This is a genomic window from Caballeronia sp. EK, assembly GCF_014384845.1.
Lineage (GTDB): Bacteria > Pseudomonadota > Gammaproteobacteria > Burkholderiales > Burkholderiaceae > Caballeronia > Caballeronia jiangsuensis.
This window is the reverse complement of sequence record NZ_JACSUE010000026.1, coordinates 1-55,900: the sequence shown is the minus strand read 5'-3', so window position 1 is coordinate 55,900 and position 55,900 is coordinate 1. Positions and strand designations below refer to the sequence as shown.

General features: G+C 64.1%; 55 protein-coding genes (1 of these 55 cut by a window edge). 25 read left to right on the top strand and 30 right to left on the bottom strand.

The window, feature by feature from the left end; translation table 11 throughout:
* From IAG25_RS38245 to IAG25_RS38230, 4 genes are all read left to right on the top strand, one after another.
* Nucleotides 1-797, top strand: partial view of a spermidine synthase gene (locus tag IAG25_RS38245; protein ID WP_187609479.1) — the 3' portion only. 106 nt of this gene lie to the left of the window's left edge; only the last 797 of its 903 coding nucleotides appear in the window; its start codon lies off the left edge, out of view; it ends in the stop codon at nt 795-797.
* Between the two features lie 225 nt (nt 798-1,022).
* Nucleotides 1,023-1,271 carry a DUF3311 domain-containing protein gene (locus IAG25_RS38240; protein WP_008350708.1) on the top strand — a complete coding sequence of 83 codons (249 nt, stop codon included), beginning with the start codon at nt 1,023-1,025 and terminating at the stop codon, nt 1,269-1,271.
* Nucleotides 1,271-2,821, top strand: coding sequence for a monocarboxylate uptake permease MctP (gene mctP / locus IAG25_RS38235; RefSeq protein ID WP_187609487.1), 1,551 nt, complete (start codon nt 1,271-1,273; stop codon nt 2,819-2,821). Before IAG25_RS38240 ends, mctP begins: the two co-directional genes overlap by 1 nt.
* A 142-nt stretch (nt 2,822-2,963) precedes the next feature.
* Complete coding sequence (locus IAG25_RS38230) at nt 2,964-4,067, top strand: FUSC family protein (protein WP_187609478.1); 1,104 nt, start codon at nt 2,964-2,966, stop codon at nt 4,065-4,067.
* Between the two features lie 27 nt (nt 4,068-4,094).
* Here IAG25_RS38230 and IAG25_RS38225 read toward each other — a convergent pair whose 3' ends face one another.
* The 7 genes from IAG25_RS38225 to IAG25_RS38195 form a co-directional block, all read right to left on the bottom strand.
* Nucleotides 4,095-4,523, bottom strand: coding sequence for a VOC family protein (locus IAG25_RS38225; RefSeq protein ID WP_187609477.1), 429 nt, complete (start codon nt 4,521-4,523; stop codon nt 4,095-4,097).
* 176 nt (nt 4,524-4,699) lie between these two features.
* Nucleotides 4,700-5,653, bottom strand: coding sequence for a transaldolase (gene tal / locus IAG25_RS38220; RefSeq protein WP_187609476.1), 954 nt, complete (start codon nt 5,651-5,653; stop codon nt 4,700-4,702).
* Nucleotides 5,654-5,858: 205 nt separating this feature from the next.
* Nucleotides 5,859-6,107 carry an energy transducer TonB gene (locus IAG25_RS38215; RefSeq protein WP_187609475.1) on the bottom strand — a complete coding sequence of 83 codons (249 nt, stop codon included), beginning with the start codon at nt 6,105-6,107 and terminating at the stop codon, nt 5,859-5,861.
* Nucleotides 6,108-6,179: 72 nt separating this feature from the next.
* Entirely contained in the window at nt 6,180-7,376 is a 1,197-nt protein-coding gene (locus IAG25_RS38210; RefSeq protein WP_187609474.1) for a benzoate/H(+) symporter BenE family transporter, read from the bottom strand.
* Nucleotides 7,377-7,391: 15 nt separating this feature from the next.
* Complete coding sequence (locus tag IAG25_RS38205) at nt 7,392-8,567, bottom strand: vWA domain-containing protein (RefSeq protein ID WP_187609473.1); 1,176 nt, start codon at nt 8,565-8,567, stop codon at nt 7,392-7,394.
* Between the two features lie 25 nt (nt 8,568-8,592).
* Nucleotides 8,593-9,183 (bottom strand): GNAT family N-acetyltransferase, encoded by a 591-nt coding sequence (locus IAG25_RS38200; protein WP_187609472.1) that lies wholly within the window; start codon nt 9,181-9,183, stop codon nt 8,593-8,595.
* 6 nt (nt 9,184-9,189) lie between these two features.
* Nucleotides 9,190-10,032, bottom strand: a complete 843-nt coding sequence (locus tag IAG25_RS38195; protein WP_187609471.1) for an AAA family ATPase — start codon at nt 10,030-10,032, stop codon at nt 9,190-9,192.
* A 397-nt stretch (nt 10,033-10,429) separates the two neighbouring features.
* On the opposite strand from IAG25_RS38195, the gene IAG25_RS38190 reads away from it, so the two are divergent.
* Both IAG25_RS38190 and IAG25_RS38185 read left to right on the top strand, forming a co-directional pair.
* Nucleotides 10,430-10,795 (top strand): c-type cytochrome, encoded by a 366-nt coding sequence (locus tag IAG25_RS38190; protein ID WP_014190874.1) that lies wholly within the window; start codon nt 10,430-10,432, stop codon nt 10,793-10,795.
* Nucleotides 10,796-10,838: 43 nt separating this feature from the next.
* A complete protein-coding gene (locus IAG25_RS38185; protein ID WP_187609470.1) occupies nt 10,839-11,216 on the top strand; it encodes a c-type cytochrome in 378 nt (125 codons plus the stop codon).
* Between the two features lie 87 nt (nt 11,217-11,303).
* Here IAG25_RS38185 and IAG25_RS38180 read toward each other — a convergent pair whose 3' ends face one another.
* The 3 genes from IAG25_RS38180 to rsxB all read right to left on the bottom strand — a co-directional run bounded on the left by IAG25_RS38180 (nt 11,304) and on the right by rsxB (nt 13,327).
* A complete protein-coding gene (locus IAG25_RS38180) occupies nt 11,304-11,735 on the bottom strand; it encodes a DUF1841 family protein (protein ID WP_187609469.1) in 432 nt (143 codons plus the stop codon).
* A 73-nt stretch (nt 11,736-11,808) separates the two neighbouring features.
* Nucleotides 11,809-12,453 carry an endonuclease III gene (gene nth, locus IAG25_RS38175; protein WP_187609468.1) on the bottom strand — a complete coding sequence of 215 codons (645 nt, stop codon included), beginning with the start codon at nt 12,451-12,453 and terminating at the stop codon, nt 11,809-11,811.
* 16 nt (nt 12,454-12,469) lie between these two features.
* Complete coding sequence (gene rsxB, locus IAG25_RS38170) at nt 12,470-13,327, bottom strand: electron transport complex subunit RsxB (RefSeq protein WP_187609467.1); 858 nt, start codon at nt 13,325-13,327, stop codon at nt 12,470-12,472.
* Nucleotides 13,328-13,688: 361 nt separating this feature from the next.
* On the opposite strand from rsxB, the gene IAG25_RS38165 reads away from it, so the two are divergent.
* The gene (locus tag IAG25_RS38165) at nt 13,689-14,321 is read left to right on the top strand and encodes a TetR/AcrR family transcriptional regulator (RefSeq protein WP_035506335.1); all 633 of its coding nucleotides are present in this window, start codon (nt 13,689-13,691) and stop codon (nt 14,319-14,321) included.
* A 105-nt stretch (nt 14,322-14,426) separates the two neighbouring features.
* Here IAG25_RS38165 and IAG25_RS38160 read toward each other — a convergent pair whose 3' ends face one another.
* Together IAG25_RS38160 and IAG25_RS38155 are read right to left on the bottom strand one after the other, a co-directional pair.
* Nucleotides 14,427-15,698 carry a polyhydroxyalkanoate depolymerase gene (locus IAG25_RS38160; RefSeq protein WP_187609466.1) on the bottom strand — a complete coding sequence of 424 codons (1,272 nt, stop codon included), beginning with the start codon at nt 15,696-15,698 and terminating at the stop codon, nt 14,427-14,429.
* Between the two features lie 356 nt (nt 15,699-16,054).
* Entirely contained in the window at nt 16,055-17,929 is a 1,875-nt protein-coding gene (locus IAG25_RS38155) for a glycoside hydrolase family 15 protein (RefSeq protein ID WP_187609465.1), read from the bottom strand.
* A 474-nt stretch (nt 17,930-18,403) separates the two neighbouring features.
* Between IAG25_RS38155 and IAG25_RS38150 the strand changes: the two genes are divergently transcribed.
* Nucleotides 18,404-18,652 carry a hypothetical protein gene (locus IAG25_RS38150; RefSeq protein WP_035506343.1) on the top strand — a complete coding sequence of 83 codons (249 nt, stop codon included), beginning with the start codon at nt 18,404-18,406 and terminating at the stop codon, nt 18,650-18,652.
* A gap of 157 nt (nt 18,653-18,809) precedes the next feature.
* Here IAG25_RS38150 and IAG25_RS38145 read toward each other — a convergent pair whose 3' ends face one another.
* Nucleotides 18,810-18,962, bottom strand: a complete 153-nt coding sequence (locus IAG25_RS38145) for a DUF3096 domain-containing protein (protein WP_074168899.1) — start codon at nt 18,960-18,962, stop codon at nt 18,810-18,812.
* Nucleotides 18,963-19,166: 204 nt separating this feature from the next.
* Between IAG25_RS38145 and IAG25_RS38140 the strand changes: the two genes are divergently transcribed.
* The 3 genes from IAG25_RS38140 (at nt 19,167) to IAG25_RS38130 (ending at nt 22,258) form a co-directional block, all read left to right on the top strand.
* Nucleotides 19,167-20,483: a lactonase family protein gene (locus tag IAG25_RS38140; protein WP_187609464.1), complete on the top strand. Its 1,317-nt coding sequence runs from the start codon at nt 19,167-19,169 to the stop codon at nt 20,481-20,483.
* 69 nt (nt 20,484-20,552) lie between these two features.
* Nucleotides 20,553-21,119, top strand: a complete 567-nt coding sequence (locus IAG25_RS38135) for an antimicrobial peptide resistance and lipid A acylation PagP (RefSeq protein ID WP_187609463.1) — start codon at nt 20,553-20,555, stop codon at nt 21,117-21,119.
* Nucleotides 21,120-21,205: 86 nt separating this feature from the next.
* Complete coding sequence (locus tag IAG25_RS38130) at nt 21,206-22,258, top strand: transporter (RefSeq protein ID WP_187609462.1); 1,053 nt, start codon at nt 21,206-21,208, stop codon at nt 22,256-22,258.
* A gap of 3 nt (nt 22,259-22,261) precedes the next feature.
* Here IAG25_RS38130 and IAG25_RS42555 read toward each other — a convergent pair whose 3' ends face one another.
* Both IAG25_RS42555 and IAG25_RS38120 read right to left on the bottom strand, forming a co-directional pair.
* Entirely contained in the window at nt 22,262-25,771 is a 3,510-nt protein-coding gene (locus IAG25_RS42555) for a DNA translocase FtsK (RefSeq protein WP_187609461.1), read from the bottom strand.
* Nucleotides 25,772-25,941: 170 nt separating this feature from the next.
* The gene (locus IAG25_RS38120) at nt 25,942-26,532 is read right to left on the bottom strand and encodes an META domain-containing protein (protein WP_187609460.1); all 591 of its coding nucleotides are present in this window, start codon (nt 26,530-26,532) and stop codon (nt 25,942-25,944) included.
* A 274-nt stretch (nt 26,533-26,806) separates the two neighbouring features.
* On the opposite strand from IAG25_RS38120, the gene purT reads away from it, so the two are divergent.
* From purT to IAG25_RS38105, 3 genes are read left to right on the top strand one after another with little or no spacing between them, the layout of a single operon-like run.
* Nucleotides 26,807-28,039, top strand: coding sequence for a formate-dependent phosphoribosylglycinamide formyltransferase (purT, locus tag IAG25_RS38115; protein WP_187609459.1), 1,233 nt, complete (start codon nt 26,807-26,809; stop codon nt 28,037-28,039).
* 25 nt (nt 28,040-28,064) lie between these two features.
* Entirely contained in the window at nt 28,065-28,241 is a 177-nt protein-coding gene (locus IAG25_RS38110) for a DUF6726 family protein (RefSeq protein ID WP_187609458.1), read from the top strand.
* 44 nt (nt 28,242-28,285) lie between these two features.
* Nucleotides 28,286-28,642 (top strand): MliC family protein, encoded by a 357-nt coding sequence (locus IAG25_RS38105; RefSeq protein WP_187609486.1) that lies wholly within the window; start codon nt 28,286-28,288, stop codon nt 28,640-28,642.
* A 67-nt stretch (nt 28,643-28,709) separates the two neighbouring features.
* Here IAG25_RS38105 and IAG25_RS38100 read toward each other — a convergent pair whose 3' ends face one another.
* Nucleotides 28,710-29,063 (bottom strand): hypothetical protein, encoded by a 354-nt coding sequence (locus IAG25_RS38100; protein ID WP_187609457.1) that lies wholly within the window; start codon nt 29,061-29,063, stop codon nt 28,710-28,712.
* On the opposite strand from IAG25_RS38100, the gene IAG25_RS38095 reads away from it, so the two are divergent.
* Nucleotides 29,062-30,546 (top strand): DEAD/DEAH box helicase, encoded by a 1,485-nt coding sequence (locus tag IAG25_RS38095; RefSeq protein ID WP_187609456.1) that lies wholly within the window; start codon nt 29,062-29,064, stop codon nt 30,544-30,546. The genes IAG25_RS38100 and IAG25_RS38095 overlap by 2 nt on opposite strands.
* A 65-nt stretch (nt 30,547-30,611) precedes the next feature.
* Here IAG25_RS38095 and gluQRS read toward each other — a convergent pair whose 3' ends face one another.
* Nucleotides 30,612-31,481: a tRNA glutamyl-Q(34) synthetase GluQRS gene (gene gluQRS, locus IAG25_RS38090; RefSeq protein ID WP_187609455.1), complete on the bottom strand. Its 870-nt coding sequence runs from the start codon at nt 31,479-31,481 to the stop codon at nt 30,612-30,614.
* Between the two features lie 7 nt (nt 31,482-31,488).
* Nucleotides 31,489-32,352: a sulfurtransferase gene (locus IAG25_RS38085; RefSeq protein WP_187609454.1), complete on the bottom strand. Its 864-nt coding sequence runs from the start codon at nt 32,350-32,352 to the stop codon at nt 31,489-31,491.
* 210 nt (nt 32,353-32,562) lie between these two features.
* Between IAG25_RS38085 and dnaE the strand changes: the two genes are divergently transcribed.
* Nucleotides 32,563-36,096: a DNA polymerase III subunit alpha gene (gene dnaE, locus IAG25_RS38080; protein ID WP_187609485.1), complete on the top strand. Its 3,534-nt coding sequence runs from the start codon at nt 32,563-32,565 to the stop codon at nt 36,094-36,096.
* Nucleotides 36,097-36,113: 17 nt separating this feature from the next.
* On the opposite strand, the gene IAG25_RS38075 is transcribed toward dnaE, so the two are convergent.
* A complete protein-coding gene (locus IAG25_RS38075) occupies nt 36,114-36,875 on the bottom strand; it encodes a glycosyltransferase family 2 protein (protein WP_187609453.1) in 762 nt (253 codons plus the stop codon).
* 265 nt (nt 36,876-37,140) lie between these two features.
* On the opposite strand from IAG25_RS38075, the gene waaC reads away from it, so the two are divergent.
* The 5 genes from waaC to IAG25_RS38050 all read left to right on the top strand — a co-directional run bounded on the left by waaC (nt 37,141) and on the right by IAG25_RS38050 (nt 43,606).
* Nucleotides 37,141-38,109 (top strand): lipopolysaccharide heptosyltransferase I, encoded by a 969-nt coding sequence (gene waaC, locus IAG25_RS38070; protein WP_187609452.1) that lies wholly within the window; start codon nt 37,141-37,143, stop codon nt 38,107-38,109.
* Complete coding sequence (locus tag IAG25_RS38065) at nt 38,106-39,248, top strand: glycosyltransferase family 4 protein (protein ID WP_187609451.1); 1,143 nt, start codon at nt 38,106-38,108, stop codon at nt 39,246-39,248. Before waaC ends, IAG25_RS38065 begins: the two co-directional genes overlap by 4 nt.
* A gap of 149 nt (nt 39,249-39,397) precedes the next feature.
* A complete protein-coding gene (locus IAG25_RS38060) occupies nt 39,398-40,708 on the top strand; it encodes an O-antigen ligase family protein (RefSeq protein ID WP_187609450.1) in 1,311 nt (436 codons plus the stop codon).
* A 93-nt stretch (nt 40,709-40,801) separates the two neighbouring features.
* The gene (gene msbA / locus IAG25_RS38055; RefSeq protein ID WP_187609449.1) at nt 40,802-42,586 is read left to right on the top strand and encodes a lipid A export permease/ATP-binding protein MsbA; all 1,785 of its coding nucleotides are present in this window, start codon (nt 40,802-40,804) and stop codon (nt 42,584-42,586) included.
* Nucleotides 42,587-43,204: 618 nt separating this feature from the next.
* Complete coding sequence (locus tag IAG25_RS38050; RefSeq protein ID WP_255504283.1) at nt 43,205-43,606, top strand: hypothetical protein; 402 nt, start codon at nt 43,205-43,207, stop codon at nt 43,604-43,606.
* Nucleotides 43,607-43,635: 29 nt separating this feature from the next.
* On the opposite strand, the gene rng is transcribed toward IAG25_RS38050, so the two are convergent.
* The 9 genes from rng to upp form a co-directional block, all read right to left on the bottom strand.
* On the bottom strand, nt 43,636-45,105 hold the full coding sequence (gene rng, locus IAG25_RS38045; protein ID WP_187609448.1) for a ribonuclease G: 1,470 nt from the start codon (nt 45,103-45,105) through the stop codon (nt 43,636-43,638).
* Between the two features lie 7 nt (nt 45,106-45,112).
* Nucleotides 45,113-45,727 (bottom strand): Maf family protein, encoded by a 615-nt coding sequence (locus tag IAG25_RS38040; protein ID WP_187609447.1) that lies wholly within the window; start codon nt 45,725-45,727, stop codon nt 45,113-45,115.
* Between the two features lie 55 nt (nt 45,728-45,782).
* Nucleotides 45,783-46,253 (bottom strand): 23S rRNA (pseudouridine(1915)-N(3))-methyltransferase RlmH, encoded by a 471-nt coding sequence (gene rlmH / locus IAG25_RS38035; RefSeq protein WP_035510408.1) that lies wholly within the window; start codon nt 46,251-46,253, stop codon nt 45,783-45,785.
* 14 nt (nt 46,254-46,267) lie between these two features.
* Nucleotides 46,268-46,720, bottom strand: a complete 453-nt coding sequence (gene rsfS, locus IAG25_RS38030; RefSeq protein ID WP_187609446.1) for a ribosome silencing factor — start codon at nt 46,718-46,720, stop codon at nt 46,268-46,270.
* Nucleotides 46,721-46,722: 2 nt separating this feature from the next.
* Nucleotides 46,723-47,433: a nicotinate-nucleotide adenylyltransferase gene (locus IAG25_RS38025; protein ID WP_187609445.1), complete on the bottom strand. Its 711-nt coding sequence runs from the start codon at nt 47,431-47,433 to the stop codon at nt 46,723-46,725.
* Nucleotides 47,424-48,383 (bottom strand): oxygen-dependent coproporphyrinogen oxidase, encoded by a 960-nt coding sequence (gene hemF / locus IAG25_RS38020; RefSeq protein WP_187609444.1) that lies wholly within the window; start codon nt 48,381-48,383, stop codon nt 47,424-47,426. The genes IAG25_RS38025 and hemF overlap by 10 nt, the downstream gene beginning before the upstream one ends.
* Nucleotides 48,384-48,521: 138 nt before the next feature.
* Entirely contained in the window at nt 48,522-49,823 is a 1,302-nt protein-coding gene (purD, locus tag IAG25_RS38015) for a phosphoribosylamine--glycine ligase (protein WP_187609443.1), read from the bottom strand.
* 257 nt (nt 49,824-50,080) lie between these two features.
* Nucleotides 50,081-50,809 carry a YebC/PmpR family DNA-binding transcriptional regulator gene (locus tag IAG25_RS38010; RefSeq protein WP_187609442.1) on the bottom strand — a complete coding sequence of 243 codons (729 nt, stop codon included), beginning with the start codon at nt 50,807-50,809 and terminating at the stop codon, nt 50,081-50,083.
* A 341-nt stretch (nt 50,810-51,150) separates the two neighbouring features.
* Nucleotides 51,151-51,804, bottom strand: a complete 654-nt coding sequence (upp, locus tag IAG25_RS38005; RefSeq protein WP_035510419.1) for a uracil phosphoribosyltransferase — start codon at nt 51,802-51,804, stop codon at nt 51,151-51,153.
* A 241-nt stretch (nt 51,805-52,045) separates the two neighbouring features.
* On the opposite strand from upp, the gene IAG25_RS38000 reads away from it, so the two are divergent.
* From IAG25_RS38000 to kdpE, 4 genes are read left to right on the top strand one after another with little or no spacing between them, the layout of a single operon-like run.
* Nucleotides 52,046-52,825: an SDR family oxidoreductase gene (locus tag IAG25_RS38000; protein ID WP_187609441.1), complete on the top strand. Its 780-nt coding sequence runs from the start codon at nt 52,046-52,048 to the stop codon at nt 52,823-52,825.
* A 15-nt stretch (nt 52,826-52,840) separates the two neighbouring features.
* Nucleotides 52,841-53,227 (top strand): methylglyoxal synthase, encoded by a 387-nt coding sequence (locus IAG25_RS37995; RefSeq protein ID WP_035510424.1) that lies wholly within the window; start codon nt 52,841-52,843, stop codon nt 53,225-53,227.
* 24 nt (nt 53,228-53,251) lie between these two features.
* Nucleotides 53,252-54,226 (top strand): quinone oxidoreductase family protein, encoded by a 975-nt coding sequence (locus IAG25_RS37990; RefSeq protein ID WP_187609440.1) that lies wholly within the window; start codon nt 53,252-53,254, stop codon nt 54,224-54,226.
* Between the two features lie 48 nt (nt 54,227-54,274).
* Nucleotides 54,275-54,973, top strand: a complete 699-nt coding sequence (gene kdpE / locus IAG25_RS37985; RefSeq protein ID WP_035510430.1) for a two-component system response regulator KdpE — start codon at nt 54,275-54,277, stop codon at nt 54,971-54,973.
* Here the strand turns inward: kdpE and IAG25_RS37980 are convergent.
* Nucleotides 54,949-55,641, bottom strand: coding sequence for an SDR family oxidoreductase (locus IAG25_RS37980; protein ID WP_187609439.1), 693 nt, complete (start codon nt 55,639-55,641; stop codon nt 54,949-54,951). The two genes, kdpE and IAG25_RS37980, sit on opposite strands and share 25 nt — an antisense overlap.
* Nucleotides 55,642-55,674: 33 nt before the next feature.
* A partial coding sequence (locus IAG25_RS41265) for a hypothetical protein (protein ID WP_222946839.1) occupies nt 55,675-55,900 on the bottom strand: 226 nt, incomplete at its 5' end.

The window sequence follows — 55,900 nt, the reverse complement described above, 5'->3', positions numbered from 1 at the left end:
TCGCGAACGCGCCGCGCATCGACGCGCCTCGCAAGCCGCGCTTCGCGCCCGTGACGTTCTCGGAAGAGGGCGGCGTGCGCTATCTGCACTTCGGCACCGAATGGGTGCAAGGCGCGATGCGTCTGAAGAAGCCCGATCACATCGAGCTCGAATACGCGCAGCAGATGATGGCGTGGCTGCTTTTCGTCGAAACGCCGGAACGCATCGTGCAGCTCGGCCTCGGCGCCGCCGCGCTCACGAAGTTCTGCTATCGCTTTCTGAAGCACGCGAAAGTGGAAGCCGTCGAACTGAATCCGGCGGTCGTGATCGCCGCGCGCGCGATGTTCGAACTGCCCTACGACGATGCGCGCCTCACCGTCACCGAACGCGACGCGTGGGAGTTCGTCAACGATCGCGCGAATCACGGCACGATCGGCGCGTTGCAGATCGATCTCTACGACGCCACCGCGCGCGGCCCCGTGCTCGACAGCGTCTCGTTCTATCGCGCGTGCCGTGCCTGCCTCACGCCGCAGGCGGGCGTCGTCACGATCAACCTGTTCGGCGATCATCCGAGCTTCGTGCGCAACATGCGTCATCTGAACGAAGCGTTCGATCATCGCGTGATCGCGCTGCCCGAAGTGCACGACGGCAATCGCGTCGCGATCGCGTTCGCCGGTCCCGCACTCGACGTTTCGTTCGACGCGCTCGATACGCGCGCGAAGCTCATCGAAGCGCAACTCGGCTTGCCCGCGCGCAAGTGGGTGAAGGGTCTCGCTGCGAGCGCGGGCGTGGCGGCGAGCGGCGCGTTCTCGATCTGATTGACCCGGCGCAAGAAGCCCTGGCCAGAACGAGGGTTTTGGCCTATTTACAAGATGCTTTCAAATCAGCGGAATAGTCGGGATTCCCCCTGCTTGACCGTGTTTTAAGGGTCCATATACTCCCTCTGTTATTTCGGGGTGCTTTCAGCGGCATGTCTACCCGACGACCGGCATCCCGCCGGGCTCGCAATAACGACGCGAATCAAAACAAAGAGGAGACCGTTCATGGCTCACGAAGCTACGACCGGCACCGGACAACCGCGCAACAAGCATTGGCTATGGCTTCTGATCCTTCCGTGGATCGGTGTGGTATGGGTGCCGTTTTACAACAAGATCGAGCCCGTTCTGTGGGGCTTTCCGTACTTCTACTGGTATCAGCTCCTGTGGGTGCTGATCAGCGCGGTCATCACCGCCGTCGTCTATAAGAAGACGAAGGCGCTGCCCTCGGGACGAAAGAACGGAGGTGCGCGATGATGAATGCCACCGCAACTTTCGTCTTCGTTCTCTTCTTCGTCGGCGTCACGATTCTCGGCTTCATCGCCGCGCACTGGCGCAAGGGCGATCTCGCCCAGCTCGACGAATGGGGTCTCGGCGGACGCCGCTTCGGCACCATCGTCACGTGGTTCCTGCTCGGCGGCGATCTCTACACCGCCTATACGTTCGTCGCGGTGCCGGCGCTCGTGTTCGGCGCGGGCGCGACGGGCTTCTTCGCGCTGCCGTACACCATCCTCATCTATCCGTTCGCGTTCGTCGTGTTTCCGAAGCTCTGGAGCATCGCGAAGCGTCATGGCTACGTGACCGCCGCCGACTTCGTGCACGCGCGCTACAACAGCCGCATGCTCGCGCTCGCGGTCGCGGTGACGGGCATTGTCGCGACGATGCCGTACATCGCGCTGCAGCTCGTCGGCATCGAAGTGGTGATCGGCGCGCTCGGATTCTCGACGCAAGGCTTCGTCGGCGATCTGCCGCTCATCATCGCGTTCGCGATTCTCGCCGCGTACACGTACACGTCGGGCCTGCGCGCCCCCGCGATGATCGCCGTGGTGAAGGACGTGCTGATCTACATCACCATCATCGCCGCGATGATCGTGATTCCGGCGCAGCTCGGCGGCTTCGGCCATATCTTCAGCGTCGTGCCGCCCGAGAAGCTGCTCCTGAAAGCGCCTGATGCCGCGAGCCTGAACGGCTACAGCGCGTACGCGACGCTAGCGGTCGGCTCTGCGCTCGCGCTCTTCCTGTACCCGCACTCGGTAACGGCGATTCTTTCGTCGAACTCCGGCAACACGATCCGCCGCAATATGGCGCTCCTGCCGGCGTATTCGCTCGTGCTCGGCCTGCTCGCGCTGCTCGGCTACATGGCGCTGGCATCGGGCGTGAAGGACATGCCGGAATTCGCGTCGTACTTCAAGGCCTACGGTGCGAACTTCGCGGTGCCGGCACTGTTCCTGCACTACTTCCCGTCGTGGTTCGTGGGCGTGGCGTTCGCGGCGATCGGCATCGGCGCGCTGGTTCCGGCGGCGATCATGTCGATCGCGGCGGCGAATCTCTACACGCGCAACGTGCATCGCGAGTTCGTCAATACGTCGATGACGCCGGAGCAGGAAACCAACGTCGCTAAGCTGGTGTCGCTGATCGTGAAGGTCGGCGCGGTGGTCTTCATCCTCGCGCTGCCGCTCACCTACGCCATCCAGTTGCAACTGCTCGGCGGCATCTGGATCATCCAGACGCTGCCCGCGCTCGTGCTCGGCCTCTATACGCGCGTGCTCGATCATCGCGGCCTGCTGCTCGGCTGGGCGGTGGGCATCGGCGTGGGCACGTGGATGGCCGTGTCGCTGCAACTGAAGGGCTCGATCTATCCGCTACATATTTTCGGCTACGTCGTGCCGGGCTACGCGGCGGTGTGGGCGCTGATCGCGAACCTGATCGTCTCGATCGTCGTGAGCCTGCTCGTGCGCGTGCTGGGCCTCAAGCGCTCGGATGACCGCACGCGTCCGGAAGACTATCTGGATATCGTGGAAGGCTGATTCCGGCCGGTCGCGCACGCGTGCGGCGCGGCGCGCGAAAAGCTGGTAAAACGCCCGTAACAGCCATCTGGCCGTTACGGGCGTTTCGTTTTCCGGCTGCCTTGATTTGACGGGCGTGCGTGTTCATCGACTTGAGCGAACCATGCTTTCTCCGACATCGACGTCACACAGGCGCAGCCGTCTCGCGCGCTTCTTCCATTCGATCGCGTCGCCGTACTTCCGCTACCGGCACGCGAACGTGATCCACGCGGTGCGCGTCGGGATCGCGATGGCGGTGTCGATCGCGGTCACGACGGGCATCGACATGCCGCACGGCGTGTGGGCGTCGGTATCGGTGCTGGTGGTGATCGGCGGATTGCAGCATTACGGCAACATCCGCAAGAAGGCCGGCGAACGCGCGATCGGCACGATGCTCGGCGCGTTCTTCGGGCTCACGCTCATCCTCGCGCAGATGCTCACCGGCTCCGTGATGGTGTTCTTCGTGCTGATGTGCGTGATCGCGGGCGGCTGCGCCTACTATGCGATCGGCAAGGCCGGCTATGTCGCGCTGCTCACGGCGATCACCATGGTCATCGTCTCGGGCCACGGCGATCTGCCGCTGTCCACCGGCTTATGGCGCACGGCCAATGTGATGATCGGCGTCGTGATCGCGCTGGCGCTCTCGTTCGTGTTGCCGCAATACGCGACGTATTCCTGGCGCTATCGGCTCGCGGACAATCTGCGCGAGTGCGCGAAGCTGTACGGCGCCTTGCTCGACGGCACGCCGCTTCACGCGGAGGACACCGCGCGGCGCTTCTATGCGATGAGCCAGCGGCTCGTGCAGTCGCGCGGGCTGATGGAATCGGTCTCGAAGGAAACCGATGTGCCGATGGCGCGGCTCGAAGAGATCCAGCGGCTGCACCGCTCGATTCTCGCTGCGCTGGAAATGCTGGTGATGTCGATGCCGGAAGTCGCGAGCGCGACGCCCAGCCGTTTCGCGATCGCGTGTTCGCCGGGCGAGTATGCGGTGCGCCAGCAGCTTCTGCAGATGGCGCGCGCGTTGCGCTTCGGGCGCGTGGGCTTGCTGTACCGCGTGGTGGACGCGCCGACTGTGCCGCCATGCGCCGACGACGATGCGAACATGTCGACGCAGGGCATGCACTGGCTCGCGATGCGTTTCGTGGAGCAGGTGGATCGGCTGCGGTTGCGTCTGTCGGAAATCGAGCGGCAGTGGAATATCGAAGGCGCGCGGCCGCTCAATCCCTGATGTGACGAAGCGATAAAGCGATGAAACTCAGGCCGGCTGCGCTTCGCCTTCGTGCACCACATTGATGAGCCAGGGCACGCCGAAACGATCCGTCAGCATGCCGAAGCCTTGCGTCCAGAACGTGGATTGCCACGGCGTCAGGACGTTGCCGCCTTCGGCGAGCATCTTGAAGATGCGCTCGCCGGATTGCGCGTCGCTCGCGGCGATCGACAGCGTGAAGCCCGAGTATTCCTTGCGTGGCTGATCGTAGCGGCCGTCCGAGACCATGATCGCGTTCTGCCCGACAAAAAACACCGCGTGCATGACCTTGTCCTGCCAGTCGGGCGGTGCGTTGCCGCCGTCCGGCACGTCGCGAAAGCGGACCAGTGTGGCGATCTGCGCGCCGAATGCCGCCTGATAGAGTTCGAGTGCCGCCGCGCAATCGCCGTTATAAAAAAGATACGTGTCCAGTTGCATGACCGGTGACTCCGTGCATATGAAGCGGACATGCCGCCAAAGCCAACAAGTCTATTGCAACGAAGTCCCACGCTGACTCGGAAAGAGTCAAATTACGTTGTGAAGCGGCGAAATGAAAAAAACCGCGGATCGCGCCAATATTTCGGCGCGATCCGCGGTTTCGTTTCAGGTACGCGTTACTGAAGCGCGGTGATCAGCTTCTCCAGCTTGATCGCATCGGCGGCAAACGCGCGGATGCCTTCCGCGAGCTTTTCGGTCGCCATCGCGTCGTCGTTGACGAGGAAGCGGAAGGTCGGCTCATCGACGGCGATCTTCTCCACGTTCTCGTTCTTCACCGCTTCCGGCGAGAGCTTGCGTTCGACCGTATCGTTGCTGTCGGCGAGTTTCTTCAGGAGATCGGGGCTGATCGTCAGCAGGTCGCAGCCGGCGAGCTCTGTGATCTGGCTCACCGTGCGGAAGCTCGCGCCCATGACCTCGGTCTTGTAGCCGAACTTCTTGTAGTACGAGTAGATGCGCCGCACCGACTGCACGCCGGGATCGTTCGCGCCGCCGTTCTTCACGTCGTCCCATTCCGCGCCGGCGGACTTCTTGTACCAGTCGTAAATGCGGCCGACGAACGGCGAGATCAGTTGCGCGCCCGCTTCGGCGGCGGCCACGGCCTGCGCGAGCGAGAACAACAGCGTCATGTTGCAGTGGATGCCTTCCTTCTGCAGCACTTCGGCCGCGCGGATGCCTTCCCACGTCGATGCAAGCTTGATGAGCACGCGCTTGCGGTCGACGCCCGCGTTTTCATACAGCTTGATGATTTCGCGGCCCTTGTCGATCGAAGCCTTGGTGTCGAACGAAAGGCGCGCATCGACTTCGGTCGAAACGCGGCCCGGAACGATCTTCAGAATTTCCGTGCCGAAGGCCACGAGCAGATTGTCGATGATCTGCGGCATCGGCTTCTTCGCGTGCTCCTTGACGGTGTTTTCTAGCAGCGGCTTGTAATCGTCCTTCTGGACGGCCTTCAGGATCAGCGACGGATTCGTGGTCGCGTCCTGCGGCTTGAACTGGATGAATTGCTGGAAGTCGCCCGTGTCGGCGACGACGGTCGTGTATTGCTTGAGCTGGTCGAGAGCGGATGTCATGTCGAGTCTCAGACGCGTTGCGCCTTGTCAAATTGCGGTAACCAACCCGCGGATTGCCCATGATTGCGACGCCGCGCGGCGACTTCGTTCGCGCGGCGCGCCCCTTGAATGTCATTCTCCCATTCTAGTCCCGAGCGCGGCGAGCGCGCTGATACCGTGCGCGCCGCTTTTCGACCGGGCGCGGGACTGCGCGTTCAATCGGCCTTCAATCCACCGCGTAGGCGAGTTCGTGCCAGCGCCGCACCGTGCCCGAGCCGAGTTGACCCCGTGCGAAGCGCATTTTGCGGACCTCGTCGAGCGCGTGGGCGTCCTTCGCCGTATCGCCGCAGCTCATTTTCAGGACGACGTCCTGGACGTGCCCGGCGTCGTCGAGCAGTACGCGCACGATCGTCTTGCGTTTCTGGGCGGTGCCGGGCGGCGCGGAGCGCGCCAGCAGTTTGTCGATCAAAGCCATGACGGAATTACACAGTTCGGTTGCGGAAAAACCGGCCGGAAATCGGGGCCGATTCCGTCATTGTAGGCTGCGTCAGGATCGTCTGGCGTTGAGCACGATATGTGTCGCGACGCCCGCGATCAATCCCCAAAACGCCGAGCCGATGGAGAGCAGCGTGAGGCCCGATGCCGTCACCATGAACGTGACGAGCGCGGGCTCGCGCTGACGCGCGTCCTGCATCGCGTTGGCGAGACCGCTCATGATCGAGCCGAAGAGCGCGAGCGCGGCCACGGACACGACCAGTTCCTTCGGAAAGGCCGCGAACAGGGCCGCGATGGTCGCGCCGAACGTGCCCGCGATCAGATAGAAAATGCCGCACCAGACGGCGGCCGTGTAGCGCTTGTCGCGATTCTCGTGCGCTTCGCGGCCGGTGCAGATCGCGGCGGTGATGGCCGCGAGATTCACGCCGTGCGAGCCGAACGGCGCGAGCACGAGCGACGCGATGCCGGTCGCCGAGATGAGCGGGGCGGAGGGCGTCGTGTAGCCGTCGGCGCGCAGCACGGCGATGCCCGGCACGTTCTGCGAAGCCATCGCGACGACGAAAAGCGGAATGCCGATGCTGATCGCCTCGGCGAGCGAGAACGCGGGCATCGTGAAAACCGGATGCGCGAGCGCGACGTGAAAGTGCGTGAAGTCGAGCAGCCCGAGCCCGCCCGCGATCGCGATGCCCACGATGAGCGTGGCCGGAATCGCGTAACGCGGCACGAAGCGCTTGGCCGTGAGATACGTGAAGAACATCGCGATGACGAGCGCGGTCCGATGCTCGGCGGCGCGGAAAATCTCGATGCCGATCTCGAACAGGATGCCCGCGAGCAAGGCGGCGGCGATGCCCGTCGGGACGCGCTTCATCAGCGTGTCGAACCAGCCGGTGAGGCCGACGGCGGTCAGGAGCACCGCGCAGACGATGAACGCGCCGATCGCATCGGCATAGGCGACGTTCGGCAGCGACGACACGAGCAGCGCCGCGCCCGGCGTCGACCACGCGATGACGATCGGCGCGCGATAACGCAGCGACAGCCCGATGGTGCAGACCGCCATGCCCATCGAGAGCGCCCAGATCCACGACGAAATCTGCGCGTTCGTGAGATGCGCGGCCTGGCCCGCCTGGAACATCAGCACGAGCGAACTGGTGTAGCCGGTCATCATCGCGACGAAGCCGGCGACGACGGTGGACAGCGAAGTATCAAAGAGGAAGCGCGGCGCGGCGGGCGCCGGTGAGGAAGCTTTCATTCGTGTTCTTTTCGGTTACTTCGACAGCGCCCGCATGGCGGTTTCCAGGCCGGCCATCGTGAGCGGATACATGCGATTGCCGAGCACATTGCGGATCGCCGAAATCGATTGCCGGTATTCCCATAGCCGCTCGGGCTCGGGATTGAGCCACGCGTGATGCGGGAATTGATCGGCAAGCCGGCGCAGCCAGACCGCGCCCGCTTCGGCATTGTTGTATTCCACGGAGCCGCCCGGCTGCAGCACTTCGTACGGGCTCATGGTCGCGTCGCCGACGAAGATCAGCTTGTAGTCGGGCGTGAACTTGTGCAGCACGTCGAAGGTCGGCGTGCGTTCGGCGTGACGCCGGCGATTGTGCTTCCACAGATAGTCGTACACGCAGTTGTGGAAGTAGTAGAACTCGAGATGCTTGAACTCCGCCTTCGCCGCCGAAAACAGCTCTTCGACGCGCTTGATGTGATCGTCCATCGAGCCGCCGACATCGAGCAGCATCAGCACCTTCACGTTGTTGTGACGCTCGGGGACCATCTTGATATCGAGCCAGCCCGCGTTGGCCGCGGTGCTGCGGATCGTGTCGGGCAGATCGAGCTCCTCGGCCGCGCCTTCGCGCGCGAAGCGCCGCAGGCGACGCAGCGCGACCTTGATATTGCGCGTGCCGATTTCGACCTGATCGTCGTAATCCTTGTACGCGCGCTCGTCCCACACCTTCACGGCGGTGCGATTCCCCGACGATTCCCCGCCGATGCGAATGCCTTCCGGGTTATAGCCGCCGTGCCCGAAGGGCGACGTGCCGCCCGTGCCGATCCACTTGTTGCCGCCTTCGTGACGCTCCTTCTGCTCGTCCATGAGCTCTTTCAGACGCTCCATGAGCTTGTCGATGCCGCCGAGCGCCTCGATGCGCTTCTTTTCCTCCGCGGTGAATTCGCGGTCGAGGCGCTTCTTGAGCCAGTCGAGCGGAACGTCGAAAGCTTCGTCGGGCAGCTGCGTCACGCCGTGGAAATACGCGCCGAACGCGCGATCGAACTTGTCGAAGTACTTCTCGTCCTTCACGAGCGTCATGCGCGAGAGGAAGTAGAACTCGTCGAGCGACGGCGAAATCACCTGCGCCTTCAGCGCTTCGAGCAAGGTCAGATATTCCTTCACCGAGACGGGCAGCTTCGCGTCGCGCAGCGAGTAGAAAAAGTCGATCAGCATGGCGCGCTCTCCATCGTGACGGGTTTCAGCGGTCGAGCCGGTAGTTCAGGTTGGCGCGCACCGCCGGCCATTCCGACTGGATGATCGAGAACACGACAGTGTCGCGCATGACGCCATCACGGCCCACCTGATGATTGCGCAGGATGCCGTCCTGCTTCGCGCCGAGCCGCGCGATCGCGGTGCGCGACGCGTGGTTCATGAAATGCGTGCGGAACTCCACGGCGATGGCATCGAGTTTTTCGAACGCATGCGTCAGCAGCAGCAACTTGGCTTCGGTGTTGAGCGCAGTCTTCTGCACGCGTCTCGCGTACCACGTATGGCCGATCTCCAGCCGCCGGTTCGCTTCGTCGACGTTGAAGTAGCGCGTCGAACCGACGACATCGCCCGTCTTCGCATCGATCACCGCGAACGGATGCGCGCCGAGGCGATCGCGCATGTCGAGCGCCGTGTCGATATAGCCGCGCGTCTTGTCGGGCGAGGGCACGAAGGTGTACCAGAGCTTCCATAATTCACCGTCGCTCGCGGCGGCCGTGAGGGCCGGTTCGTGTTCGCGCGTGAGCGGCACGAGCCTGACGTGCTCGCCTTCCAGTGTGACGGGTTCGATCCAGCGGCTCATTTCTTTTTAGCGATGGTTGCGATTCATGAAGAGCAGACGCTCGAACAGCGCGACGTCTTGCTCGTTCTTGAGGAGCGCGCCGTGCAGCGGCGGGACGATCTGCTTCTGATCCGACGAGCGCAGCGCTTCGGGCGGAATGTCTTCGGCCAGCAGCAGCTTGAGCCAGTCGAGCAGTTCGGAAGTAGACGGCTTCTTCTTGAGGCCCGACACGCCGCGCAACTCGAAGAAGCTCTGCATGGCGGCGGCGAGCAGGTCCTGCTTGATGTTCGGGAAGTGCACCTCGACGATCGCCTTCATCGTCTCGGCGTCCGGGAACTTGATGTAGTGGAAGAAGCAGCGGCGCAGGAACGCGTCCGGCAGTTCCTTCTCGTTGTTCGACGTGATGATCACGAGCGGCCGGTGCGCGGCCTTCACGAGCTCGCGCGTCTCGTACACGTAGAACTCCATGCGGTCGAGTTCGCGCAGCAAATCGTTCGGAAATTCGATGTCCGCCTTGTCGATCTCGTCGATGAGGAGCACGCTCTGCTGGTCCGACTCGAACGCCTGCCACAGCACGCCCTTGACGATGTAATTGCCGATGTCCTTCACGCGCTCGTCGCCGAGTTGCGAATCGCGCAGGCGCGAGACCGCGTCGTATTCGTACAGGCCTTGCTGCGCCTTGGTCGTCGACTTGATATGCCATTGCAGGAGCGGCATGTCGAGCGCGAGCGCGACTTCCTCCGCGAGCATGGTCTTGCCGGTGCCGGGTTCACCCTTGATGAGCAGCGGCCGTTGCAGCGTCATCGCGGCATTCACCGCGAGCTTGAGATCGTCGGTTGCGACGTATTGCGATGAGCCTTCGAAACGCATGACGAAGATCCGGTTGGCAAAAAAATCCCAGTATAAGTCAGAAGACCTTTCGATATTGAGGCGCGCCGGGTATCGTTTGAGCCGCTCTATCGGCGGGTTGCCGAAGCGAGTCCGAATGCTGCGCAGCGTGCGCGCAAGCGGGCTCATCGCTTGTACAGAGGCGAATTGTCGCAGGCAAAACGGCTGCTTTTCAGCCGATTCCCCTTGCCAGCAGGGCTTCGGCGCGGTTCGCGTGTGGACGGGGGGTAGGTCGCGCGGTACAATTAGCGCGATTTTTTTGGCCTGCGTGGCGACCAACCCTGTAGCAGCAAACAGTCCCGAGAAGGTTGTAATGCGCTCGGCGCGGGCCGCGGCCTTTTGAGCGCCGGATTTCCCCTCAAGCCAGGTTAGAAGAGCTATGAACAATTTCGTCGGCAAATGTGCCGTGATTGCAGCGCTGTCCGGTCTCGCCGGCTTCGCGACCGAGGCGTCGGCCGACGTCGTCGGCAACGCGAAGGCCGCAGAGGGCAAGGTCGCGATGTGCATCGGCTGCCACGGCATCCCCGGCTATCGCACCGCGTACCCCGAAGTCTACGAAGTGCCGATGCTCGGTGGCCAGAACGCGCAGTACATCGCCAATGCGCTGCACGCCTACAAGAAGGGCGACCGTCATTTCGACACGATGCGCGCCATCGCGACGACGCTGTCGGATCAGGATATCGCCGATATCGCCGCGTACTACGCCGCGCAGACTCCCCAATCGAAGAACAATCCCGACAAGTGATCCGCGCGTGACACGGCAAAGCGATAAACGGGAAGGAGAATTCATGAAGCCGTCCAAGGCACTTCATTCAAGCTTCAAGGCAGCATGCGCGGCAGCGGCGCTCATCGGCATGACGGTCGGCGCCGCGCACGCGGCCGACGTGAGCAACGGCAAGGCGCTCTCCGACAGCCACAACTGCGCGGCCTGCCACGGCCCCGGTCTCAACAAGCCGGTGAGCGGCGAGTATCCGCGGCTCGCGGGACAGCATGCGACCTATATCTACTGGGCGCTGCGCCAGTATCAGATCGGCGGCAACAATCCGAACTTCGGACGCAACAACGCCATCATGGCGGCGCAGGTGCAGAGCCTGTCGCAGAGCGATCTGAAGGATCTCGCGGCGTATATCGAATCGCTCGACGGCAATCTCGTGCTGAAGAAGTAAGCGCGCGGCTTTCGAAGATTCGTCAGCAAGCAACACCCCGCTTCCCAAGCGGGGTGTTTTCATTTTGACGGCGCGTATTTCGGATGCTTAGTCGCGCGAAGCACGGCGCTCGATCAGCGCGAGATAGGCATCGGTATCCGGCGGCGTGCCCGTGCGCTGCGCTTCCCAGATCACCTGTCCGAGGCAATCCATGATCGCGTGCTGCGCGTCGTGCGGCGATCCCAGGCGCGCGACCAGCCTGTCGTGCGCGCGGCGGATGCCCGGCGGCTGATCGATCGACAATTGCTCGCTGATCGCGAGATGCATCGACAAATGCAGAAACGGATTGGTCTGGCCGCGATCGGGCGAGTAATCGGCCTCGCGCGATTCGGGTTTCGCGAGCGCGTCGTGATATTCCGGATGCTCGCCGATCCAGTCGGCGGCCATGCTTTCGAGCGGCGTCAGAATCTCGCCGGCGCGCTCCTTGCGCCAGGTTTCGGTAAAGAACTGGCGGACTTCGTCGCGGCTAGGGTTGAACATAAGGTATTGATTCGATTGCGGGTTTCTGAACCCGCTATTGTAGACCGTGGCGCTTGCGGTCTGCCCAAACCGCTCATTCGACCGGTGCGGGCGTCTTCGGCCGATATTCGCAGAGCGGCTCGATCGCGCAATGCCAGCACTCGGGCACGCGCGCCTTGCACACGTAACGCCCGTGCAGGATCAGCCAGTGATGCGCATCGTGCAGAAACTCTTTCGGCGTGAACTTTTCGAGCGCGGTCTCGACGGCGCGCACGTCCTTGCCGGGCGCGAGTCCCGTGCGATTCGCAACGCGGAAGATGTGCGTATCGACGGCGATGGTCGGCTGCCCGAACGCTGTGTTCAGGATGACGTTCGCCGTCTTGCGTCCGACGCCCGGCAGCGCTTCGAGCGCCTCGCGGTTGTCGGGCACGTCGCCGCCGTATTGATCGATGAGAATGCGACACGTCGCGATCACGTTCTTCGCCTTGGTGCGATAAAGCCCGATCGTGCGGATGTATTCCGACACGCCTTCCTCGCCGAGCGCGAGCACCGCGGCCGGCGTGTTCGCGACGGGAAACATCTTGCGCATCGCCTTGTTGACGGAGACGTCGGTCGCCTGCGCGGAGAGCAACACGGCGATCAGCAGTTCGAAGGGCGTCGTGTATTCGAGCTCCGTGGTCGGATGCGGATTGATGCTTTGCAAGGTCTCGTAGATGGCGCGGCGCTTCGTGGCGTTCATGGTTCGATGTCCGTTCTCACGCGGGTTTGTCGCTTCGATCGCCCTCGCCGGGATGGGACGCGCTTTCGTCGTCCGTCAGTCCGAGACGGCGGCGGCGCTGCTCGGCGCTGTCGATCTGCGCCTGCACCGCGGCGCTCACGTGATCCGTGTTTTTCGGACCCGCGCCGAGCTTCGCCATCTCTTCCTTCTTCTTGCGCGCGCGTTCCAGCGCGGCCTGAATGATCGCGCGTTTCTTTGCTTCCGGATCGTCGCTCGAAGCTTGCGTCGCAGCGGGGACCGGTTGCGTTTGCGGCACCGGCTGGTCCGCGTGCGCCGCGCGCGCGGCCTGACGTGCGCTTGCCCGCGCCTCGGCGGCCGCGCGTTCGCGCTCGAGACGCGCCATGCGGCGGTCGTGCCGCGTGCGTGCGGCATCGGCTTCGTCCTGGCTCCATGCGTCCCAGCCGGTGCGCGTGCCGGTGACGGGCACCATCGCGATGCAATCGACGGGGCAGGGCGGCACGCACAGATCGCAGCCCGTGCACAGCTCGGCGATAACCGTGTGCATCTGCTTCGCCGCGCCGACGATCGCATCGACCGGACACGCCTGCATGCACAGCGTGCAGCCGATGCACACGTTCTCGTCGATGACGGCGACGGGCCGCGCGCGCTCGACGCCATGCGTCGTATCGAGAGGAATATCGGGCTTGCCGAGGAGCGCGGCCAGTCGCGCGACACCTTCGGCGCCGCCCGGCGGGCACTGGTTGTAGTTCGCCTCGCCCGCGGCGATGGCGTCGGCGTAAGGCCGGCAGGCGGGATAGCCGCACTTGGTGCATTGCGTCTGCGGCAGCAGATCTTCGATGCGCTCAGCGAGCGTCTTGGGAGCGGTTGCGGTCACGAGGAATTGCGATGATGCCTTGGGGACTGGCGCAGCATGTGCGCGACGCAGGCGAAGCGCGTGGCTGTGATCACGTCCACAACGACGACGGCGGCACGCTGCCTGTTCGGCGCGTGTCCCGCTCTTTCGGTCACGCGCTCGGCTTTAATCGACATTATCGCCGAAGTCCTCACCAGTCGTGCCGAATGGCTTTCAATCCTAATTGCCAATGTGCTTCGATGTGCGCATAATCGAAGCGCTTTTCCGTTTGACCGCAGGACGGTGTTTCCCAATAACCATGGGCAGCGCCCGTTCACGTCATGTACCCCAACGCGGGCCGCGTGACGCTAATCCGGCAACGCGGCTCCCGAGTCATGCCACCATGAATCAGCCGAAAATCAAAAGAGATCCTGAAGGCACCCGGCGCCGTATTCTGCTTGCCGCCGCAGAAGAGTTCGCTGCAGGCGGTCTGTTCGGCGCCCGCGTCGACCAGATTGCGCGCCGGGCGGAGACCAATGAACGCATGCTCTACTACTACTTCGGTAGCAAGGAGCAGTTATTCACCGCCGTGCTCGAACATGCTCTTTCGGCGCTTGTCGAAGCCGAACGCACGCTCGAACTCGACGGCATCGCGCCCATCGAAGCGATGACGCGTCTCGCGCATTTCGTCTGGGATTACTACCGGGATCACCCGGAATTGCTGCGCCTCATCAATAACGAAAATCTGCATGAGGCGAGATATATCAAAGGATCGAATCGAATCCGCGAACTCATTTCGCCGATCGTCGCGACGCTCACGGCTATTCTCGATCGTGGCCAAAAAGCCGGGCTGTTTCGCACCGACGTCGATCCGCTCAAGCTCTATATCGTGCTGTCGGGACTCGGCTATTACATCGTGTCGAACCGCTTCACGCTCGAAGCGACGTTCGGGCTCGATTTCAGCGAGCAAGGCCAGCGCGAGCAGATCGTGCGCATGAACACCGAGCTGCTGCTCGCTTATCTGACGCGCCGCTGATCGGACGCTTTCGCATTCTCGCCGTCTGAAGAAAAAACGTCGCGCCTTTTGCAAGGCGCGACGTTTTCATTTGACGCGATGGAATCGGTCCCGGCGCATTCACGCTTATGCGGGCACGGCTTCCGTCTTCGGCGTCTTGTCGTGTTCGAGAATGAACTCGCGCAATTGCGGATACACCATCGTGCGCCAGCGGCGGCCCGAGAAGATGCCATAGTGGCCGGCCTTTTCCGCCGTGAAATGCCGCTTGTGCTTCGGCGCAATGCCGGTGCACAGATCGTGCGCGGCGCGCGTCTGGCCGCTGCCGGAGATGTCGTCGAGCTCGCCTTCGATCGTGAAGAGGGCAGTGTGCTTGATGTCCTGCGGACGCACGAGTTCGTCGTTGACTTCCCACGTGCCTTCGGCGAGCCGGAACTCCTGGAACACGACGCGGATCGTCTCGAGGTAATACTCGGCGGCCATGTCGAGCACGGCGTTGTATTCGTCGTAGAAACGGCGATGTTGCTCGGCGTCGTCATCGTCGCCGCGCAGCAGATTTTGATAGAAGTCCCAATGGGCCGTGAGATGGCGTTCGGGATTCATCGCGACGAAGCCCGCATGCTGCAGGAAGCCCGGATAAACCTTGCGTCCCACACCCGGATAGTTCGCGGGCACGGTGTAGATGACGTTGTTCTCGAACCACCCGTACGAGTGCTCGTTCGCCAGCGAGTTGACTGACGTGGGGCTGCGGCGCGCGTCGATCGGGCCGCCCATCATGGTCATCGTGCGGGGCGTGTCTTCGCCGCGGCTCGCCATCAGCGAAATGGCGGCGAGCACCGGCACCGTCGGCTGACACACCGAGATCACGTGCAGATCTTTCGCGCCAATGTGGCGGATGAACTCCTGGATGTATTCGACGTAATCGTCCAGATGGAACGGACCGTTCTCGGTCGGCACCATGCGCGCGTCGATCCAGTCGGTGATGTACACCTTGTGGTCCTGCAGAAGCGTCTTGACCGTATCGCGCAGCAGCGTGGAATGGTGGCCGGAGAGCGGCGCGCACACGAGCACGATCGGCTCGTTCTTCAGCTTGGTGACGGTGGCGCTGTCGTCGGCGAAGCGCTTGAAGCGCAAGAGACGGCAGAACGGCTTCTCGACCACCGTCTGCTCGACGATCGGAATGTTATGTCCGTCCTTGACGATCTGATGAATGCTGAACTCGGGCTTCTCGTAGTCCTTGCCGAGCCGGTAGAGCAACTCGTAGCCCGCGGCCAGGCGGCTTGAGCCGGGAATATAGGCAAGCGGACTGGCCGGGTTGACGAACGACTTCGATGCAGCTTCGGCCCATGCTGTAAGAGGAGACAGCATGGCTCGCTGAAATTCGTGAATTTGATAGAGCATGGTTGCCCCAGTAACTCCGGTGGAAACCGGCACGCCCGTTGATCCCGGCAAAACATCCGGCGATGAGGCTCAACGGCATTCGATGACCCCCGGCGGCGCGGCGGGCTGTCGCCATGCTGCCGGGGCACTGTCTTTCCTGCAATTTCCTGCCTGCCCTTCGGTGCTGCCACTCGCGCAATATCGACTCTTGTACGACGAACCTTGAGCGGAAGCAAGATTTTCCGCGTACTAAGCGTTCAATTCAATAAATCGGTCGGAATTGCCTGCGTGAAAACAACACATCGCGACAATCCTATAATTTGTGCATTGCACCAATATTACCGGGAAACGCGAATTTCATCAAACAAAACATAGATTTATGACTTTCCTGTTGCAGCATCGATGGCGGCTTGCTCATCCGGTTCGTCGTGGTTTTCCGGGCCGGATGGCTGGCCGATCGCTTTCGCCATCTCCTCTTCGTGCCGCATCAGATTCATTCCGGTATGCACCAGCGCCACGTGGGTAAAGGCCTGCGGGAAATTCCCGACCATGCGCTTGGCCACCGTGTCGTACTCCTCGGCCAGTAACCCGACATCGTTGGCGAGGCCGATGAGACGCTCGAACATCTCGTGCGCTTCATCGATCCGGCCTTGCAGCGCCAGATTGTCGACCAGCCAGAAGCTACAAGCCAGAAACGTGCCTTCTCCGGGTGGCAAGCCATCCGCGACTTCGGCGGTGTGATAACGCTTCACGAGCCCATCGTGCGTCAACTTGGTCTCGATCGCATGTACGGTTCCGGTCACTCGCGGATCTTTAGGCGGCAAAAATCCCAGCAACGGGATGAGAAGCAGGCTCGCATCGAGCGCATCGCTGTCGTAGGCCTGTGTGAAGGAGTTCAGTTCGGCGTTCCAGCTTTTCTTCAGCACCTCGGCGCGGATGCGCGCGCGCATCTCGCGCCAGTGGTCGATCGGGCCCGGCAGCTCGAACTTCTCCGCCGATTTGATCGCGCGGTCGTAGGCGACCCACGCCATGACCTTCGAGAACGTGAAGTGCTGGCGTCCGCCGCGCACTTCCCAGATGCCTTCGTCGGGCTGCTCCCAGATCGTGTCGAGGTGTTGCAGCATGGCGCACTGGATCGACCACGCGGTCTCGTCGCTCTGCAAGCCGCCGACGCGCGCGAGGTGCAGCGCGTTCATCACTTCGCCGTAGACATCGAGTTGCAACTGATCGACCGCGCCATTTCCGATACGCACCGGCGATGCGCCCTCGTAACCGGGCAGCCACGGGATCTCCCACTCGGGCAGACGCCGCTCGCCCGCGATGCCGTACATGATCTGGATCTGCGCCGGCGAGCCCGCCATCACGCGGCCCAGCCACGCGCGCCACGCGCGGGCTTCGTCGTAGTAGCCGCCGCGCATCATCGCGAGCAGGGTGATGGTCGCGTCGCGCAGCCAGCAGTAGCGATAGTCCCAGTTACGCGTGCCGCCGAGCTGCTCCGGCAGCGAGGTCGTGGGCGCGGCGACGATGCCGCCCGTCGGCTCGTAGGCGAGCGCCTTCAGCGTGATGAGCGAGCGGCGGATCGCGCTCGCCCAGCGGCCCTTGAGCTCGCTTTGCCCCGACCATTCGCGCCAGTGGTTTTCGGTGCGCGCGAGTTGCGTGTGAGGATCGGACGCGTGCGGCAGACGCAGATGGGATTGCGAATAGCACAGCGAGAAGGGCACGCGCTCGCCCGCGCTCACGTCGAAGCTGGCGGCCGTATGCATGTTTTCGCCGACGAGATCGACAGGCGTGCGCAGCACCGCGAGATCCGGTCCGGCGATCGCGCGAATGCCGCTGTCGTCGGGCAGACGGCTGACCCACGGCACGGCCGAGCCGTAGTCGAAGCGCAGCACCAGCTCCATCTTCATGCGCACCGTGCCGCGCCGGCCGATCACGATGCGCACGAGTTCCGAATGCCCGTTGCGCAAGGGCATGAAGTCGACGATCGTCACGGCGCCTTGCGATGTTTCGAAATCCGTTTCGAGGACCAGCGTGTCCTCGCGATAGCGACGGCTGATGATGGGCGTTTCGCCGTCGGGCATCTCGGGAGCAATGAGCCATCGGCCGTGCTCGGGCGTGCCGAGCAGCGCCGCGAAGCACGCGCCGGAGTCGAAGCGTGGCCAACAGAGCCAGTCGACGGAGCCGTCGCGGGAAATCAGGGCTGCGGTGTGGCCGTCGCCGACCATCGCATAGTCTTCGATCAAAGCTGGCATAAGCGAACATCTTCCTGCTGGCGGCGCGGACCGAATCGAAACGCGCCGCGGGTTGAGCAAAAGATTCGGGACGCGGCGCGCCCCGAGCGAAGCGCGGCGTCAAGGACAAAGGAAGCGACCGACGCCACGCATGCTTTCTGGCCGCATTCTGCCGCAATCGTTCGTTGCAAGCAGAAAACCGGGCCGCGTGTGATCACGGCGCGCAACAGCCGGTGGGACGGCGGTCGCGCCGTGATTGGCGGAAAAGCGCTAGCGAAGCGCCGATCGCGCTGTTGAAAAAGCATTCGACTGATGTTTAGAATGAAGTTTCGTGAAAGTCGAAGCGCCGTTTCCTTTGTTACTCCCGGCGCTGAAACTCTTGCGCCTTTCACGCGTCTTTCATGCATGACCCCGGCGCGTGACGCACGCGAGCCATGCAACGGCCTGCGCGCTCCCGGCCGGTCCCTAACGTAGCGTTTTCGAGGAACGGAACCCATGCTCTATCCGTCGAAAGCCGACTGCATCGCCATTCTTTCCGCAGCAAGCCGCGTCTCGGATGCCGAGGCGCTTCTCGCGCTCGATCACAAGCATCTCGGTCTGTCGCGCAACGCGATGGAAACCGCCGCCGCATTCCTCACGGAGCGCGGCTGTTTCAGCCGCTACACCTTCGGCGTCGCTGGCGTTTCGGTCGGTGCGTTGTCTTTGCAGGGACGCCTGCGTCTCGACCAGCTCGCGAACGGCTGACGATACACGCTCGCCCCACGCGGCCCATCCGCGTGTCCTTTTTTCGTGACACTTTGCGCACGCGCACGGCTCAACCCGTGCGCGTGCGTTCGCGTTTCCGTTCGCATGCCCGGAACCGCCGGGATGAATCGGCGTCACAACGACAGTCTCGCGTCCGTCAGAAATGGGCCGATCCCATGCCGAACAGCCCGATCAGCCCAATCACGATCAGATAGATCGCGACGATGAAGTTCAGCAACCGCGGCATGATGAGAATCAGGATCCCGGCGATCAGGGAAACCAGCGGGCCAAGGCTTAGGTGAATAGTCATCGCGGCAACTCCTGTTGTTGGTTCGAATCGTGTCGGTTGGCCTGTCGTGCGTGGTGTATCTTGGCTGCGAACCCTGTCGCTCATGATGGCGGTCCACGCCGTTTGGAGCGAAATTTGCTCTCGCACGTCCTTGGGCCATGCGATGCCGGCGAACTCGAGCGTCGCCCCCGATAACAAGCAGCAAAGAGACGATGAGGAGGTTTCATGCACCCGAGCCATCCCTGCGGCGCGAATTCGCTCGCATCGATGTTGCAAGACGCGCGCCCGATGCGCGCGAGGCCCATCGCGTGGGCGAGAGGTGTCGCGCTGATGCTGTCGCTGGCGGCGGCGCAGTGCTTCGCGCAGACCGCCACGATGCCCGCCACGCCGGGCTCAGCGAGCGGCGCGGCCACGACGGGCGCACCGGGCAAAGAGGTCTACGATCTGCTGATCGGCACCTACACGGGCGGCGGCAAGAGCGAAGGCATCTATGTCTATCGTTTCGACACGGGCAGCGGCGAACTGTCCCGCATCGCATCGGCGCAGACGGTCAATCCGTCGTATCTCGTCGTGAGCCGTGACCGGAATTACGTGTACGCAGTGAACGAATTGCCCGGCGACAACGGCCCCGCGACGCAGCGCGGCGGCGTGAGCGCCTTTCGCTTCGATCGTGCGACCGGCCAGTTGAGCTTCCTCAACCGCGTTTCATCGGACGGCAATGACCCGTGCTATCTCGCGCTCTCGCCTGACGGCAAATATCTGCTGACCGCCAACTACTCCGTCGCATCGAATCCGGGCGGCAGCTTTGCCGTCTTTCCGCTGTCCTCCGATGGCCACGTCGGCAACTCGGTGCTGACCGTGCATCACGAAGGCGGCGGCCCGGTGAAGGGACGGCAGGACAATTCGCACGTCCATTCGACCGTGTTCTCGCCCGACGGCAAGTATCTCTTCGCGCAGGATCTCGGTGTCGACAAGGTCTTTGCTTACCGCTACACGCCCGATCCGTCGGCATCGGGACGCGGCCTCTTCGGTCCGACCGAAGCGCGCTATGCGTTGATCAAGCCAGGCTCCGGGCCGCGCCATCTGATCTTCGACGCGGGCGGCAGGCACGCCTATCTGACAACCGAGCTGAACGCGTCGGTGCTCGTGTTCGATTACCGCGACGGCAAGCTCACGCAGGTTCAGACCAATTCGATGATCGCGCCGGGTTTCAGAGGCAAGATCGGCGGCGGGGCGATTCATATGTCGCCGGACGGACGTTTCCTCTACGCGACCAATCGAGGCGACGCCAACGAGATCGTCCAGTTTTCGGTCGATCCGAAGAACGGCCATCTGAAGTACGTCAAACGCTATCCGACGCTCGGCAAGACGCCGCGCGAATTCGCGATCGATCCGACCGGGCGATGGCTCATCGTCGGCAATCAGGAGAGCGACAGCGCGTATTTCTTCCGCCGCGATCCGCAGACCGGCGAGCTCGCGTCGGACCCGAAGCAACTGTCGATCGGCTCGCCGGTCGATTTCAAGTTCGTATCGCCGTCGTGACGGTCTGATCGGAGCGACGAGAGCGGCCGACGAGCCGCGTTTCACACAGCGACACGCTGTCCGATGACGATGAAACAGAAACTGCTCAAGGCGGTCATGATTTCGATGTTATGCGCGCCACTCGCGGCGCGCGCGGACGACAGCAAGGAATGCGATTTCAAGCGGGACTGGATGTCGTCGGCGTGCCAGCGCGTGATGCGCGTCGCGGACGACGGCACATGGGACCTCTACGTGACGGGTTACGGCTGGCATATCGACGGCTTCAACGACCGCAGCGAACTCAATCCGTGGTCGTACGGCGGCGGCGCGGGCAAGCACTGGATCGACGCGAACGGCAACGAGGACATTCTGTTCGCGTTCGCCTTTTCGGATTCGCATCACAACTTCGAACCGATCGGCGGCTACGCGCGCCAGTGGTACACGCAGCCGGTGCTCGGCGGATTGCAGGCGGGCGGCGGGTTCTTCGTCGGCGTCACGGCGCGCAGCGACATCGGCCATTACGTGCCGTTGCCGCTCGCGCTGCCGATCGGCTCGGTGCGCTACCGGCGCGCGTCCGTCATGGCGACGATCATCCCGCATATCCCCGGCCTGAACGACGGCGACGTCGCGTTCTTCTGGGGCCGCTACGAGTTCTAGTACGATGCGTTTCCGAGGCGCTTTTCTTTCGCATCGACTGAAAGGTGTACTGAGGAAATCGAAAGGCAACAGCAGGGAATGCAAGATTGAACACGACTCAACCATTCGACGCGCGCGAGCGTCCGCTCAAGCGCAATGAACCGGCGCCGCCGGGATTCATCAGCGCGTTCAGCTTCGCTGGCGGCGAGGCGCTGCGCCTGACCTGGGACGAAGCGCGCGATGCCGTGGTGGGCGATGGCCCGACGTGGCTGCATCTGTCGGCGAACGACGATGCCGTCGAGGGCTGGCTCGAAGGCGTCACGTCGATGCCGGATGTCGCCCGCGAGTTCCTGAACGGCGAGGACAAGCGTCCGCGCGTGCATATCGGCTCGAACTTCATGTACGGCGTCGTCGCGGACCTCGAACTCGTCGCGAAGACGCCGGATGCCGCCGCGCCGGGCGTGCGCGAGGCGAACCGCGCGACCGGGGCACTGCGCTTTTACGTGGACAGGCATCGCATGATCACCGTGCGCGCGCGGCCGCTGCAATCGACCGACCGCTTGCGCCACGCCGTCCTCGAAGGCGCGATGTTCCGCGATAGCGTCGATCTCTTCGCAGGGCTGATTCGCGCGCTGAACGATACCTTCGCGGACCGTATCGATGAAATCGGCGACTGTCTCGACGATGTCGAGGAAAGCGTGCTCGAAGGAGGCCATTCGAAATGCCGCGCGATGCTGGGCGGCGCGCGGCGGCGCATCGTGGAAGTGAAGCGGTTTATCGATCCGGAGCGTAACGCGCTGACGCAACTCGTGTTGCGCCGCCTGGAATGGGCCGAACCGCGCTCGATGGAAGCGCTCGTGCAGGCGATTCAGGTGCTGAACGGTCTGGGCGGCGGTCTGGAAGGGCTCTACGAGCGCGCGAAGCTATTGCAGGATGAAATCGCCGCGGCGCTGTCGGAAGACATCAACCGCAAGCTGCTCTGGCTCGCGATCATGTCCGCGTTGCTGCTGCCCGCCACGCTCGTGACGGGCATTTTCGGCATGAACGTGGCGGGTTTGCCGGGGACCAAGGATCCGGCGGCGTTCTGGATCGTGGTCGGCGTGATGACGGGCTGCGCCGCCATCACGATCTTTCTGCTGCGCCGCCTGCGGCTCTGGTAACGCTCACTCCGCCGGGCCGGGCGGGGCGAGCACTTCGCGGTTGCCGTTGTTGCTCATCGACGAGACGAGGCCGGCCGCTTCCATCTGTTCGACGAGGCGCGCCGCCCTGTTATAGCCGATGCGCAACTGCCGCTGCACCGACGAGATCGACGCGCGCCGCGTGCGTACGACGAAAGCCACGGCTTCGTCATAGAGCGGATCGGCTTCGGCGTCGGGTGTCTCGCCGAACAGGTCCTGTCCGCCGCCGCCATCGGACGTCGGGCCGGACAGAATGCCTTCCTCGTACTCCGGCTCGCCGAACTGCTTCAGATGCTCGACCACGCGATGCACTTCGTCGTCCGCGACGAACGCGCCGTGCACGCGCTGCGGATAGCCCGTGCCGGGCGGCAGGAACAGCATGTCGCCCGCGCCGAGCAGCGATTCCGCGCCCATCTGGTCGAGAATCGTGCGCGAATCGATCTTCGACGACACCTGAAACGCCACGCGCGTCGGAATATTCGCCTTGATGAGGCCGGTGATCACGTCGACGGACGGCCGTTGCGTCGCGAGAATCAGATGGATGCCGGCCGCGCGCGCCTTCTGCGCGAGACGCGCGATCAACTGCTCGATTTGCTTGCCCGCGACCATCATCAGGTCCGCGAGCTCGTCGATGACCACGACGATGAGCGGCAGCGTGGATAGCGGCTCGGGCGCGTCGGGTGTGAGCGAGAACGGGTTCGTGAGCTTCTTGCCCGCGGCCTCGGTGTTGCGAATCTTCTGGTTGAAGCCTTGCAGATTGCGCACGCCGACCGCCGACATCAGCCGGTAACGCTTCTCCATTTCGCCGACGCACCAGTTGAGCGCGTTCGACGCGAGCTTCATGTCGGTGACGACCGGTGCGAGCAGATGCGGAATGCCTTCATACACGGAAAGCTCCAGCATCTTCGGGTCGATCATGATGAGGCGCACGTCCTCGGGCTTCGCCTTGTAGAGCAGCGAGAGGATCATCGCGTTGATCGCGACCGACTTGCCCGAGCCCGTCGTGCCCGCGACCAGCATGTGCGGCGCGCGGGCGAGATCCGTCACGACCGGATTGCCGACGATGTCCTTGCCCATCGCGATCGTCAGATTCGACTTCGACGTGCGATACACGTCGTCTTCGAGAATCTCCGAGAGGCGGATCATCTGGCGCTTCGCGTTCGGCAGTTCGAGGCCCATGCAGGTCTTGCCGGGAATCGTTTCGACGACGCGGATCGACGTGAGGCCGAGGCCGCGCGACAGATCCTTCATCAGCCCGACGATCTGGCTGCCGCGCACGCCGAGCGCCGGTTCGACTTCGAAGCGCGTGATGACCGGACCGGCGGACGCGCCGACCACCGTCACCGGCACCTTGAATTCCTGAAGGCGCTGCTCGATCAACTGGCCGGTTTCGTTCAGGTGCGCCTCGGAGACGGGCTCGATCTCGTCGGACGCGGCTTCGAGCAAGTCGAGCGTCGGCAATTCCACCGCCGACGCGTGCGGCGCATGGAATTCGAACTCGGTCGGCGCGGAGCCGCGTACCGGCTGGCGCGGTTCGGGCGCCGCGTTTGGCTGACTCGGAGACTGGGTTGCGACCGGCGGCGCGGCCGCGATGCCCGGAAAGCGCACGACGTTCGACGGCGAAGCGAATTCGTCGCCCGCAACCTGGCGCTCGGCGATGGGCAGCGGTTCTTCCTCCGGCATATCGAGCACGTCGTCCTGATCGTCGACAACGCGCAAGAGCGGCGGGGCAGGGGGCTCGCTGTCTGTATCGCGCGACGTGGGTTCATCTAGCCACGGCGGCGTCGGCGCGAGATCGCGCGCGTCCGGTTCGTGTTCCGGTTCCAGCGCTCGCGCGGCGGGCGGAAGCTCGGGCGTCTCGTTCGGCGGGTCGATGCGCGCGGGCTCTTGCGCCGCGTTTGTGTCGAACGCAGAGGCAGGGGTGGAAAGCGATGGCGCGATCGGGATTTCGGCGCTCGGCGGCTCCGGCAGACGCAAGTCGAAGAGCGGTGGCGGCTCGACGAGCGTGGGCGCGATCACGTGAGCGTCGATGAGCGGCGGCTCGACGCGCGCATCGAATTCCTGGGCCGTTGCGGGCGGCGGCGTTACCGGCTCGATGCGCGATTCGGGTGCCGTCTCGACGACGTGTTCGTCGGCGGTCGTCTCGGCGTTCGGCTGAACATCGGGCTGGCCGCCACGCGCCATCGCCACATGCCCGCGCGCGAGACTCGCGCCTGCGAGCGATGTCCAAAGCGCGGTCTTCTCCTCGATGGATCGCAACGTCGCCTGAATCGCTTCGGGTGCCGGCGGCGTGATCGGCCCGAGCGGCGCGGCCGGGCGCGAGAACGCCGGTGCGGCAAGCGGCGCCGGCGCGAACTCACGCGTCGCCGTACCCGCGGAAGGACGCGCGGGCGGTGCGGCGCGTCGGATGCTCTGCGATGTTTGCGGCAAAGGCGTCCTGCGCGCGGCGCTCACGCCGGTCGCGACGGACGTGGATGTGCTCGCCACACCCGATGACCGTTGCGCAGGCATCGACGTCACCGGACTGCGCGGGCGATCCATGCGAGGCGCGGGCGTCGGCGGCGTGGACGCGCGCGGCTTGTCGACGGCGACGGAAGCGCGCAAGCCCGAACCCGAAGGCTCGAATGCCGACGCCCGACGCGGCGCAAACGCCGCGCCGGCCTCGCGATTCGCCGATGACGCCGACGGATTCAGCCAGTCCGCAGGCACGACGGGCTCCGTTTGCGCGGCCGGAGGCGAGACGCCGGCGGCTTCGAAGGCGGGGCGCTTGGCGTAAGCCTCGGCGGTGGCGATTGCGCTCGCGGTCGCCGCCGAAGCGCGGTTGACGCCGCTCTTGCCGGTCGCAGGCGGGCGCCACGGCGTCGGACGCTGATAACGGCTGCTACGGGGGCTGGTCGGGAGGCCGAGCGTCGGCTCGTCGTGCGACGTGCGCGGCGGCGGCGCATCGAAACGCTCGGCGCGATGAGCACGTTCCTGCGAATCGCGCGCGGCCCTTTCGCGGGTGCGGCGTTCGAACCAGCTGCCTGCCTTGTCGCGACCCTTGTCACGACCCTTTTCGCGGCTGGGCGAGCCCTGGCGCGGCTCGCTTTCGCGTTCGCGCGGGGTGAGCCAGTTTTGCGGCAGGCCGAAGCCGAACGCTTCGTCCGCCCACGCGAGCACCGAACGCCAGCTGAATTCGATCAGCCAGGGCAGGAATATCGCGAGCACGACGGCCGCGATCGCGGCTGCGCCGCCGAGATGCGCGGGTCCGCTCAACGCGGTGGCGAGCGCGCGTCCGCAGCGATTGATGTTCGCCTGCGTTTCGAGCGAGTTTGCGAGCGCGCCTTCGAGCGTGCTGCTCGCGAGCAGCACGCCGATAAATCCGAGCCAGAGACGGATCGTGCCCGGGCCGCGAACGCCTTCCCTGCCCGGCAGCGCCAGCTTGACGATGCGCCAGAAGAGCGGAAGGAACCAGACGACCGATGCACCGAACCAGCCGAGAACTACCATGTGCATGCTTGAGCTTGAATCAATGTTGGGTGAAACGAATCAGGTTGTGACCCGAAGACTGCGCCCGGCCGCGCGTGCCGGCCGGACTGTTCGATCGAGCAGTTTAACGGGAAACCGTGCGGGAACCGCGCGGGTGCCGCGCACGCACGACGCGTGTGCCGCATGTACGCAACACATCACTTCGCGCGAGCCGAGAAGGTGAGCACTTGGCCGTCGTCGAGCGTCAGTTTCAGCGCGGGCGGCGGATTCATCTGCACGCCGCTTTTCGCGATATGCGCGAGCGCGTCGAGATAGGGCCGCTCCAGCGCCGCGCCCGCACCCGAGACGCACGCCATGCGCGTGCCCGCGAGCGGACCGAACGTCAGCTTGCCGTCCTTCAGATCGTAGGTGCCGCTGTAGCGATTGCAGCCCGAAAAGCCGCTCGCCAGGCGATGACCGTTCGCGGTCGAGAAATCGAGCGTAAGCGCCCGCGCGTCGTTCTCGCCCGCATGCGGCACCGCGCGCGGCTGGCCGCTCGCGTCGGTCCAGCTCGTGAGCTCCCATTGCGTGTCGTCGAGCAATTGCGTGGCGGCAGGATTATAAGGATCGGTGGGCGGCGCGCTTGCATCGGGATGCTTCGGCATCGCGCAACCGGTGACGACACTCGCCGCGACGACGAGCGCGCACGCGCGGGACGCAAGCGAAAGCGCCGCTTTGCGACGCGACAGGAAGTTTGACGATGAGTGCGCCGAACGAAGAGCGGACGCGCGAAGGAAATGCGTGGGCATCGATGATCCTGAAGCAGGCGAAACCGTAAGGGTATCGCACGCGTCCTGCGATTTGTCTAGCGTCCGCAAGCAACAAAATGTTTGCCGCGGCTGTCATCGATCGGAGATGCGCGGGGAATTCCGATCCGCATTCGCGTGTCAATACCGTTCATGACGACGCCGTCAATAGGCCGGACGGCAGAGTGTTGCGGCGGGCGCTGCGTGTTAACATCGCGCCCAATTCCGCCGCTTTCGCTTTACTGGCCTCGTCACCTGATCGATTCCCGGAGCACTCATGCAGACCGATTCATTTCGTCCTGATGCCTTGCGCATCGGCACGCCGCTTTCCGCCAACGCCACGCGCGTGATGCTGCTCGGCGCGGGCGAGCTTGGCAAGGAAGTGATCATCGCGTTGCAGCGCCTGGGCGTCGAAGTCATCGCGGTCGACCGCTATGCGAACGCGCCGGGGCATCAGGTTGCGCATCGCGCGCACGTCATCGACATGACCGACGCCGCCGCGCTGCGCGCGCTCGTCGAGAAGGAGCAGCCGCATCTGATCGTGCCGGAGATCGAGGCGATCGCGACCGATGCGCTCGCTGAAATCGAAGCGGCGCAACTCGCGACCGTCATCCCGACGGCGCGCGCCACGCAGCTCACGATGAACCGCGAAGGCATCCGGCGACTCGCCGCCGAGGAACTCGGCCTGCCGACATCGCCCTATGCGTTCGCGCAGTCGCTCGACGAGATGAAGGCGGCGATCGCCACGATCGGCTTTCCGTGTGTCGTGAAGCCGGTGATGTCGTCGTCGGGGAAGGGGCAATCGGTGCTCAAAAGCGACGCGGATGTCGAGCCGGCATGGAATTACGCGATGGCGGGCGGACGCGTGAATCACGGCCGCGTGATCGTCGAGGGCTTCATCGATTTCGAATACGAGATCACGCAACTCACCGTGCGCGCGGCGGACCCCGAGAGCGGCGAAACGCAAACCTACTTCTGCGATCCGATCGGCCATGTGCAGGTCGCGGGCGATTACGTCGAATCGTGGCAGCCGCAACCGATGAGCCCGGCCGCGCTCGAAAAAGCGCGCGATGTCGCCGCGAAGGTCACGACTGCGCTCGGCGGACGCGGGCTCTTCGGCGTCGAGCTTTTCGTGCGCGGCGACGACGTCTGGTTCTCCGAAGTGAGCCCGCGTCCGCACGATACCGGTCTCGTCACGCTCGCGACGCAGCGCTTCTCCGAGTTCGAATTGCATGCGCGCGCGATCCTCGGCTTGCCCGTGGATACCGCGCTGCGCGCGCCCGGCGCGTCCGCCGTCATCTACGGCGGTCTGGATGAAACGGGCATCGTGTTCGAAGGCGTGGCGCAAGCGCTCGCGGTGCCGGGCGCGGACTTGCGGCTTTTCGGCAAGCCGGAAAGCTTCGTGAAGCGTCGCATGGGTGTCGCGGTCGCGACGGGCGCCGACACGGACGAAGCACGCGAGCGCGCGAAACTCGCGGCGTCGAAGGTGCGGCCGGTTTCGGCAAAATGACCGGCGCGCGGGCGTCGGCGGGAGCATGAACGTGAAATGGAAAGCGCTGGCCGCGCTCGTCGTGGTTTCCCTGGGACTCTCGGGCTGCGGACTTGCGGCGGCGCCGTGCCGCATCGCCTCGGCGGGGCTGAAGATCGTGCCGGTCGTCGGGCATGTCGCGGCCGCGCCGACCGACGCATGCGCCGAAGTGATCGATCCGTGATCGCCGGCGCGCGCATCGACTTCGAAACCATCGCGAACCGGATGATGAAGAAAACACTCGCACTCATGCTCGCGTCGCTCGTGGCGCAGTCGGCGCTGGCCATGCCGCTCACCGTGCCGCAGATCCAGACCGCGTCGACGCAAACCACGCGCTACGACTGCAAGGACGGCAAGAGCGTGTCGGTCCAGTACACGAACACGCGCAATCGTCAGAGTTTCGCGGCGCTGACCGTCGACGGGCGCAAGCTGCTGTTCGTGAACGTGATCGCGGGATCGGGCGCGAAATACGTCGCCGATCAATACACGTGGTGGACCAAGGGTCCGCAGGCGAACCTGTACGACGAAATGGCCGCGAAGGATTCGCCACCGCTGCTCGAAGATTGCGAAGCGCGCAAGAAGTAGGCGCGCGGCATGCCGGAATGCGGTCTGACCGTGCTTTCGCGCCGCGGGAGCGCACTCGCGTGCGGTGCTACAATGTGCGGCTTTCCGGCTGTGGAAATCGCAGCCGGTCCGAATTCCGGATTTTCGGCATCGCCGTTCGATGCCGGCTGAGCGGTACACGGGCCTCGAGCGAACCGCCGCTCAGAAAATCGGGGATGCCGCTTGCCTTCAAGGCGTCATCGAAGCCGTGTCCCATCTGAGCGCAGGCTCGATACCGGCCGCCCCGTGCAGCGCGCACTGTGTGCCTGTTTGATGCGCCGCGTGCGCCAACGAAACCCATCCGCGTAAGCAAGCGGTCGCGACGTTCGACCGAACGATTCGACCGATTTTTTACGCGCGCCGCATCGAGCGGCACTTTAGCGAAAGCCAATATAGTCACCATGTCCGATTCCGCCGCCACGAACACGTCCACCGCAGGGGCCGACGCGTCGACGTTCGACCAGTTCGGATTGTCCGCCGACATCCTGAAAGCGGTGAGCGAGTCCGGCTACACCACGCCCACGCCGATTCAGGCGCAAGCGATTCCGGTCGTCCTCGCGGGCCGCGATGTCATGGGCGCCGCGCAGACCGGCACCGGCAAGACCGCGAGTTTCTCGCTGCCGATCATTCAGCGCCTGTTGCCGTCGGCAAACACGAGCGCGTCGCCCGCGCGCCATCCGGTGCGCGCGCTGATGCTCACGCCGACGCGCGAACTCGCCGACCAAGTCGCCGCCAACGTCCAGACTTACTCCAAGCACACGCCGCTGCGCAGCACGGTGGTGTTCGGCGGTGTCGACATGAACCCGCAGTCCGACGCGCTGCGCCGCGGCGTCGAAATCCTGATCGCGACGCCCGGACGCTTGCTGGACCACGTGCAGCAAAAGACGGTCAATCTCGGCCAGGTGCAGATGCTCGTGCTCGACGAAGCCGACCGCATGCTCGACATGGGCTTTCTGCCCGACCTGCAGCGCATCCTGAATCTGTTGCCGAAGGAGCGCCAGACGCTGCTGTTTTCGGCCACGTTCTCGCCCGAAATCAAGAAGCTCGCGTCGACGTACCTGCGCAATCCGCAGACGATCGAAGTCGCGCGCAGCAATTCGACGGCGACCAACGTGCGCCAGATCGTTTTCGAAGTGCACGAGAGCGACAAGTCCGGCGCGGTCGCGCAACTCATTCGCGAGCGCGAACTTAAGCAGGTGATCGTGTTCTGCAACAGCAAGATCGGCGCGAGCCGGCTGGCGCGCGTGCTGGAGCGCGACGGCATCGTGGCGACGGCGATCCACGGCGACCGCACGCAGAGCGAGCGCATGCAGGCGCTCGACGCGTTCAAGCGCGGCGAGATCGAGGCGCTCGTCGCCACCGACGTCGCCGCGCGCGGTCTCGATATCGCCGAATTGCCGGCGGTCATCAACTTCGATCTGCCGTTCAACGCGGAAGATTACGTGCACCGTATCGGCCGAACCGGGCGCGCGGGCGCGTCGGGCGACGCGTTATCGCTGTGCAGCGCGAACGAGCGCAAGCAGCTCGCCGACATCGAGAAGCTGATCAAGCGTCCGCTCGAAGTCGAGTCGCTTCAGGTGACGACGCGCGTGCGTCACGACGGATCGGCGCCGCGCCGCGATGAGCGCTTCGGCCGTCCGGAGCGCACGGAGCATCGGCATGCTTCGCGCGACGAGGCCGGTTCGCGCCGTCGTCCGGCGGGCGCGCACGATCGCCCGCGCGGCCGTCAGCAGCCCGTCGACGAGTTTTTCCTGAAGCCGTATGAACCGTCGCCGTCGGCGATGAAGCGTCACGAGGAAACGGTCGAACCCGAGCGCAAGAGCGCGCCGAAGCAGCCGCTCGCGGCATTGCTCGGCGGGCTGGGAATGCCGCGCAAGTCGTCGTGATTTCCTGAAGACGAATGAAAAAAGGCAGCCCGTGCGGCTGCCTTTTTTGCTTTTGGGCGATGGACCTAGCGTGCGAAGCGCTTCGCCCATTCGGCCGTCGCGGCGCTGTAGAACATGTCGAGCGAACCAGCCGAAACGTGGATGTCGAGATGCCTCGCCGCCTCGACGAGCGCTTCGAGCGGCGCATGCCGGTCGAGCGGCGTCGCGCCCGTCTGCTTGCTCAGTTTTTCGCCGGCATCGTTGTTGACGACGTCCACATGCAGATAAGCCGGTGTGGGCACACCGAGGCACTGCTGCAGATAGATTTGCCGTGCGGTCGAATCGAGCAGGTCGGCACCGCGCACGATATGCGTGATACCGGCGTCGGCGTCATCGACGACGACCGCGAGTTGATAAGCCCACAGCCCGTCCGCACGCTTCAGCGCGAAATCGCCGACTTCCGTCGCGAGATTCTGCGTTTGCTGTCCTTGCCAGCGATCGACGAACGTAATGACCGCCGCATCGCCATCCGGCACACGCAGCCGCCATGCGCGCGCGGGCTTGCCGTGCAGGCCGTCGCGGCACGTTCCCGGATAGGCGAGCGTCGCGTGGCGCGCATGCGCGTGCACCAGAGAATCCGCGATTTCGCGTCGCGTGCAGCCGCACGGATAGATGAAGCCCGCCGTCTGAAGGCGTTCGAACGCGGCCTGATACGCATCGCCGCGCGCGCTTTGCCAGACCGGAGCTTCGTCCGAATGCATGCCGAACTGCGCGAGCGTCGCGAGGATTTCATCGGCGGCGCCGGGCACCGTGCGCGGGGCATCGACATCTTCGATGCGCACGATCCAGCTTCCGCCGTGCGCGCGCGCATCGAGAAAACTCGCGAGCGCGCTGACGAGCGAACCCGCGTGCAGCGGACCGGTGGGCGAGGGCGCGAAGCGGCCGCGATAGGACATTGGGCGCTTAAGCCGCGCGGCTGACCTTTGCGTCGGGATGGCAAGCCGGGCACGTCTCGCCCGGTGCGTAGAACGGCGACGTCTGATCTTCGACCGACACCACCGCGCGGCAGCCGAAGCATTGCGCGGTCGCGGTGGGCTGCAGGCTCGGATCGAGCGCCGTGCGGTAATCGAACACGAAACATTCGCCGGTGTAATGCGCGCCGCCCACTTCCTCGAAGTACTTCAGAATGCCGCCTTCGAGCTGATAGACATGCTCGATGCCAACTTCCTTCATGTGAATCGCGGCCTTCTCGCAGCGGATTCCGCCGGTGCAGAACGACACGATGGTCTTGTCCTGCAGATCCGCGCGATTCTGCTCGATCACCTCGGGAAACTCGCTGAACTTCGTGATGCGGTAGTCGAGCGCGTTGTCGAACGTGCCGACATCCACTTCGAACGCGTTGCGCGTGTCGAGCATCACGACCGGACGGCCTTCGTCGTCGTGGCCGCGGTCGAGCCAGGCTTTCAGCGTGGGCGCATCGACGGACGGCGCGCGGCCGAGTTCCGGCCTGATCGCGGGCTTCTTCATCGTGATGATTTCGCGCTTGAGTTTCACCAGCATGCGGCGAAACGGCTGCTTCGCGGAAAGGCTTTCCTTGAACTGCAGATCGGCGAAACGGCCGCCGAAGAGCGCATCCGTGCGGATGTAGTCGATGAATTCGCGGACTTCGGCGATCGGCCCCGCGATGAAAAGGTTGATGCCCTCCGGCGCCAGCAGAATCGTGCCTTTCAGGCCGAGCGCGTTGCAGCGTTCGGTGACGAGCGGCCGCCACGCGAGGCCGTCCTCGATGGTGACGAATTTATAGGCGGAGAGGTTCAGAATGCTCATGATCGGATGACGCGCAAACGGCTGTAACGGGTAAAAAGTGCGCGGATGAATCGCGCGCAAAACACGTATTATCCCGCAAACGGCGTGTGGCCCTCCCGGATTCGATCCGCCGCGTCGCTTCGCTTTGCGCGTGCGCAATTTCGGGCGTGCGCGCGGGCCTTATCCGTTCGGCCAACGCGATCGCCGCGCCCGATTTTGCGTATGTCCCGCATGTACAATACCGCCATGTCAGATCCCCGCTTCGTTCATCTCCGCGTCCACTCCGAATTCTCGATTGCCGACGGCATCGTGCGGCTGGACGACGTCGTCAAGGCTGCCGCAAAAGACGGGCAAGGCGCGCTCGCGCTGACCGATCTCGGCAACGCGTTCGGTCTCGTGCGCTTCTACAAGGAAGCGCGCGACAATGGCGTCAAGCCCATCGCGGGCTGCGATGTCTGGATCACCAATCCCGCCGATCGCGACAAGCCCTCGCGTCTCCTTCTTCTCGTGCGCGACAAAGAGGGCTATCTCAATCTGTGCGAGCTGTTGAGCCGCGCGTGGCTCACGAATCAGTATCGCGGCCGCGCCGAGGTGATGGTCGAATGGCTCGAAGAAGGTCTGGCCGCCGGGCTGCTCGCGCTCTCGGGTGCGCAGACAGGCGACATCGGCATGGCGCTCGCGGCGGGCAATGCAGCCGCCGCGCAACGCAATGCCGAGCGCTGGGCGGCGCTCTTTCCCAACGCGTTCTACATCGAATTGCAACGCGCGGGTCAGCCGGGCGAGCAGGCTTATGTTCAGGAAGCGGTCAGGCTCGCCGCGAAGCTGAAGCTGCCCGTGGTCGCAACGCATCCGCTGCAGTTCATGACGCCCGACGACTACACCGCGCACGAAGCGCGCGTGTGCATTTCCGAAGGCGATATCCTCGCGAATCCGCGGCGTCAGAAACGCTTCACGAACGATCAGTTTTTCCGCACGCAGGACGAGATGTGCGCGCTCTTCGCGGACATTCCGTCGGCGCTCGCGAACACCGTCGAGATCGCGAAGCGCTGCAATCTGACGCTCGAACTCGGCAAGCCGAAGCTGCCGCTTTTCCCGACGCCCGATGGCATGTCGCTCGACGACTACCTCGTGCAGTTGTCGAAGGAAGGGCTCGAAGTCCGGCTGCAACAGCTTTATCCCGATGCCGCCGAACGTGAAGCGCAGCGCGAAACGTATTACGCGCGCCTCGACTTCGAGTGCGGCACGATCATCAAGATGGGCTTTCCGGGCTACTTCCTGATCGTCGCCGACTTCATCATGTGGGCGAAGAACAATGGCGTGCCGGTCGGTCCGGGCCGCGGTTCGGGCGCGGGTTCGCTGGTCGCGTACGCGCTCGGCATCACCGACCTCGATCCTTTGCGCTACAACCTGCTGTTCGAGCGCTTTCTGAATCCGGAACGCGTGTCGATGCCCGACTTCGACATCGACTTCTGTCAGGAAGGGCGCGACCGCGTCATCCAGTATGTGAAGGGCAAGTACGGCGCCGATGCCGTCTCGCAGATCGCCACCTTCGGCACGATGGCCGCGAAGGCCGCGGTGCGCGACATCGGCCGCGTGCTCGATCTCGGCTACATGTTCACGGACGGCATCGCGAAGCTGATTCCGTTCAAGCCCGGCAAGCACGTGACCATCGCGGATGCGATGAAGGAAGAGCCCGCGCTGCAGGAACGCTTCGACAACGAAGACGAAGTGCATCAGCTGCTCGAACTCGCGCAGCGCGTGGAAGGGCTCACGCGTAACGTCGGCATGCACGCGGGCGGCGTGCTGATCGCGCCGGGCAAGCTCACGGATTTCTGCCCGCTCTATACGCAGGGCGAAGACGGCGGCGTCGTCAGCCAGTACGACAAGGACGACGTTGAAGCTGTCGGCCTCGTGAAGTTCGACTTTCTGGGCCTGACCACGCTCACCATTCTCGACTGGGCCGAGCGCTATATCCGCCGGCTCGATCCGTCGAAGAAGGACTGGAATCTCGCGCAGGTGCCGCTCGACGATCCGGCGTCGTTCTCGATCCTCAAGAAAGCGAACACCGTCGCCGTGTTCCAGCTCGAAAGCCGCGGCATGCAAGGCATGCTGAAGGACGCGCAGCCGGACCGCTTCGAGGACATCATCGCGCTCGTGGCGTTGTATCGTCCGGGCCCGATGGACCTGATCCCGAGCTTCTGCGCGCGCAAGCACGGACGCGAGATCGTCGAATATCCGGACCCGCGCGTCGAGCCTGTTCTGAAAGAGACCTACGGCATCATGGTCTATCAGGAGCAGGTGATGCAGATGGCGCAGATCATCGGCGGCTACTCGCTCGGCGGCGCGGACTTGCTGCGTCGCGCGATGGGCAAGAAGAAGCCCGAGGAGATGGCCAAGCATCGCGAGATTTTCGCGGAAGGCGCGGCAAAGAACGGCCTCACGCGCGAGAAGGCCGACGAAACCTTCGACCTGATGGAGAAGTTCGCCGGCTACGGTTTCAACAAGTCGCACGCGGCCGCCTATGCGTTGCTCGCGTATCACACGGCGTGGCTCAAGGCACATCATCCGGCGGAATTCATGGCGGCCAACATGTCGCTCGCCATGGACGACACCGACAAGGTGAAGATCCTCTTCGAGGACTGCGCGACGAACGGCATGGCGGTGCTGCCGCCGGACATCAATCGCTCGGCGTATCGCTTCGAGCCGGTCGCGGAACCTGACGGCAAGCGCTCGAAAACCATTCGCTATGGTCTGGGCGCGGTGAAGGGCAGCGGGCAGAACGCGATCGAGGAAATCCTGCGCGCGCGCGAGGACGGTCCGTTCGTCGATCTGTTCGATTTCTGCGAGCGCATCGACCGTCGTGTCGTGAATCGTCGCACGGTGGAAGCGTTGATCCGCTCGGGCGCGTTCGACACGGTGCACGCGAATCGCGCGCAACTGCTCGCATCGGTGCCGCTCGCGATGGAAGCCGCCGATCAGGCCGCCGCGAACGCGATGCAGGCCGGTCTCTTCGACATGGGCGACGCGCCGCTCGCGAAACACGAGTACGTCGACGAAGCCGAGTGGTCGGACAAGAAGCGTTTGCAGGAAGAGAAGACCGCGCTCGGCTTCTATCTGTCGGGCCATCTCTTCGATGCGTACAAGGGCGAAGTGCGCCGTTTCGTGCGCCAGAAAATCGGCGAGCTGAAAGAAGGGCGCGACAAGCTGGTCGCGGGCGTCATTTCGGCGATGCGCACGCAGATGACGCAGCGGGGCAAGATGCTGATCGTCAATCTCGACGACGGCAGCGGCCAGTGCGAAGTCACCGTCTTCAACGAGCAGTTCGAGGCGAACAAGGCGCTCTTCAAGGAAGACGAGTTGCTCGTCGTGCAAGGTCAGGCGCGCAACGACGCGTTCACGGGGGGCATCCGCTTCACCGTAGATACGGCGATGGACCTCGAGCGCGCGCGCAGCCGCTATGCGCAGTCCGTGAAGGTCGAGATGAACGGCAACGCCGATGCGTTGCGCCTGCGTCGCGTGCTCGAAGCGCATGCGGCGGGCGCCGAAGCGCCTGCGCCCGTTGCCGCGCCGTCTGCTCGCGATAACGGCCGTTCGCGTCAAAGCGCGCCCATTCCGAACGGCCTGAACGTGAGCATCGTCTATCGCAGCGAGCATGCCGAAGGCGAAGTGCGCCTCGGCGACGCGTGGCGCGTCAAGCCAACCGACGAACTCATCACGGCGCTGCGCGGTGAATTCGCGGGCAGCGCGATCGAAATCGTCTACTGACGCCGCCGCCGGCGGTGTCAGCGCGTGTCGTTGAGACGGGCGAGCTTCAGAAAGCGGTAATAGACGGTTTGAGCGTTGAACACCGCGATCATGAAGCCTGTCCGGCCGTCCAGAAACCCGCGACGCAGAAAGTAGGTGCGCACGAACGCCCATAGTCCGCGCGTCACGGCAATCCCCAGACTGCCGCGCTTGCCAGCCGAATGACGTTGCAGCGCGCCTGCGCTGGAATACGCATCGAGCTTGCGCAGAACGGTCTCGAAGTCTTCGTACGAGTAGTGCAGCAGCTTGCCTTCGAGTCGCGCAACGGGCGTCGCCGGGTCGAAGACCAGCCGCTCGTGCACGAGGTCATCCGAGAAGCGCGCCGAGCCGCGTCGAAAGAGCCTCGCCAGACGGTCGGGATACCAGCCGCTATGTCTGACCCATTCGCCGCAGAAGCTCGAAAGCCGGTCGACTGTGCAGACGTCGGCGCGTGGCGTATCGATGGCCGTTCGAATGGCCGCCGCAAGCTCCGGCGTGACGATTTCGTCCGCGTCGATGGACAGGATCCAGTCGGTGGAAAGCGCGTCGAGCGCGCGATTTTTCTGCGGCCCGAAGCCGGGCCAGTCGCGCTCGATCCGCACGCGCGCGCCGTGCGCCTGCGCGATCTCGGCCGTACCGTCGGTGCTGCCGCCGTCGATCACGACGATATCGTCCGCGAAGGCGACCGATTGCAGGCACTGCGCGAGCCGCGCAGACGCGTTGTAGGTGATGAGAGCGATGCCGAGTGTGGGTCGGTTCATTTTGCTGGGCGGTATGCCTGACGCGGGCGGCAGCGAGACGAGTTTCGCCCCGGCGACCCGCCGATTGGCCCCGTGATAGCCGGTTTCAGGAGAACGGGGACTGTATAATGTCACACATCAGTCTTGTCGCAAGAGCCCGGACGGGAAATGCGCGAGACGGTCATAGCGCTTGCTATCGCATATCTCTCGTGGCGCCACGTTCCGGATTCACTTTCCGAGAGCAACTCTCACAACGGTCGCAACGGGCTTTCCCGCAATTTTCTGAATGAAGCGAATCTTAGTAGTCAAGGTCACTTCGATGGGCGACGTGATCCAGGCACAGGCTGTCGTCGCGGACCTGCATCGCGCGTTTCCGGGCGTGCAGATCGATTGGGCCGTCGATGAGGCATTCGCGGACATATTGCGCTGGAATCCCGGGATTTCGCGTGTGCTGTATGCGCCATTGCGCCGCTTCAAGAAAACCCGCAGTGCGAAAGATTTTGCGGCGATCTGGGCGTCGATCAAGGAACTGCGCCGCGAACGCTACGATGCGGTCTTCGATCTGCACGGCGTCTACAAGAGCGCCATCATCTCGTTTCTCGCGCGCGCAAAACGCCGCTTCGGTTACGACAACGTTAATCTCGGCGAACGCGGCGCCGCATTCGCCTATTCGGACCGGTTCGCGCCGCGCCACGACAGGAACGCGTGGGACGGCATGCGCCGCGCGCTGAGCGAAGCGCTCGACTATCCGATCGAACCCGTTCCGTCGATCGTTCTCACCGTGCCTCAACCCGCCGTGCCGCCCGAGACGGTCAGGCACGCGCCGTACGCGCTGCTGTTTCATGCGACGTCGAAGGAAGAGAAGAAGTGGCCCGTCGCGAACTGGATCGCGGTGGGACAGTCGCTCGTCGAACGTGGCGTGACGCCTTTGCTGCCGTGGGGCACCGATGCCGAGCGCGACAACGCCGAAGCCATCGCGCGAGGCGTGCCCGGCGCGCATGTGCTGCCGAAGATGTCGGTCGTCGAGCTCGCGCAGTGTATCCAGTTGAGCGCGCTCGTCGTTGGAACCGATACCGGCCTCGTGCATCTCGCGAGCGCGCTGCGCCGGCCGACCGTGATGATCTTCAGCGCGACGTCGCGTCCGCTTTTCGGCATCGATATTCCGGACTTGTGCATTTCCATCGGCGACGACGGCAGGCCACCCTCCGTCGCCGAAGCACTCGACGCCATCGAGCATGTAAGGAAACCGGCTTGAAAATTCTTCTGACTAACTTCCACCGCGGTCGGGGCGGCGGTCACGATACCTATATCCTTGCCATCGCGCAGGCGTTGTCGCCGCAGCATCGGATCTTCGTCGCGGCGCCGGCCACGAGCCGTCTCTTCATGCAGGCGGGCGCGTTGCCCGGCGTCACGACCTTTCCGATCGATTTTTCCGCGAAGTTCAAGGAACTCGCAAAGCTGCCCGGAGAATATCGCGCGCTGCGGGGTCTGCTCGAACGCGAGCGCTTCGACGTCATTCATGTGAATGGATCGCCGGATCATCGGCTGGTGATGCTCGTCATGCTCGCGTGGAAGGGAAAGCGTCCGCGAATCGTCCTGACGAAGCACAACTCGATCCGAATCAAGCACGATTTCCTGACGAGACTGCGAGCGACGCGCGCCACCGACGACGTCATCGCCGTCTCGGACTCGACCGCGCAACTGATGCGCGAGTCGGTCTACGGGCGTTGTCCCGTCACGGTCATCAAGAACGGCATCGATACGGTCGGCCGCTATGCGCCGCGCGATCCGCAGGCGGCGGCGCAACAGCGCGGCGCTTTGCTCGGGCCGCGCGCAGGCGACCGGCTCGTGATCGGTACCGTGACCGGCTTCGACTGGTACAAAGGCACCATGGGCATGATCGAGGCGGTGGCGGCGCTGCCCGAACCGCTGCGCGATGAGGTGATGGTGGTCGTGGCGGGCGTCGAGCCGAACGCCGAGCAGCGTCGGCAAATCGAGGCGCTCGGCATGAGCGGGCGCGTGCATGTCGCGGGATTCGTCGAGGATGTGCCGAGTGTGATCGCGTCATTCGACATCGGTTTCGTGCTGTCCTACGCGATCGAAACCGTATCCTTCGCGTGCCGGGAAATGATGGCGATGGGCAAGCCCGTGATCGTGTCGCGCTACGCCGGCTTGCCGGAAAATATCGACGACGGCGTGGATGGCTGGATCGTGGAACCGCGCGACACCGCGGGCCTTTCTTCGCTGCTGCAGACGATCATCGCCGGGCGCGATCGATTGCCGGCCATCGGAGCACGCGCGCGCGAGCGAGCCGTCCACGAGTTTTCGGACGAGCGCTTCATCGCGGACACTGAAGAAGTCTATCGGCAGGGCGGCGCGGCGCGCGGCGTCTGACGGCGCACGCGTACACTGCAACCCAACACTGCTTTTCTGCGCGAGGTCGGGTATCTCGCGAACGGCCTGGGCGGCAGCGACTGAACAACGGCGCGCATCGAGGCGCAACGAAACGCTCGGACGAGCGCGCACGGCATCTTTACGACACTATGGAAATCACACGGATCTGGAATACGAGCTTGTCGGGTCCTGACTCTTACCAGTTGATCGCGGCGAAATGGTTCGCGGTCGTCACGCTCTGGCTCGTGCCGATTTCGACGGCGGGCGTCAATCTGGGCTCGGCGGCGTGCGCCGTGTTCGCGCTGACGTCGCCGGAAGTATGGCGGCGGGCGGGTGGGCTGTGGAAGCGCTCGCGTGCGGCGGTTATCGCGCTTGCGCTCTTCGTCGCGCTGGCGTTGAGCGTCGCGTACACGGCCGCGCCGACGAGCGAGGCAATCGACTTCCTGATGAAGTATCGGAAGCTGTTGTTCATTCCGCTGCTGATTCTCGTCTTCGCCGACAGCGAGCGCACGAAATGGTCGGCCATGGCGACGTGGGGCTTGTTCGCCGCGCTCGTCCTCTCGATGGTGCTGACTTACACCAATTTTCTTGGCTGGACCGCGGTCGGGCCGCGACACGGCACGGACCCCGTCTCGAAGCCGTGGGTGTTCAAGGACCACATTTCCGGCGGCCTGATGATGGCGTTTCTCGTGTGTCAGTCCTGGTCGCTGGCCGGCACGACGCGCAACCGGACTGCCAGGATCCTGCTCGCGCTGGTTTCGCTGCTTGCGATGGGCAATGTCCTCTTCGTCCTGCAAGGCCGCACGGGTCAGGTCGTCGCGATCTTCTACATGGCGATCTTCCTCGTCATGCAGGCCGTTCAGTTCCGCAAACACGACAAGGTCTCGCGCTGGATCGCCGGCGTGGGCGCGATCATGATCGCGGTGTGCATCGCGGCGTTCGTGCTGTACGCGAAAGACTCGCGCCTCGCCGGCACCGCGCAGGAAATCACCCAGTTCGAGACGCAGAACAAAGTCACGTCGATGGGTCTGCGATACGAGTACTATCGGCGCAGCATCGAGTTGATCGCGCACAGACCCTTTTACGGATACGGCGCCGGCAGCGTGCGCACGGAGTTCGAGCGTCTCCAGAGCGCGAACGCAGGCGCGAATTTCGTCATGATCGGCAATCCTCACAACGAGTTCCTGCTGATGGGCGTTCAACTGGGCGTCGTCGGCGTGGCGCTGCTCGTCGCGCTGTTCATCACGCTCGCGCTAGAATGCAGCCAGCTTGCCGCGCCCGAGCGAGGCGTCGCAATCGGCTATCTGTTCGCGTTCGCGCTGGGATGTTGCGCGAATTCGCTGCTGCTCAATTTCACGGAAGGAAACTTGCTGGTCTTTCTCGTTGGAATACTGATTGCCGCGGCGCCCCGCCGCGAGAGCCAGTCCCGCGCGTCGAGCGCGGGCGCGGCTTCAAACTGACTATCTGTAGCCGCCGGGCGCCCGCGCGATGAACGAGAGAGACTGCTCGACGCGCAGGGCAGCCGACGAGTGCGGCGAGTAGGAGATCACCTCTTGAATAAACAGGCAACCTTGCGCAAGACGATCGGCGGCACCGACGTATCGTCGCCAATGGCCGTTTTGAAGCGGCTCTGGCCGTACATTCGTCCGCTGCTCGGCATGGCGTTGCTCGGCATCGCGACGATGGGCATCGTTGCCGCGAGCGAGGCCGGCATTCCGATGCTGCTCAAACCGCTGCTCGATCACGGCTTCGGCTCGAAAGGCAGCGATCACGCGCGCTGGCTCGTGCCGCTCGCCGTCGTAGGGCTCGCGCTCGTGCGCGGTGCGGCGCAGTACGCGTCCGGCTATTTCCTCTCCTACGTGACGAACAAGATCCTGCTGCAACTGCGGCTCGAAATGTTCCACCGCATGATCCACACGAGCGCGGGCTTCTTTCAGCGCGAGACCGCGAGCACGGTCATCAACGCGATCGTTTTCGAGGTCAACCAGATCCTGAATGTGCTGTCGAGCGTGGTTGTGACGCTCGTGCGCGATTCGCTCACGGTCGTGTTCCTACTCGGCTATCTGTTCATTCTCAACTGGCGCCTCACGCTGATCGTCGCGGTGATCCTGCCCGCGATCGGCTGGCTCGTCAGCAAGATCAACCGCCGTCTGCGGCGTCTGAACCGCGAGCATCAGGCGCTGACGAACGAACTGTCGTACGTCGTCGAGGAGACGGTCGGCGGCTACAAGGTCGTGAAGGTGCATAACGGCGAGCGCTACGAGATCGACCGCTTTTCGGAGATGAGCCATCGCCTGCGCGGTTACTCGATGCGCATGCAGGTTTCCGGCGGGCTCGCGCAGCCGCTCACGCAGTTTCTCGCGTCGATCGCGCTGGCTATCGTGCTGACGATCGCGGTCGTGCAGTCGGCGCACGATCAGACGACGGTCGGCGGCTTCGTCGCGTTCGTCACGTCGATGCTGCTCGTGATTTCGCCGCTCAAGCATCTCATCGACATCAATCAGCCGATGCAGCGCGGCGTGACCGCGGCGGAACTGATCTTCGGACTGATCGACGAACCGGCCGAGCCCGAGGGCGGCGGGCGCCGTCTTCCGCGCGCACGCGGCGAAGTCGAATTCCGTGATGTGACCTTCAGCTACGGCTCCATCGACCGGCCGACGCTCGATCGCGTGTCGTTCAAGGTCGCACCGGGCGAGATGGTCGCGCTTGCGGGCCCGTCGGGCAGCGGCAAGACGACGCTCGTGAACCTGCTGCCGCGCTTCTTCGATCCGCGTGCCGGTCAGGTGCTCGTCGATGGCGTGCCTGTCAACGAATACAGCCTGCACGATCTGCGCGGCCAGCTCGCGATGGTCAGCCAGGACGTCGTGCTGTTCAACGATACGATCGCGGCGAACGTTGCGTACGGTCAGACGCCGGATCGCGAGCGCGTGATGTCGGCGCTCGTTGCGGCGAATCTGTCGGATGTGGTGGCGTCGCTGCCGGATGGCATCGATACGCTTATCGGCGGCAATGGCATGCGGCTGTCGGGTGGGCAGCGTCAGCGTCTCGCGATCGCGCGCGCGATCTACAAAGACGCACCGATCCTCATTCTCGACGAAGCGACCTCGGCGCTGGATTCGGAATCGGAGCGGCATGTGCAGTCGGCGCTCGAAACGCTGATGAAGGGACGCACCACGCTCGTCATCGCGCACCGGTTGTCGACGATCGAGCGCGCGGACCGCATCCTCGTGATGGAGGCGGGGAAGATCGCGGAGCAGGGCAGTCATGCCGAATTGTTGCGCAAGGATGGGTTGTATGCCCATTTGCATCGGATTCAGTATCAGCAGCAGGCGGCGTGACGCGGGGACAGGACGAGGAATTTCTTTGCGTGGACATATAGGAAATTCCTTGTTCACGCGAATTGCGCCTAACGGGATCATGTCCTCTCTGAACCGAGGCGGACGATTCCGATGGCCTACCACAAATATCCCCGATTTATCGAGCAAATCGATCACGCAGCGTTCGACGCACTTGCCGATCCCGGACAAGCGACGCCGCATTCAGGAATCTACCGATGCGAAGCGTGTGGCAAGAGTATCGTGTCCACGTCTGGTCATCCATTGCCGCCGCAAAACCATCATCAGCATTCGACCAGGGAAGCCATTCGTTGGCGACTGATCGTGGCAACGCATTAACGAAAGACGCGGTTCGGAGAAGAGATGCCGGGGCGATGCGAACGTCGCCGAGCGTCATAAATTAAACACGACGTCGTACGTGTTCAAACCGTCCGCACATACGAACGATCCATACACTTCGTTATGCTATCAATCTCGACCCTCGGCACAGCGCGAGGAATCATGCCTGTGAAGCTCGGCGTGCAGGACCACCACGATGGGGGCGGTGGATGCAGAGCGTAGAGTTGGAAGAATGTATAGAACGACGCTGCGCCTGTTTCCCTTCTACCTTGGTAGATCAAGATGAACGATGAGGCTTTGCAGACGTGGAATTACTTCCACGACTGGTATTTGGATAGCTTGAGCATCGGCCCGAATATCGAACCTCGGACGTTCGCGCTCGGACTGCACCTCGAAAGCCGGCGCGCAGTGGTGACCTTCAATGGCGCGACGTGCGTAGCGGTTGACCGTCTCGGTTTGCTGAATATCGTTTATGGGATTCATGTCATCTCGCCGGAGGACGCGAAGTATGAGCGCGCCTGTAGGGTGCTTGCCACCGGCGAACGTCTTACTAACAGGAAGGCAAACACGCTCGCCTTCGTGTACTCGACACTGGGCGCGGAACTCGCCATTGAATGCGATTCGGTTGACGCGCGCGTGTTCGAAGAGGACATCGTCGATCCGGGTTCGACGTCGCGCCGATGAATCAAATACGAATCGACCCGGCTCAATCCTCACATCAACACAATGTCATACTGCTCCTGACTAAGATTACTCTCCACCTGCAACGAAACCGGCTTCCCGATGAAGTCCATCAGCATGGCCAGATGTTGCGACTCTTCTTCGAGAAATAAATCGATCACCTCCTGCGAAGCCACGACCCGAAACTCGCGCGGATTGAACTGCCGCGATTCGCGCATGATCTCGCGCAGCACGTCATAGCACACGGTCCGCGGCGTCTTCACCTGACCCTTGCCTTCGCATATCGGGCACGGTTCGCACAACACATGAGCGAGCGACTCGCGCGTGCGCTTTCGCGTCATCTCCACGAGCCCCAACTGCGAGAACCCGTTCACCGTCACACGCGTCCGGTCCCGCGACAACGCCTTCTTCAGTTCCCACAGGACCTGATCGCGGTGCTCGACATTCTCCATGTCGATGAAATCGATGATGATGATCCCGCCGAGATTCCTGAGCCGCAGTTGCCGCGCGATCGTATGCGCCGCTTCGAGGTTCGTCTTGAAGATCGTGTCGTCGAAATTGCGCGCGCCGACATAGCCGCCCGTATTGACGTCGATGGTCGTCATCGCCTCGGTCTGGTCGATCATCAAATAACCGCCAGACTTGAGATCGACGCGCCGCGACAGCGCCCGCTGAATCTCCGCCTCGATGTTGTACAGATCGAATAGCGGACGCTCGCCGGTGTAGTGGTGAAGACGCGGCGCAACCGCGGGCGTGAACTCCGCCGCGAAGTCGGCGAGCATCTGATACGTTTCGCGCGAATCGACCTGCATGCGCGTGGTCTCGTCGTTGACGAAATCGCGCAATACGCGTTGCGCGAGGTTCAGGTCCTGATAGAGCAGCGTAGTGGGCGGCACGCGCTGCGCCTGAGCCACGATCGTCGCCCAGGTCTTGCGCAGGTACGCGACATCGGCCGCGAGCTCTTCGCTCGTCGCGTCTTCGGCGATGGTCCGCACGATATAGCCGCCTTTCTCGTCGGCGGGCAGCACGGCCGTCAGGCGCGCGCGCACGGCCTCGCGCTCCGCCTCGCTCTCGATCTTCTGCGAGATGCCGATATGCGGCTCCTGCGGCAGATACACGAGCGTGCGGCCCGCGATGCTCACCTGCGTCGACAGCCGCGCGCCCTTCGTGCCGATCGGGTCCTTCACGACCTGCACCATCAGCGACTGCCCTTCGAAGACGATCTTCTCGATCGGCACATGCGGCGCCGACGAATGCGGCTCGCCCGCGATACGTGGATGCCAGATATCGGCGACATGGAGGAACGCGGCGCGTTCGAGGCCGATATCGATGAACGCGGACTGCATGCCCGGCAGCACACGCACGACACGGCCGAGATAGACATTGCCGACGCGTCCGCGCGAAAGCGTGCGCTCGACGTGAAGTTCCTGAACGGCGCCTTGCTGAACCAGTGCGACGCGGGTTTCCTGCGGTGTGACGTTGATCAGGATTTCTTCGTTCATGGCCTGTTTAGAATGCGACGCGCGCCACGCGCAAGAGTGCTGCTGTTTCGAAAAGGGGCAAACCCATGATACCCGAATAGGACCCGTCGATTCGCTCGATGAACTCCGCCGCGCGTCCCTGTATGCCGTACGCGCCCGCCTTGCCGAGCGGCTCGCCCGACGCGGCATAGCGTTGCAGCGCAGCACGATCGGCGCGCGCGAAGCGCACCGTCGAGCGCGAGAGCGCGGGTTCGAGCAGCGCGCCTTCCGCATCGACGACGGCAAGCGCCGTCAGCACTTCGTGCTCGCGACCCGCGAGGCGTTCGAGCATCGCGACGGCGTCTTCCTCATGCTGCGGCTTGCCGAGGATCAGGCCGTCGATGGTCACGGTGGTATCGGCGACGAGAACCGGCGCGCTCGCATGGCCGCCCGCAACGAGCCGCGCGCGCGCCGCGTGCGCCTTCAACGCGCAGACGCGCACGACATACGCATCGGCGGATTCGCCCGGCAGCTCGGCTTCGAGCGCTTCGGCATCTTCATCGGGACGGGGAAGGAGGAGTTCGTACCGCACGCCGAGCTGACGCAGCAGCTCCTGACGGCGCGGGCTTTGAGACGCGAGATAAACGAAGGGATGAGTCGGCATCTTGAAGTCGGGTTCGAATGGCGCGCACGGCATTCGATCCGACATCGAAAAAGCCTCACGCGCGATGATAGGGATGATTCTGCGTGATGCTCCACGCGCGGTAAAGCTGTTCGGCAAGCAGCACGCGCACCATGCCATGCGGCAGCGTGAGACTCGATATGCGCAGCATCAGCTCGGCGCGCGCTTTCACGGCCGGATCGAGCCCGTCCGCGCCGCCGATCACGAACGCGACATCGCGCCCATCCTGCTGCCAGCCGGGCAGGGCGTTCGCGAGTTGCATCGTGGTCCAGTCGCGGCCGCGTTCGTCGAGTGCGACGACGCGCGCGTTCTTCGGCAAGGCGGCTTCGATGCGCTGCTTCTCGGCCGCCATCACGCTTTCTGCATTGCGTCCCGACGAGCGCTGCTCGGGCTTGATTTCCTTCAGCTCGATGCGCAGTTCGGGCGGCATGCGCTTCGCGTACTCGTCGAAGCCATTCGTGATCCAGTCGGGCATCTTGTGTCCGACGGCGAGGATGACCAGCTTCATCGAATGAAGCGGCTTCAGTGCTTGCGCGTGGTCTTGCGCGCGGGACGTTTGACCGCGGATGCGTCGTCTTCCTCGTCCTCGTCTTCGTCGGCGGTGACGTTCGCGCCGCCGAACATGTTCGGCTTTTGCAGCTTCACGCGCACGGGTTTGTCGCCCCAGACTTCCTCGAGGTTGTAGTACTGGCGCAGCGCGGGTTGCAGGATGTGGACGACCGCGTCGCCGCAATCGACCAGCACCCATTCGCCGATCTCTTCGCCTTCCGTGCTGATGATATCGCCGCCGGCTTCCTTGACCTTCTCGCGCACGCTATTGGCGATTGCCTTGGTCTGCCGGTTCGACGTGCCGCTCGCCACGACCACGCGGTCGAACAGCGACGTCAGATGGGTGGTGTTGAACACCTTGATGTCTTGCGCCTTGACGTCTTCGAGACCGTCGATGATCGCGCGTTGAAGCTTCTGAAGTTCCATGGTTACCGTGTCTGGTACAGGTGATGTTGAACAATATAGTCCCATACAGCCGAGGGGACGTGATCGCGGGCCTGCGTGCGGGCATCGTGTTCGTCTGTCATCGTGCGCGCTTCCTCGCGGATCGCCGTGGCGGATACGTCGATGAGAAGCGTCTCGTCGATGAGCACGTGCCCGTGCGGGCTCGCTTGCAATGTTTCGGGTGACGCGGCGCGCTTTTGCACTTGCGCCGCGACCGCCGCCGGCAGCGTCGCGACATCGAAGCCGGGGCGCGTCTCCACGCAGACATGCGCGTAGTCGAAGAGCCGCATCCATTGATGCCACGAGTCGAGCTTGACGAGCTGATCCGCGCCCATCAGCAACGAAAGCGATGCGTCCGCGCCTTCGCGCTCGCGCCAGCGGGCGAGCGTGTCGACGGTATAGGTGTCGCCCTGGCGATCGATTTCATCGGTGGCGACGATGACCTGCACGCCGTCGAGTTCGAGCGAAGCCGCCGCCGCGCGCGTCATCGCCAGCCGATGCTCCGGCGCCGATACGCCCGCCTTCTGCCACGGCTGACCCGCGGGCAGCAGCACGAGATCGGTCAGTCGCAGCAACTCGACGAAACGCCGCGCGAGCGCGAGATGCCCGTTGTGGATCGGATCGAAGGTGCCGCCGAACAGGCCGACGCGCTTGGCGCACGACGCGCGGACCGATGCGGCCTGGGTCACAGCCATTCCCGCCGCACCAGAAAATCTTCGTAAAGCCGCGCTTCCGGCGTGCCGGGCTCGGGTTGCCAGTCGTAGCGCCAGTTCGCGACGGGCGGCATCGACATCAGAATCGATTCCGTGCGTCCGCCGCTTTGCAGGCCGAAGTGCGTGCCGCGATCGAACACGAGGTTGAATTCGACGTAGCGCCCGCGCCGATACGCCTGAAACTCGCGCTCGTGCGCCGAATACGGCGTGTCGCGGCGGCGTTCGATGACCGGCAGATACGCTTTCAGAAACGCATCGCCGACGCTTCGCATCATCGCGAACGAGCGCTCGAAGCCGGGCTCCGAGAAGTCGTCGAAGAAAATGCCGCCGATGCCGCGCTGCTCGTTGCGATGCTTCAGATAGAAATACTCGTCGCACCACGTCTTGAAGCGCGGATACAGGTCCGCGCCGAACGGATCGAGCGCGTCGCGGCAGACCCGATGGAAATGCCGCGCGTCGTCCTCGTAGCCGTAGACCGGCGTGAGATCCATGCCGCCGCCGAACCAGAAGATCGGCGCTTCGCCCGGCTTCGTCGCGGTGAGCATGCGCACGTTCATGTGCACGGTCGGGCAGTGCGGATTGCGCGGATGCATCACGAGCGACACGCCGAGCGCTTCGAAGCCGCGTCCCGCGAGCTGCGGACGCGCCGCGCTCGCGGAAGGCGGCAGCGCGTCACCCTGCACGTCCGAAAAGCCGATGCCGCCGCGCTCGAAAAACCCGCCGCCTTCCAGAATGCGCGTGACGCCGCCGCCGCGCAGATGCGCGCCGGGCTCGCGGGTCCAGGCATCGGTGGCGAAGGCGGTGCCGTCGAAGGCGCCGAGGGCATCGGCGATGCGCGTCTGCAGGCCCGTCAGATAGTCGCGGACGGCTGCGATATCGTGGGCTGCGTCGTGTTCGTTGTGTTGTTCCGCGCTGCGGTTCGGTTCACTCATCGATTGCTGCGTGCGCCCTGTAGGCGGCCATGAATGGGCGGGGGTTAACCCTTCGTCTCGAAACTCTGAAAAGCACGCTGCCGGACACGAGGTCCGGCAGTGCGTCGGCTCATGCGGCGCAAGCCGCGCGGTGCCGCTTCAGTGCTTGTCGCCAGGCTTGTCCGCCGATTGCTTGCGGTTCACCGCCCGATAGCCGATGTCCCGACGGTACTGCATGCCGTCGAAGGAAATCTGGTTGACTGTATCGTAGACCACGGATTGCGCGCCGCGCACGGAATCCGCCAGACCGACGACGCACAGCACGCGTCCGCCTGAGGTCGTGAGTTTCCCGTCGGTAAGCGTGGTGCCCGCGTGGAAAGTGACGGAATTCTCGGTTTCCGCCGGAATTCCATTGATGCGGTCGCCCTTGCGCGGCGTCTCCGGATAGTTGTGCGCCGCGAGCACGACACCGAGCGCCGTACGGCGGTCCCAGTCGAGATCGACGGTGTCGAGCTTGCCGTCGATCGCCATTTCCACGACCTTCGAGAAGTCGCCTTTCAGGCGCGCCATGATCGGCTGCGTCTCCGGATCGCCCATGCGGCAGTTGAATTCGAGCGTTTTCGGGTTGCCGTTCGCGTCGATCATCAGGCCGGCGTACAGGAAGCCGGTGAAGCGGATGCCCTCGCTTTCCATGCCGCGCACTGTCGGCTGGATGATTTCGCGCATCACGCGCGCGTGCAGTTGCGGCGTGACGATCGGCGCGGGCGAGTAGGCACCCATGCCGCCCGTGTTCGGACCCTTGTCGCCGTCGAGCAGGCGTTTGTGGTCCTGGCTGGACGCGAGCGCGAGCACGTGCTTGCCGTCCACCATCACGATGAAGCTCGCTTCCTCGCCCGCGAGAAATTCCTCGATCACGACGCGCGCGCCCGCGTCGCCGAGCTTGTTGTCGGCGAGCATGGAATCGACGGCGGCGTGCGCTTCTTCCAGCGTCATCGCCACGACGACGCCCTTGCCGGCCGCGAGCCCGTCCGCCTTGACGACGATCGGCGCGCCTTTCGCGTCGATATACGCGTGCGCGGCGGCGGTGTCGGAGAAGGTCTCGTACTCGGCCGTCGGGATGTTGTGGCGCTTCATGAACGCCTTCGCGAAGTCCTTCGAGCTTTCGAGCTGCGCGGCTTCCCGGCTCGGCCCGAAGATTTTCAGGCCGCGCGAGCGGAACAGATTGACGATGCCCGCGGCGAGCGGCTGCTCCGGCCCGACGAGCGTGAACGCGACATGCTCCTTCTCGACGAAATCGGCGAGTTCCGCCGGGTCCGTGATGTCGACGTTGCGCAGACGCTCGTCCTGCGCGGTGCCGCCGTTGCCCGGCGCCACATAGACGATCTGCACGCGCGGCGATTGCGCGAGCTTCCAGGCCAGCGCGTGTTCGCGGCCGCCGGAACCGACGACGAGTAACTTCATTTGAATCCCCGAAATCCTGACAAAAAGCGGCTTGAGAAAAAGCGGCGGGCGCACGGCCCCTGACTTGCGCGCATGACGGCGGTCGATGCGTCGCGAAGGCGGCTCGCGCTGACATCGGCTGCGTCACGCGCCTTCCAGGGGCGATGCCGCGCCGCAAAGATCGCGCGGCGCTGCTCCGGCATGCGAGCCGAAGCGAAAGATGTTCCATGCGGGGGCGGGGCGGCTTTCGTTGCGCCGCGCCCCGCGCGATACGAAGCTCAGTCTTCGTTGATCGCGGCGTTTGTATAGACTTCCTGCACGTCGTCGAGATTTTCGAGCGCGTCGAGCAGTTTTTGCATCTTCGCTGCGTCGTCGCCGCTGAACTCGACTTCCGTCTGCGGCTTCATCGTCACTTCGGCGAGTTCCGCCTTGAAGCCCGCGGCTTCGAGCGCGTCCTTCACCTTCTGGAAATCGTTCGGTGGGCAGATCACCTCGATGCTGCCGTCTTCGTTCGTCACCACGTCGTCCGCGCCGGCTTCGAGCGCCGCGTCCATCAGCTTGTCTTCCGGCGTGCCGGGCGCGAACAGGAACTGGCCGACGTGATCGAACATGAAAGACACCGAGCCGTCCGTGCCCATGTTGCCGCCGAACTTCGAGAACGCGTGGCGCACTTCCGCGACGGTGCGGGTGCGGTTGTCCGTCATCGTGTCGACGATGATCGCCGCGCCGCCGATGCCATAGCCTTCGTAACGGATTTCTTCGTAGTTCGCGCCATCGACGCCGCCGACGCCGCGCTGGATCGCGCGGTTGATGTTGTCCTTCGGCATGTTGGCATCGTAAGCCTTGTCGACGGCCAGACGCAGGCGCGGGTTCGAATCGGCCTCGCCGCCGCCCATGCGCGCCGCGACCTGGATTTCCTTGATGAGGCGCGTCCAGACCTTGCCCTTCTTCGCGTCGGCCGCGGCTTTCTTATGCTTGATGTTGGCCCATTTGGAATGACCCGCCATTACCTTTCTCCATCGCGCTCGGGCGTCGAGCCGTGCGCCTAGTGTGCTGTCGTGCTTGCTTTGATGCCGAATGTGTCTGTCCGCGCCGCGGCTCTCCGGCGGCTGCGGGTTCGCTCGCGGATCGTCGGATCCGGCGTTACCCGAATAGGAGCAGACCGAAATTTTAGCATGGCGGCGCGCGCTCCCTGAACCGCTGCGCGCCGACTGAAACGGGAAAAATGATGCAAACCGCGTGAAATTCCCACGAATCGCGGCGAAATCGTGCGAAGGCGGCGGTAAACGCAAACCGCCGCGCGGATGGCGCGGCGGTCGAGGGCGAAAACGCGGAATGAAACGGACGCTCAGTTCTTCGTGCCGAACAGGCGGTCGCCCGCGTCGCCGAGGCCCGGAACGATATACGCATGCTCGTTCAGATGCGAATCGAGCGACGCCACGTAAAGCTTCACATCCGGATGCGCGTCCTGGAACACCTTGACGCCTTCCGGCGCCGCGACGAGCGCGACGAACACGATGTTCTCGCTCAGCACGTTGCGGCGCTTCATCACGTCGACGGCGTGCACCGCCGAGTAGCCCGTCGCGACCATCGGATCGCACAGGATGAAGACGCGCTCTTCCAGATCGGGCGGCAGGCGCACGAGATACTCGACCGGGCGATGATCCTCCGCCCGATACACGCCGATATGCCCGACGCGCGCCGACGGCACCAGATCGAGCAGGCCGTCCGACATGCCGATGCCCGCGCGCAGCACCGGCACGATCGCAAGCTTCTTGCCGGCGATCACGGGCGCGTCGATATCGACGAGCGGCGTTTCCACGCGTTTGGTCGTGAGCGGCAGGTTGCGCGTGATTTCGTAGCCCATCAGCAGCGTGATTTCCCGCAGCAGCTCGCGGAACGTGCGCGTCGATGTGTCCTTGTCGCGCATGTGGGTGAGCTTGTGCTGGATCAGCGGGTGATCGAGGATGAAGAGATTGGGAAAGCGGCTGTCTTGTTTCATGGGTCTCGCGCGCGCGGCGCGTCCTGCTCGTGTGATGTTCTGCCTGCGACGCTCGGGGAGCGACAGTGGCGACAGTTTACCCAAAAGCCCGCCCGCGCCTAAGAAGAATCGCGTGCCTCGTCCCATACGGCCGCCGACGTTGCCGCCCCGATTCTTCTAGAATTGCGCGATAGACATGAGACCCGCGTGCGCCACGGCGCGCATGTTCGACCAACGCATAAACAAAACTGGAGGATCGACGATGGATATGGGAATCGCGGGCCGCACCGCGCTGGTGTGCGCGGCGAGCAAGGGCCTCGGACGAGGCTGCGCCGAAGCGCTCGCCGCCGAGGGCGTGAATCTGGTCATCACCGCGCGCACGGCGGAAACGCTCGAAGCGACGGCCGCGCACATCCGCGCGCAATACGGCGTGACCGTCACGACGGTCGCGGGCGACATCACGACGCCCGAAGGCCACGCCGCGGCGCTCGCCGCGTGCCCATCACCCGATATTCTGGTCAACAACGCGGGCGGCCCGCCGCCGGGCGACTTCCGCACCTTCACGCACGACATGTGGATCAAGGCCCTGGAAGGCAACATGCTGACGCCGATCGAGCTGATCAAGGCGACCATCGACGGCATGATCGGGCGCGGCTTCGGGCGTATCGTGAATATCACGAGTTCGTCGGTGAAAGCGCCGATCGATGTGCTCGGCCTGTCCAACGGCGCGCGTTCCGGGCTCACGGGCTTCGTCGCGGGCGTCGCGCGCAAGGTCGCATCCACCGGCGTCACGATCAACAATCTGCTGCCGGGCACCTTCGACACCGACCGCATCGCCGTGACGATGGAAGCGCAGGCGAAGGCGCAGAACATCTCGATCGAGGACATGCGCGCGCGCCGTGCGCAGAGTCTGCCTGCCGGACGCTTCGGCACGTCGGAGGAATTTGGCCGTGCGTGCGCGTTTCTATGCAGCGTGCACGCGGGCTACATCACCGGTCAGAACCTGCTGATCGACGGCGGCGCTTACCCCGGCACGTACTGACCAAGGACCACGCACATGACCACACGCGTCGCGCTGATCGCGCACGACATGAAGAAGGACGACATCGTCACGCTCGCGGGCGAGTTCGTCGACACGCTCGCGCAATGCGATCTCGTTGCGACGGGCACGACCGGCGGACGCATCGCGGCGGCGCACGGGCTGGAGATCGAGCGCAAGCTCTCCGGCCCGCACGGCGGCGACCTGCAGATCGGGGCGGAACTGGCGGAAGGCCGCGTGAATATCGTGATCTTCCTGCGCGACCCGATGACTCCGCAGCCGCACGAGCCGGACATCAACGCGCTCGTGCGCGCTTGCGACGTGCACAACGTGCCGTGCGCGACCAACATCGCGACGGCGCGCATGATTCTCGACGACCTGCGCCTGCGTTTTGCGCGGGCCTGACGAACCGATGGAGACGAACGAGCGATGACCAAGGCAATCCGATTCGACAAGGCAGGCGGCCCGGAAGTCATGAAGTGGGTCGACGTGGACGTGGGCGCGCCGGGCAAGGGCGAGATTCGCGTGAAGCACCATGCGGTGGGGCTGAATTTCATCGACGTGTACTTCCGCACCGGCCTCTATCCGATGCCGCTGCCCGGCGGCCTCGGCATGGAAGGCGCCGGCGAGGTGACGGCGGTGGGCGAGGGCGTCACGCAGTTCAAGCCAGGCGATCGCGTCGCGTATGCGTCGCGTCCGCCGGGCGCGTATGCCGAAGAGCGTGTGATGTCGGCGGAATACGTGGTCAAGTTGCCCGATGCGATCGGCTACGATGACGCCGCGTCGATCATGCTGCAAGGCCTGACCGCGCAGTATCTGCTGCGGCGGACGTATCGCGTGAAAGCGGGCGATACCGTGCTGATCCACGCGGCGGCGGGCGGCGTCGGCATGCTCGCGTGCCAGTGGGCCAAGGCGCTCGGCGCGACGGTGATCGGCACGGTCGGTTCGGACGAGAAAGCCGAACTGGCGAAGGCGCACGGCTGCGATTACCCGATCGTCTATACGCGCGAGAACTTCACGCAGCGCGTGCGCGAAATCACCAACGGCGCGGGCGTGCCGGTGGTCTACGATTCGATCGGCAAGGACACGTACATCGCGTCGCTCGATTGCCTCGCGCCGCTCGGCCTCTTTGTCAGCTTCGGCAATTCGTCGGGGCCGCTGCCGCCGCTCGATTCGTCCGAGCTTGCGGGACGCGGCTCGCTGTATTTCACGCGGCCGACGCTTTTCAGCTACATCGCCAAGCGCAGCGATCTCGATGCGATGGCGGCGGAACTGTTCGACGTCGTTTCATCGGGCAAGGTGAAGACGAACGTGCGCCAGCGCTATCCCTTGTCCGATGCGGCGCGCGCCCACGAAGACCTCGAAGCGCGCAAGACGACCGGCTCGACGATTCTTCTGCCCTGAAGTCGCGCCGAGGGGCGGTTCGTCACCATAACGAGCAACTAAAAAACCATGAGCGAGCCGTCCTTCACCGTCGTCCTGATCGAGGACGACAAGCAGATTCGCCGCTTCGTGCGCGTGTCGCTCGAAGCGCAGGGCATGACGGTCCATGAAGCGGAGACGGGGCAGAAGGGTCTCGTCGAGGCGGCGACGCGCAAGCCCGATCTCGTGATCGTCGATCTCGGCTTGCCCGATACCGACGGCATCGACGTGATCCGCGAGCTGCGCGGCTGGACGGAGTTGCCGATCATCGTGCTGTCGGCGCGCACGCAGGAAGAAGAGAAAGTGGCCGCGCTCGACGCCGGCGCCGACGATTACCTGACGAAGCCTTTCGGCGTTTCGGAACTGATGGCGCGGATTCGCGCGCATCTGCGGCGGCGCAATCAGGCGCAGGCGTCGGAGACGCCGGTCGTCGCGTTCGGCGACGTGAGCGTCGATCTCGCGCTGCGCCGTGTCGTGAAGAACGGCGAGAACGTGCATCTGACGCCGATCGAATATCGTCTGCTATCGACGCTCGTGCGGCACGCGGGGCGCGTGCTGACGCATCGGCAATTGCTGGTGGAGGTGTGGGGGCCGTCGCATGTGGAAAGTCCGCACTACTTGCGCATCTACATGGCGCATCTGCGCCAGAAGCTGGAGCGCGATCCCGCGCAGCCCGAGCATATCGTGACGGAAACGGGCGTGGGCTACAGGCTTGTCGGCGCGGCGTGACGGATCGTGTGCGCGGGTTCGAGCCTGAGCGAATCGAGCACGATGTCGATGGGCTCGTCGCCGCCGACGAACGCGATCATCCGGTTGTTGATGCCGCATGTCACGCATTGCAGCGCGATGCGCGCGACGTCGGCGCGCGAGACCTCGGGCTTGTGCTTCGTGAGTTCGCCGGCGAGTGCGATCGCGCCGTGCGCCGGTTCGTCCGATAGCGGTCCGGGCCGGAGAATCGCGTAAGGCACGCCGCGATGCGCGACGTATTCATCGGCTTCGCGCTTCATGCGCGAATAGTGGCGCAGTGCGAACCCGCTGCGCTCCGGGTAGAACGCTGACAGCGCGCTGATGACGATGAGTTGCTGCACGCGGCGGCGTTTTGCGGAGTCGGCGGTGCGCATGACGGCGTCGCGGTCGATCGCGCGTTGCTCGTGCACGCTGTCTGTTTCCGACGATCCGGCTGCGTAGATTACATGCGTGATGTCGTCGAAGGCGTGGGAGAAGTCGTTGGTGAGATCGCCGAGGACGATTTCGGCGCCCATCGCGGCGAGTTCGCTCTTGTGGGCGGATTTGCGCAGCATTGCGCGGAAGGGTATGGATTCGGTGTGGAGTCGCTGCGCGATCAGTCGGCCCGTGCGGCCGTGGGCGCCGATAAGCAGAACCTTTGGCGTTTTCATGCGGGGAGGGATCCTTTTCCACGGTGCTCGTGGCTAGCCTTTACCCGACAAAGTAGGCGATTTTTGCGCGGCGCGCTGGGGGTTGTATTTGCGTTTGCAGCAATTTTGTTTTTTCGCTGGGTCCCGTGTTCGTGTCGGTCTATTAGCACTGCCCCTGTGCGGGGCGGCAGTCACTTTCTTTGCTGCTGCAAAGAAAGTAACCAAAGAAAGCAGCTCGTTTAGGCCCGCGGTCACACGCAGTTTGGCCATGCTTGCCAGC

Coding starts and splice junctions, on each gene's coding strand:
- IAG25_RS38240 (WP_008350708.1), top strand. CDS start 1,023: ATGGCTCACGAAGCTACGACCGGCACCGGACAACCGCGCAACAAGCAT.
- mctP (WP_187609487.1), top strand. CDS start 1,271: ATGAATGCCACCGCAACTTTCGTCTTCGTTCTCTTCTTCGTCGGCGTC.
- IAG25_RS38230 (WP_187609478.1), top strand. CDS start 2,964: ATGCTTTCTCCGACATCGACGTCACACAGGCGCAGCCGTCTCGCGCGC.
- IAG25_RS38225 (WP_187609477.1), bottom strand. CDS start 4,523: ATGCAACTGGACACGTATCTTTTTTATAACGGCGATTGCGCGGCGGCA.
- tal (WP_187609476.1), bottom strand. CDS start 5,653: ATGACATCCGCTCTCGACCAGCTCAAGCAATACACGACCGTCGTCGCC.
- IAG25_RS38215 (WP_187609475.1), bottom strand. CDS start 6,107: ATGGCTTTGATCGACAAACTGCTGGCGCGCTCCGCGCCGCCCGGCACC.
- IAG25_RS38210 (WP_187609474.1), bottom strand. CDS start 7,376: ATGAAAGCTTCCTCACCGGCGCCCGCCGCGCCGCGCTTCCTCTTTGAT.
- IAG25_RS38205 (WP_187609473.1), bottom strand. CDS start 8,567: ATGCTGATCGACTTTTTCTACTCGCTGCGCGACGCGAAGCTGCCCGTC.
- IAG25_RS38200 (WP_187609472.1), bottom strand. CDS start 9,183: ATGAGCCGCTGGATCGAACCCGTCACACTGGAAGGCGAGCACGTCAGG.
- IAG25_RS38195 (WP_187609471.1), bottom strand. CDS start 10,032: ATGCGTTTCGAAGGCTCATCGCAATACGTCGCAACCGACGATCTCAAG.
- IAG25_RS38190 (WP_014190874.1), top strand. CDS start 10,430: ATGAACAATTTCGTCGGCAAATGTGCCGTGATTGCAGCGCTGTCCGGT.
- IAG25_RS38185 (WP_187609470.1), top strand. CDS start 10,839: ATGAAGCCGTCCAAGGCACTTCATTCAAGCTTCAAGGCAGCATGCGCG.
- IAG25_RS38180 (WP_187609469.1), bottom strand. CDS start 11,735: ATGTTCAACCCTAGCCGCGACGAAGTCCGCCAGTTCTTTACCGAAACC.
- nth (WP_187609468.1), bottom strand. CDS start 12,453: ATGAACGCCACGAAGCGCCGCGCCATCTACGAGACCTTGCAAAGCATC.
- IAG25_RS38165 (WP_035506335.1), top strand. CDS start 13,689: ATGAATCAGCCGAAAATCAAAAGAGATCCTGAAGGCACCCGGCGCCGT.
- IAG25_RS38160 (WP_187609466.1), bottom strand. CDS start 15,698: ATGCTCTATCAAATTCACGAATTTCAGCGAGCCATGCTGTCTCCTCTT.
- IAG25_RS38155 (WP_187609465.1), bottom strand. CDS start 17,929: ATGCCAGCTTTGATCGAAGACTATGCGATGGTCGGCGACGGCCACACC.
- IAG25_RS38150 (WP_035506343.1), top strand. CDS start 18,404: ATGCTCTATCCGTCGAAAGCCGACTGCATCGCCATTCTTTCCGCAGCA.
- IAG25_RS38145 (WP_074168899.1), bottom strand. CDS start 18,962: ATGACTATTCACCTAAGCCTTGGCCCGCTGGTTTCCCTGATCGCCGGG.
- IAG25_RS38140 (WP_187609464.1), top strand. CDS start 19,167: ATGCACCCGAGCCATCCCTGCGGCGCGAATTCGCTCGCATCGATGTTG.
- IAG25_RS38135 (WP_187609463.1), top strand. CDS start 20,553: ATGAAACAGAAACTGCTCAAGGCGGTCATGATTTCGATGTTATGCGCG.
- IAG25_RS42555 (WP_187609461.1), bottom strand. CDS start 25,771: ATGCACATGGTAGTTCTCGGCTGGTTCGGTGCATCGGTCGTCTGGTTC.
- IAG25_RS38120 (WP_187609460.1), bottom strand. CDS start 26,532: ATGCCCACGCATTTCCTTCGCGCGTCCGCTCTTCGTTCGGCGCACTCA.
- purT (WP_187609459.1), top strand. CDS start 26,807: ATGCAGACCGATTCATTTCGTCCTGATGCCTTGCGCATCGGCACGCCG.
- IAG25_RS38110 (WP_187609458.1), top strand. CDS start 28,065: ATGAACGTGAAATGGAAAGCGCTGGCCGCGCTCGTCGTGGTTTCCCTG.
- IAG25_RS38105 (WP_187609486.1), top strand. CDS start 28,286: ATGAAGAAAACACTCGCACTCATGCTCGCGTCGCTCGTGGCGCAGTCG.
- IAG25_RS38095 (WP_187609456.1), top strand. CDS start 29,062: ATGTCCGATTCCGCCGCCACGAACACGTCCACCGCAGGGGCCGACGCG.
- IAG25_RS38100 (WP_187609457.1), bottom strand. CDS start 29,063: ATGGTGACTATATTGGCTTTCGCTAAAGTGCCGCTCGATGCGGCGCGC.
- gluQRS (WP_187609455.1), bottom strand. CDS start 31,481: ATGTCCTATCGCGGCCGCTTCGCGCCCTCGCCCACCGGTCCGCTGCAC.
- IAG25_RS38085 (WP_187609454.1), bottom strand. CDS start 32,352: ATGAGCATTCTGAACCTCTCCGCCTATAAATTCGTCACCATCGAGGAC.
- dnaE (WP_187609485.1), top strand. CDS start 32,563: ATGTACAATACCGCCATGTCAGATCCCCGCTTCGTTCATCTCCGCGTC.
- IAG25_RS38075 (WP_187609453.1), bottom strand. CDS start 36,875: ATGAACCGACCCACACTCGGCATCGCTCTCATCACCTACAACGCGTCT.
- waaC (WP_187609452.1), top strand. CDS start 37,141: ATGAAGCGAATCTTAGTAGTCAAGGTCACTTCGATGGGCGACGTGATC.
- IAG25_RS38060 (WP_187609450.1), top strand. CDS start 39,398: ATGGAAATCACACGGATCTGGAATACGAGCTTGTCGGGTCCTGACTCT.
- IAG25_RS38050 (WP_255504283.1), top strand. CDS start 43,205: ATGAACGATGAGGCTTTGCAGACGTGGAATTACTTCCACGACTGGTAT.
- rng (WP_187609448.1), bottom strand. CDS start 45,105: ATGAACGAAGAAATCCTGATCAACGTCACACCGCAGGAAACCCGCGTC.
- IAG25_RS38040 (WP_187609447.1), bottom strand. CDS start 45,727: ATGCCGACTCATCCCTTCGTTTATCTCGCGTCTCAAAGCCCGCGCCGT.
- rlmH (WP_035510408.1), bottom strand. CDS start 46,253: ATGAAGCTGGTCATCCTCGCCGTCGGACACAAGATGCCCGACTGGATC.
- rsfS (WP_187609446.1), bottom strand. CDS start 46,720: ATGGAACTTCAGAAGCTTCAACGCGCGATCATCGACGGTCTCGAAGAC.
- IAG25_RS38025 (WP_187609445.1), bottom strand. CDS start 47,433: ATGGCTGTGACCCAGGCCGCATCGGTCCGCGCGTCGTGCGCCAAGCGC.
- hemF (WP_187609444.1), bottom strand. CDS start 48,383: ATGAGTGAACCGAACCGCAGCGCGGAACAACACAACGAACACGACGCA.
- purD (WP_187609443.1), bottom strand. CDS start 49,823: ATGAAGTTACTCGTCGTCGGTTCCGGCGGCCGCGAACACGCGCTGGCC.
- IAG25_RS38010 (WP_187609442.1), bottom strand. CDS start 50,809: ATGGCGGGTCATTCCAAATGGGCCAACATCAAGCATAAGAAAGCCGCG.
- upp (WP_035510419.1), bottom strand. CDS start 51,804: ATGAAACAAGACAGCCGCTTTCCCAATCTCTTCATCCTCGATCACCCG.
- IAG25_RS38000 (WP_187609441.1), top strand. CDS start 52,046: ATGGATATGGGAATCGCGGGCCGCACCGCGCTGGTGTGCGCGGCGAGC.
- IAG25_RS37995 (WP_035510424.1), top strand. CDS start 52,841: ATGACCACACGCGTCGCGCTGATCGCGCACGACATGAAGAAGGACGAC.
- IAG25_RS37990 (WP_187609440.1), top strand. CDS start 53,252: ATGACCAAGGCAATCCGATTCGACAAGGCAGGCGGCCCGGAAGTCATG.
- kdpE (WP_035510430.1), top strand. CDS start 54,275: ATGAGCGAGCCGTCCTTCACCGTCGTCCTGATCGAGGACGACAAGCAG.
- IAG25_RS37980 (WP_187609439.1), bottom strand. CDS start 55,641: ATGAAAACGCCAAAGGTTCTGCTTATCGGCGCCCACGGCCGCACGGGC.